Annotated in this window: 41 protein-coding genes and 1 riboswitch; of the genes, 28 read left to right on the top strand and 13 right to left on the bottom strand. The window is 32.0% G+C overall.

Annotated features, from left to right (window positions below; genetic code table 11):
• Positions 1 to 142: 142 nt before the first annotated feature.
• Positions 143 to 577: a DNA starvation/stationary phase protection protein gene (locus RWL85_RS02580; protein WP_314084593.1), complete on the bottom strand. Its 435-nt coding sequence runs from the start codon at positions 575 to 577 to the stop codon at positions 143 to 145.
• Positions 578 to 823: 246 nt separating this feature from the next.
• Here RWL85_RS02580 and yidD point away from each other — a divergent pair, with 246 nt between their 5' ends.
• A complete protein-coding gene (gene yidD / locus RWL85_RS02585; RefSeq protein ID WP_314084596.1) occupies positions 824 to 1,075 on the top strand; it encodes a membrane protein insertion efficiency factor YidD in 252 nt (83 codons plus the stop codon).
• A 277-nt stretch (positions 1,076 to 1,352) separates the two neighbouring features.
• On the opposite strand, the gene RWL85_RS02590 is transcribed toward yidD, so the two are convergent.
• Together RWL85_RS02590 and hemH are read right to left on the bottom strand one after the other, a co-directional pair.
• Complete coding sequence (locus RWL85_RS02590) at positions 1,353 to 1,868, bottom strand: rhodanese-like domain-containing protein (RefSeq protein WP_314084598.1); 516 nt, start codon at positions 1,866 to 1,868, stop codon at positions 1,353 to 1,355.
• 309 nt (positions 1,869 to 2,177) lie between these two features.
• Positions 2,178 to 3,392 (bottom strand): ferrochelatase, encoded by a 1,215-nt coding sequence (gene hemH / locus RWL85_RS02595; protein WP_314084601.1) that lies wholly within the window; start codon positions 3,390 to 3,392, stop codon positions 2,178 to 2,180.
• A gap of 326 nt (positions 3,393 to 3,718) precedes the next feature.
• On the opposite strand from hemH, the gene RWL85_RS02600 reads away from it, so the two are divergent.
• Together RWL85_RS02600 and RWL85_RS02605 are read left to right on the top strand one after the other, a co-directional pair.
• Entirely contained in the window at positions 3,719 to 4,075 is a 357-nt protein-coding gene (locus RWL85_RS02600; RefSeq protein ID WP_314084604.1) for a DUF1310 family protein, read from the top strand.
• A 112-nt stretch (positions 4,076 to 4,187) separates the two neighbouring features.
• Complete coding sequence (locus RWL85_RS02605) at positions 4,188 to 5,417, top strand: ATP-binding protein (RefSeq protein ID WP_314084607.1); 1,230 nt, start codon at positions 4,188 to 4,190, stop codon at positions 5,415 to 5,417.
• Positions 5,418 to 5,596: 179 nt separating this feature from the next.
• Here the strand turns inward: RWL85_RS02605 and RWL85_RS02610 are convergent, their stop codons facing one another.
• The 3 genes from RWL85_RS02610 to RWL85_RS02620 form a co-directional block, all read right to left on the bottom strand.
• Positions 5,597 to 6,157, bottom strand: coding sequence for an ECF transporter S component (locus RWL85_RS02610; protein ID WP_314084609.1), 561 nt, complete (start codon positions 6,155 to 6,157; stop codon positions 5,597 to 5,599).
• Between the two features lie 206 nt (positions 6,158 to 6,363).
• A riboswitch (FMN riboswitch) is annotated at positions 6,364 to 6,476 on the bottom strand.
• Positions 6,477 to 6,637: 161 nt separating this feature from the next.
• On the bottom strand, positions 6,638 to 8,440 hold the full coding sequence (gene glmS / locus RWL85_RS02615) for a glutamine--fructose-6-phosphate transaminase (isomerizing) (protein WP_314084612.1): 1,803 nt from the start codon (positions 8,438 to 8,440) through the stop codon (positions 6,638 to 6,640).
• Positions 8,441 to 9,476: 1,036 nt separating this feature from the next.
• Positions 9,477 to 10,283 carry a DUF6612 family protein gene (locus tag RWL85_RS02620; RefSeq protein WP_314084615.1) on the bottom strand — a complete coding sequence of 269 codons (807 nt, stop codon included), beginning with the start codon at positions 10,281 to 10,283 and terminating at the stop codon, positions 9,477 to 9,479.
• 313 nt (positions 10,284 to 10,596) lie between these two features.
• Between RWL85_RS02620 and RWL85_RS02625 the strand changes: the two genes are divergently transcribed.
• The 7 genes from RWL85_RS02625 (at position 10,597) to RWL85_RS08545 (ending at position 15,981) form a co-directional block, all read left to right on the top strand.
• Positions 10,597 to 10,929, top strand: coding sequence for a PadR family transcriptional regulator (locus RWL85_RS02625; RefSeq protein ID WP_314084618.1), 333 nt, complete (start codon positions 10,597 to 10,599; stop codon positions 10,927 to 10,929).
• Positions 10,922 to 11,437 carry a DUF2812 domain-containing protein gene (locus RWL85_RS02630; protein ID WP_314084620.1) on the top strand — a complete coding sequence of 172 codons (516 nt, stop codon included), beginning with the start codon at positions 10,922 to 10,924 and terminating at the stop codon, positions 11,435 to 11,437. The genes RWL85_RS02625 and RWL85_RS02630 overlap by 8 nt, the downstream gene beginning before the upstream one ends.
• Before the next feature lie 4 nt (positions 11,438 to 11,441).
• Positions 11,442 to 11,984 (top strand): hypothetical protein, encoded by a 543-nt coding sequence (locus RWL85_RS02635; protein WP_314084623.1) that lies wholly within the window; start codon positions 11,442 to 11,444, stop codon positions 11,982 to 11,984.
• A gap of 45 nt (positions 11,985 to 12,029) precedes the next feature.
• The gene (locus RWL85_RS02640) at positions 12,030 to 12,932 is read left to right on the top strand and encodes an ATP-binding cassette domain-containing protein (RefSeq protein WP_314084625.1); all 903 of its coding nucleotides are present in this window, start codon (positions 12,030 to 12,032) and stop codon (positions 12,930 to 12,932) included.
• A 2-nt stretch (positions 12,933 to 12,934) separates the two neighbouring features.
• On the top strand, positions 12,935 to 14,134 hold the full coding sequence (locus RWL85_RS02645; protein ID WP_299324863.1) for an ABC transporter permease: 1,200 nt from the start codon (positions 12,935 to 12,937) through the stop codon (positions 14,132 to 14,134).
• Positions 14,135 to 14,254: 120 nt separating this feature from the next.
• Positions 14,255 to 15,568: an amino acid permease gene (locus RWL85_RS02650; protein WP_314084629.1), complete on the top strand. Its 1,314-nt coding sequence runs from the start codon at positions 14,255 to 14,257 to the stop codon at positions 15,566 to 15,568.
• Between the two features lie 308 nt (positions 15,569 to 15,876).
• Positions 15,877 to 15,981, top strand: coding sequence for a putative holin-like toxin (locus RWL85_RS08545; RefSeq protein WP_331271069.1), 105 nt, complete (start codon positions 15,877 to 15,879; stop codon positions 15,979 to 15,981).
• Positions 15,982 to 16,211: 230 nt separating this feature from the next.
• Here the strand turns inward: RWL85_RS08545 and trpB are convergent, their stop codons facing one another.
• The gene (gene trpB / locus RWL85_RS02655; protein ID WP_314084632.1) at positions 16,212 to 17,420 is read right to left on the bottom strand and encodes a tryptophan synthase subunit beta; all 1,209 of its coding nucleotides are present in this window, start codon (positions 17,418 to 17,420) and stop codon (positions 16,212 to 16,214) included.
• 644 nt (positions 17,421 to 18,064) lie between these two features.
• On the opposite strand from trpB, the gene nox reads away from it, so the two are divergent.
• From nox to RWL85_RS02710, 11 genes are all read left to right on the top strand, one after another.
• A complete protein-coding gene (gene nox, locus RWL85_RS02660; protein ID WP_314084635.1) occupies positions 18,065 to 19,447 on the top strand; it encodes a H2O-forming NADH oxidase in 1,383 nt (460 codons plus the stop codon).
• Positions 19,448 to 19,701: 254 nt separating this feature from the next.
• Positions 19,702 to 20,517 (top strand): MBL fold metallo-hydrolase, encoded by an 816-nt coding sequence (locus RWL85_RS02665; protein WP_314084638.1) that lies wholly within the window; start codon positions 19,702 to 19,704, stop codon positions 20,515 to 20,517.
• A 332-nt stretch (positions 20,518 to 20,849) separates the two neighbouring features.
• On the top strand, positions 20,850 to 21,854 hold the full coding sequence (locus tag RWL85_RS02670; protein WP_314084641.1) for an ABC transporter ATP-binding protein: 1,005 nt from the start codon (positions 20,850 to 20,852) through the stop codon (positions 21,852 to 21,854).
• A complete protein-coding gene (locus RWL85_RS02675; RefSeq protein ID WP_314084643.1) occupies positions 21,847 to 22,779 on the top strand; it encodes an ATP-binding cassette domain-containing protein in 933 nt (310 codons plus the stop codon). The genes RWL85_RS02670 and RWL85_RS02675 overlap by 8 nt, the downstream gene beginning before the upstream one ends.
• Entirely contained in the window at positions 22,779 to 23,744 is a 966-nt protein-coding gene (gene opp4B, locus RWL85_RS02680; protein WP_314084645.1) for an oligopeptide ABC transporter permease, read from the top strand. Before RWL85_RS02675 ends, opp4B begins: the two co-directional genes overlap by 1 nt.
• Before the next feature lie 14 nt (positions 23,745 to 23,758).
• Positions 23,759 to 24,664 carry an ABC transporter permease gene (locus RWL85_RS02685; protein ID WP_314084647.1) on the top strand — a complete coding sequence of 302 codons (906 nt, stop codon included), beginning with the start codon at positions 23,759 to 23,761 and terminating at the stop codon, positions 24,662 to 24,664.
• 379 nt (positions 24,665 to 25,043) lie between these two features.
• Complete coding sequence (locus RWL85_RS02690) at positions 25,044 to 26,846, top strand: ABC transporter substrate-binding protein (protein WP_314084650.1); 1,803 nt, start codon at positions 25,044 to 25,046, stop codon at positions 26,844 to 26,846.
• Between the two features lie 538 nt (positions 26,847 to 27,384).
• Positions 27,385 to 29,187 (top strand): ABC transporter substrate-binding protein, encoded by a 1,803-nt coding sequence (locus tag RWL85_RS02695; RefSeq protein ID WP_314084652.1) that lies wholly within the window; start codon positions 27,385 to 27,387, stop codon positions 29,185 to 29,187.
• Positions 29,188 to 29,691: 504 nt separating this feature from the next.
• Positions 29,692 to 31,500 carry an ABC transporter substrate-binding protein gene (locus RWL85_RS02700; protein ID WP_314084655.1) on the top strand — a complete coding sequence of 603 codons (1,809 nt, stop codon included), beginning with the start codon at positions 29,692 to 29,694 and terminating at the stop codon, positions 31,498 to 31,500.
• A gap of 240 nt (positions 31,501 to 31,740) precedes the next feature.
• Positions 31,741 to 32,634, top strand: coding sequence for a DMT family transporter (locus RWL85_RS02705; RefSeq protein WP_314084658.1), 894 nt, complete (start codon positions 31,741 to 31,743; stop codon positions 32,632 to 32,634).
• Between the two features lie 77 nt (positions 32,635 to 32,711).
• On the top strand, positions 32,712 to 33,776 hold the full coding sequence (locus RWL85_RS02710) for an endonuclease (RefSeq protein WP_314084662.1): 1,065 nt from the start codon (positions 32,712 to 32,714) through the stop codon (positions 33,774 to 33,776).
• Positions 33,777 to 33,935: 159 nt separating this feature from the next.
• On the opposite strand, the gene RWL85_RS02715 is transcribed toward RWL85_RS02710, so the two are convergent.
• Together RWL85_RS02715 and RWL85_RS02720 are read right to left on the bottom strand one after the other, a co-directional pair.
• Complete coding sequence (locus tag RWL85_RS02715; protein ID WP_314084665.1) at positions 33,936 to 35,135, bottom strand: dicarboxylate/amino acid:cation symporter; 1,200 nt, start codon at positions 35,133 to 35,135, stop codon at positions 33,936 to 33,938.
• A 342-nt stretch (positions 35,136 to 35,477) separates the two neighbouring features.
• The gene (locus tag RWL85_RS02720) at positions 35,478 to 36,803 is read right to left on the bottom strand and encodes an FAD-containing oxidoreductase (protein ID WP_314084668.1); all 1,326 of its coding nucleotides are present in this window, start codon (positions 36,801 to 36,803) and stop codon (positions 35,478 to 35,480) included.
• Between the two features lie 300 nt (positions 36,804 to 37,103).
• On the opposite strand from RWL85_RS02720, the gene RWL85_RS02725 reads away from it, so the two are divergent.
• A complete protein-coding gene (locus tag RWL85_RS02725) occupies positions 37,104 to 37,439 on the top strand; it encodes a zinc ribbon domain-containing protein YjdM (protein WP_314084671.1) in 336 nt (111 codons plus the stop codon).
• A 146-nt stretch (positions 37,440 to 37,585) separates the two neighbouring features.
• Positions 37,586 to 38,956 carry an MFS transporter gene (locus RWL85_RS02730; RefSeq protein WP_314084674.1) on the top strand — a complete coding sequence of 457 codons (1,371 nt, stop codon included), beginning with the start codon at positions 37,586 to 37,588 and terminating at the stop codon, positions 38,954 to 38,956.
• Positions 38,957 to 39,039: 83 nt separating this feature from the next.
• On the opposite strand, the gene RWL85_RS02735 is transcribed toward RWL85_RS02730, so the two are convergent.
• Positions 39,040 to 40,254 (bottom strand): peptidoglycan bridge formation glycyltransferase FemA/FemB family protein, encoded by a 1,215-nt coding sequence (locus RWL85_RS02735; RefSeq protein ID WP_314084678.1) that lies wholly within the window; start codon positions 40,252 to 40,254, stop codon positions 39,040 to 39,042.
• A 170-nt stretch (positions 40,255 to 40,424) separates the two neighbouring features.
• Here RWL85_RS02735 and RWL85_RS02740 point away from each other — a divergent pair, with 170 nt between their 5' ends.
• Positions 40,425 to 40,685, top strand: a complete 261-nt coding sequence (locus RWL85_RS02740) for a hypothetical protein (RefSeq protein ID WP_314084681.1) — start codon at positions 40,425 to 40,427, stop codon at positions 40,683 to 40,685.
• 67 nt (positions 40,686 to 40,752) lie between these two features.
• Here the strand turns inward: RWL85_RS02740 and RWL85_RS02745 are convergent, their stop codons facing one another.
• Both RWL85_RS02745 and RWL85_RS02750 read right to left on the bottom strand, forming a co-directional pair.
• The gene (locus RWL85_RS02745; RefSeq protein ID WP_314084684.1) at positions 40,753 to 41,847 is read right to left on the bottom strand and encodes a metallophosphoesterase; all 1,095 of its coding nucleotides are present in this window, start codon (positions 41,845 to 41,847) and stop codon (positions 40,753 to 40,755) included.
• A gap of 204 nt (positions 41,848 to 42,051) precedes the next feature.
• Complete coding sequence (locus RWL85_RS02750) at positions 42,052 to 42,678, bottom strand: superoxide dismutase (RefSeq protein ID WP_314084686.1); 627 nt, start codon at positions 42,676 to 42,678, stop codon at positions 42,052 to 42,054.
• A gap of 441 nt (positions 42,679 to 43,119) precedes the next feature.
• Between RWL85_RS02750 and RWL85_RS02755 the strand changes: the two genes are divergently transcribed.
• Together RWL85_RS02755 and RWL85_RS02760 are read left to right on the top strand one after the other, a co-directional pair.
• A complete protein-coding gene (locus RWL85_RS02755) occupies positions 43,120 to 44,289 on the top strand; it encodes a hydroxymethylglutaryl-CoA synthase (RefSeq protein ID WP_314084689.1) in 1,170 nt (389 codons plus the stop codon).
• 11 nt (positions 44,290 to 44,300) lie between these two features.
• Positions 44,301 to 45,569 (top strand): hydroxymethylglutaryl-CoA reductase, degradative, encoded by a 1,269-nt coding sequence (locus RWL85_RS02760; RefSeq protein WP_314084691.1) that lies wholly within the window; start codon positions 44,301 to 44,303, stop codon positions 45,567 to 45,569.
• A gap of 76 nt (positions 45,570 to 45,645) precedes the next feature.
• Here RWL85_RS02760 and RWL85_RS02765 read toward each other — a convergent pair whose 3' ends face one another.
• Positions 45,646 to 45,813, bottom strand: a complete 168-nt coding sequence (locus tag RWL85_RS02765; protein WP_314084694.1) for a hypothetical protein — start codon at positions 45,811 to 45,813, stop codon at positions 45,646 to 45,648.
• 108 nt (positions 45,814 to 45,921) lie between these two features.
• Between RWL85_RS02765 and RWL85_RS02770 the strand changes: the two genes are divergently transcribed.
• Both RWL85_RS02770 and RWL85_RS02775 read left to right on the top strand, forming a co-directional pair.
• A complete protein-coding gene (locus RWL85_RS02770; protein ID WP_314084697.1) occupies positions 45,922 to 47,100 on the top strand; it encodes an acetyl-CoA C-acetyltransferase in 1,179 nt (392 codons plus the stop codon).
• 135 nt (positions 47,101 to 47,235) lie between these two features.
• Positions 47,236 to 47,862, top strand: coding sequence for an O-antigen ligase family protein (locus RWL85_RS02775; protein WP_314084700.1), 627 nt, complete (start codon positions 47,236 to 47,238; stop codon positions 47,860 to 47,862).
• The last annotated feature ends 172 nt before the right edge of the window (positions 47,863 to 48,034 follow it).

The raw sequence follows: 48,034 nt of genomic DNA on the forward strand, positions 1-48,034 counted from the left end.
AAATCGATTTTGTCGAGTCACCCCCGCACAGTTTATTAGATATCTAAAAAGCTTTATAAAGCGAATTTAGATATCAATAAACCACTGCGTCTATGAGTTTTCATAAACACTTTGTTAAACTTTAGGACTTTTGGGTCAGCCCCTATTCTGCTAAGTAAGCACGTAGCATCCAAGCATTTTTTTCTAATTGAGTTTTTAATCCTAATGCTAAGTCAGAAGTACCTTGATCTCCTTCTTCTTCTGCTACACTCATAAGTTTAGTAAGGTCACCAATTAATAATTCGAAATCGTGGAATACAGCTGCTACCATTTCAGAAGTTGTTTCTTTTTCGGTTGCCTCTTGAATTGTTGCGATTTCTAAAGCTCCTTTTAGAGTAGAAACTGGACGACCACCGATTGCTAATAGTCTTTCAGCAACTTCGTCTAAAGATTCAGTTGTGTGGTTATAGTAGTTTTCAAATACTTCGTGTAGTGTGTAAAAGCTACGTCCAGTTACATACCAGTGGAAGCTGTGTAATTTTGTGTATAATACTGTTAAGTTTGCTACAAGTTTGTTTAATTCTGTTTTACGTGTCATTTAAATTTTCTCCTTTATTTTTTGATTTTATGTCTAAATTATAGCACTGTTATTGCTTGATGTAAAGCTTATAGCTTTTTAATAGTTATTGAGAATTATTCTCTGAAAAGAAGCTTGATTTAATAATGTTTCCTATAGTGAAAAATATAATTGATAATCAATATCTATTGTTAGATAACAAAATAATTGAAATAGTTGAAATATAGTTAACAAGTTGATAAAATTAAAGATGAAAGGAGCGAATTTATGGCGAAATTCTGTATTTCTTTAATAAACTTATATAGACGATATATTTCACGTTATACAAAACCGACGTGTAGATTTTCTCCTACGTGCTCTACATATGCAGTAGAAAGTTATAAACGATTTGGATTTTTTCTTGGAACTTATTTAACTGTAAAGAGACTTTTAAAATGCCATCCTTTTTACAAGGGAGAATATTTTGATAATGTTCCTTTATTTAAACGAGATATATTTAAATTTAAAAATAAAAAATAAAGAGGGAGTGACTCAAAAATCGAGATTTCGTAGAAATGAGATTTTGTCGAGTCAGCTCCTTCTTTATATAGGGCGGAATTGTTTATTTGGATAAAAATTTGGAACCGTTGATTGAGTTTGCTGGATTTTAAAGGGGTTATTCCAACAAAATAACTATTCTAAAATTTTCTAATTATATTATTTGTGAGGTAAATCCTCATTGTTATCCACAAATGTCAATTATATTGCAAGAGTGAGGTAAATCCTCATTATTATCCACAAATGCAAAGTTTTATTGTTATTTATCAATGCTATTTCCAGCATCTAACCATGCGGCAATTCCGCCCGGGAATCTATAGACGTTTTTGTAACCTGCTTCTTTAGCTAGAACAGCTCCGACGTGACTTCTCTCACAAGCGACAAATCCACAGTATATCACAATTTTTTTATCTTTATTATTCCCTAGAGCTTTTAAAAATGCATCTTTTTCTTCTGGTTTCAAATCTTTCATTTCTTTAGGTAAACCAGCGTTAATCGCACCTTTAATTTTTGTGCTTGAAAATCGATCGGCAGGTATAGTGTTAATTAAAATCATATCTTCTTTGTTGTCGATTGATTTTTTCAACTCATCTGCACTAATTAGGTTGTAGTCACCTGTTTTTGTTGCTTTAACAAGTTTGATAGATGCTTTTTCAACTTCATTTTCTTTTCCGTCTTTTGCAGATCGATTTAGCCCATCTCCACTACTACATCCTACAAGAGATGCAGAAAGTAAAATACTTGATAAAATCAAAAGTAGTTTATTATTTTTCATAGGTTTATCCCTCCATTTATTTCACTTTTATTATAACACAAAACAATGGTATTTTAAACTATTTATAAGAAAAAAATTATTTAATTTAAATTATTTAACAAGGATAGATTTCTTTATTTAATTATATGTAAACATAAAATTATGATTTTAAACATAATAAAAATAATAAAAAAATTATAAATTTATAATTATCATAGAAATATAATCATACTAGAGGATTAAGGTTTTTATGTAAAAAATAAACTCTATTGACGAATTCACGGTAATAGAGTTTTAGTATTTATCTTGAAAAAAATTTATTAGATACTACTATTTATTTATTATTTTTTTTATAAACTTGAGAACTTTTAATTTAATAGTAGTATTTTTGTGAGATAGTGTTTTCTTGATTAAACTAGATAACTTAGGTTTATCTCCATTATTTCGATTAGCTAACATTTCTTTAACGAAATCAGGCATTTCAATCTTTTCACCATCTTTTTTATTAGCCAACATTTTTTTAACAAAATCAGGCATTTCGGGTTTATCACCATCTTTTTTGTTTTCTAACATTTTTTTAACGAAATCAGGCATTTCTGCTTTAGATTTATCCATTTCGTTAAATGTTGTTTTCTCAGGATTGTGATAAGTAAAAGAATTATTTTTATTAGCTTCTATGGTTGATACTAAAGCTCCAATTAAACGTGGATCGTCGTTTGGCATAGGAGGGCGGTGGTAAGTAACTCCAAATTTCTCGCAAAGCTCACGACATTCAATATCATTATCAAAAAGTATTTCAATATGTTCGCTGATAAAACTTATAGGTGCAAATATATAGTGATTTGGATGATTTGTTTGTTCTTTTAAATATTCAAGAACATCAGGTTTAATCCAAGGTATACCTATTTCGCTTTCACTTTGCCAAGTATTTGTATAATTATCTTTGTTTAAACCTAGTTTTTCAACAATAAGTTTAGTCATGTCGAAAATCTGGTCAACATATGGATCATTGTATTTTAGTGCAATTTCAGGAACGCTATGAGCAGAAAAAATAACTTTAAAACTGTCGTTTTTTACTTTTTCATCAATAATTTTTTTAATTTCATCAGCCCAGAATTCAATAAGTTTTTCTTCTTTATACCAAGATTTGATTATGTTGAATTTGATTTTATTACTCTTGATGAATTTTTCATATCCCATAATAGAATAGAATGAGTAGTGTGGTTCTAGTATCAAGCATATGCATTCTTCGATACCATCATTTTCCATATTTGAAATTATATCAGGAATATAAGGGTTTGAGAATTTGTTTGCGAAATATACTTGATAGTCATTTTGAACAACTTGTTTTAGAAGCTCAACTTCTTTAAGAGTTATTTCTTGAAGTGGAGAACCTTCGATGCGAAGGTAATTTTCTAGAAGTGTATTAATTTCTTCGTCATCAGGTCTTACACCCCTTCTAATATTAGTGAAAAAGTTAGCTACTCCTTCGAATGAATATTCTTCAGGTGTCCCATATGTCATAACTAAAATAGCTTTTTGCATTTTTTAACCTCTCTGTATAGTGTAGTATATACGATTATATCATCTTTTGTATTAAAACACACGTATTTGAACACTGGAACAGATAACTATTATCGATTACTAATGTTATATAATTAATATTATAGTTTATGTGTTGTTATAGCGTGAAGGATAAGTTGGTAATTAATGTATTATAAATTAATTTTACTATAAATTATGTGAAATTTTTAAAATACTATTGCAAAAACAGTTGAAAAGGTATAATATAAAAGATAACTAAAAAGTTTGCTAATGAGAGAGTTTGAAAGACTCTGATAGAAAAATATAGAATAAGGAGGAAGTATAAATTGAGGAAAAGAATATTAGGAGCGGTAACATTTCTTGCAGCTATAGGTGGTGTTATTTATATGAAAAACAACCCTAAATACAAAGAAATCGTAAGAATCGTAAAAACAGCAGATGCACGAGGTTTTTATGAGAAATTAATTTTAGAAAAGGATAAATTGGCCTTTACTGCAAAGGCAAAAATTAATGATTATAAAATTGATTATGAAAGCATTAGGAATGTGGGAGAGAAAATCTATGCGAGATTAATTGTCAATAATGATGAAAAACTTAATATTGATACAGTGCTTAATGAAAAAGATATTAATATTGAAGAAGTGGCACATTCAGAAAAACTGGATGAATTATTAAAAAAATAGCAGTTAAGGGGGCAGAAAATGATTTTTTTCATTTTTCTGCCCCCTTAACTTGGATTTTTTTGGATAAGTATGTTAAAATTTATTTAGAAAACATTTTATTAGGGGTATTGAAATGGAATTATATAGAAGAGAGTTGTATTTGAAAAGAATAAGAAATTTTTATGATAGTTCAGATATAATAAAAGTAATTACAGGTGTTAGGCGTTGTGGGAAATCTTCTTTGTTAGAGGTTGTCAAATTAGAACTTTTAGAAAGAGGAGTACAAGAAGAAGATATAATTTTTATTGATTTAGATAGTAAGAAGTATAGAAAGGTAAAAGATGCAGATAAATTGGAAGAAGTAATTGATGATTTATCGGTAACTCAAAATTTAAAATATATATTTATAGATGAGATCCAAAATGTTGAAAATTTTGAAGAAATAATTAATGCATATAGAACAGAAGGACACTATTCTATTTTTATTACTGGTTCTAACTCATATTTATTAAGTGGAGAGTTAGTAACTAAGTTAACTGGAAGGTATATAGAGATAGAAATGTTTCCGTTAAATTTTTTTGAATATATGGAGATGAAAAGATTCTATAATAAAGTTGTTAATGATAATTTGCAATATGAGCTGAATAATTATATTCATGATGGAGGTTTTCCAAGAAGTATTTTTATAAATGAGATTGCAGATAAGAGAATGTATGTGTCATCTATTGTTAGAGAAATATTTGAAAAAGATATAAAACAAAGGGTAAAGGTTAGAAATGTTGAGGCTTTTAATGTAGTTAGAGATTTTGTAATAAATAATTATGGAGCAACTTTGAGTGTAGCAAGTATACATAGAGCTTTACAAGGAAATGGATTGATAATAAAGAGAGAAACTATTAGTAGATATATAGATGAATTAGTAAAGTCAAAAATTTTATATCAATGTGATAGGTTTGATATGAAGTCTAAGCGTTCTTTAGCAGGAGAAAAGAAATATTATTTGGCTGATACAGCATTTTATTTCGCTATGAATACGGACAATAGAATTAATTATGGTCCAGTTCTGGAGAATATTGTGTATGTATATGCTAGAAGTAATGGGTATAGTGTTAGTGTTGGAAGAATAGGAAAGTTAGAATGCGATTTCATCTTACGTGATTCAGATATGAATTATTCATATATTCAAGTTGCGTATACTATAAATGAAAGTTTAGAAACGGCAGCTCGAGAATTTAAGCCATTAGAAATGATAAAAGATAATTATCCAAGATATCTAATGACTACCGATTATTTGTTCCAACAAAACAATGGTATAAGACATGTAAATTTATTAGAGTATATAAAAAATAATAATAAGTTTTAAAAATAGCAGTTAAGGGGGCAGAAAATGATTTTTTTCATTTTTCTGCCCCCTTAACTTGGATTTTTTAGAATAAGTATGTTAAGTATTTCCTAGAAAATTTATAAAAAAGGAATCATCCATTACAGTAAGGTGAATGTAATGGATGATTTTTCATGGTTAATTTAATTGGTTTTATAATATTATGCGAAACGGCTTCGAATGCTAGCTGGTATAGATTTATAAACACTTTTAGTAACGAAGAATAAAATAGTTACTAAAACACCTTTTAGTAGGTTGAATGGAACGATACCAACAGCTACAATAGTTTTCACGTTAGTTAAGATATCGGCTAAATTCATAATATATCCGTATGCTGGAAGTAATACGAAATAGTTAAGTAGAGACATGAATAATGTTATAGCTAAAGTCCCTAAAACACCGCCAATAATAGTTTTTGTAGTACCTTTTTTGTAGAATAATACGATAATGCTAATAAAAGTAAATTCTACAACGATATTAGCAATTGAACCGATTGGTTCATGCGACAATAAGGCGAAGTGCAAAAAGTTTTTTAAGAATGACACTAAAAGTGCATCTTTATAACCTAATAACAATAACGCCATGAATAGTGGTATAAACGTGAAATCAAATTTTAGAAATGGTGGCAAGAATGGCACAGCAAAACTAAAAAAAGATAGAAGTAGAGCAATAACTGCAAGCATTCCACTTAAAACAAGCGAATGAACATTTTTTTTGTACATATTAAATCCTCTTTCCTATCTTCATAGGCAAAAAATAACCGCAATATAATTTTAGAAAGGGTGTGATTTAAAACGCATTAGAAATAAAAAACACCACTTTAAAAAAATTAAAGCGGGACTGAAAGGTATGAAAAATAAGCGTTGCACAATACATTGTATGACAAATATACATATGCAGTAAGGTTATATGTGCAAGTTTATTAATTCTATATCTTCTATCATCCAGACTATACTGTCGGTTTTGGAATTTCACCAAATCAGCTTTCGCTCGCGGACTTTAACCGCCGGTCGGGAATTTCACCCTGCCCCGAAGATAAATAATTTATTTATTATAGGTTAATTATAAACTGAAGTAAACTAGTTGTAAAGAGAAAAGTCTTAAAAAATTTTTTTAACATAGATAAAAACGGGAGTGACTCAAAAATCGTTATTTTCAAAATTTATTTATTGATGCTCCCGCTTTAATTATTTATTGTTTTATTATTCTACTGTTACTGATTTAGCTAAGTTACGTGGTTTGTCTACGTCTAATCCTTTAGTGTAGGCTGCATAATATGCGAATAATTGTGTAACTACGATACTTGCGATTGGAGCAAGATCTTCATTTACATTTGGAATTGCGTAGTCGCCTTTGCGGGCTAATTTTTCTAATGTAATGATTAGAGTATTAGCACCGCGGCTAGCCACTTCGCTTACGTTACTACGTGTGTTTAAGTCTAATTTAGCACTTGTGATAAGAGCTACTACCGGTGTTCTTTCTTCGATAAGGGCGATTGTGCCGTGTTTCAATTCTCCTCCGGCAAATCCTTCTGTTTGAATGTAAGAAACCTCTTTAAGTTTTAAAGCTGCTTCACATGCACTGTAGTAGTCGATTCCGCGTCCGATATAGAATGCATTACGCTCTGTGAATAAGTTTTTAGCTAAGTCTTTGATAGTTTTAGTATCATCTAAAATTGATTCTATTGCTGAAGTAATTACTGATAATTCTTTCTCAATATTAAATTTTGGTTGTTTAGCAATTTGTTTTGCAACCTCATATGCTAGTATACTTAATGTTGCGATTTGTGCAGTATATGCCTTAGTAGATGCAACGGCAATTTCAACACCTGCATGAAGTAATAATGTATAATCACATTCACGAGATAGAGTTGAAGCATCAACATTAGTAAGTACTAAGAATTTATAATTCTCATTTACACTGCGTAATTTTGTAAGCACGGCACGAAGGTCGGCTGTTTCTCCTGATTGAGAAAGGAAAATAAACATTGGTTTTTTAGATAATAATGGTACGTTATAAGCAAATTCTGATGCTAAGTGTACTTCTGTAGGGATACCGGCCCATTTTTCAAAATAGTTTCTTCCTACTAAACCTGCATTATAACTAGTACCGCATCCAATAATGTATAATCTATCAGCTTCTTTTACGTTTTTAACAATTTCGTTATTAATATTCACATCATGTCCGTCAAAGTAGTGAGAGATGATATTACGCATTGCTCCTACTTGTTCATGAATTTCTTTAATCATATAGTGTTCGTGGATACCTTTATCGATTTCTCCAGCGTTTAAGTTAGTTGAGAAACTGTCACGTTCTATAGTACTACCTTCTTTATCTTCGATAGTTACGCTATCTTTTTTTACAATAACAAACTCGCCATCATTGATTTCTAAGAAGTTGTTAGTGTATTTAATCATTGCTAAAGCATCACTACCAACATAGTTTTTGTTTTCTTCTCCTAGTCCGATAAGAAGTGGACTTTTATTTTTTGCTACATATAATGTGTCTTTATCTTCTGTGTCGATTAAACAAAGTGCATAAGATCCTTGTAACTTAGATACAGCTTTTTTGAAAGCTTCTTTAGTATCAAGACCACGATTGCTATAAACTTGTACTAACTGAACGATAACTTCGGTATCAGTTTCAGAAACGAGTTTTACACCTTTGAAAAATCTTTCTTTAAGTTCTTGGAAGTTTTCAATAACTCCATTGTGAACTAAAATAAAACGTTTGTTGAAGCTTTGGTGGGGGTGAGAGTTAGTTGTGTTAACTCCACCATGAGTAGCCCAACGTGTATGCCCAATACCTAATTCTAGGTGAAGACCTTCAGGGATTAGGGTTTCTAGGTTTTTAATACGACCTACAGATTTAGTAATGCTAGCCTCCCCGTTAACGACACCAGCAATACCAGCTGAGTCGTATCCGCGATACTCAAGACTGATAAGTCCATCGATTAAAAATTTAACTCCATTTGCTTCTCCAACAAATCCTACAATTCCACACATATAAAAAATTCCTCGCTTTTTTCTTTAATTTATTTTTATAGAAAGTACTATAAAGTTTTATACCTTTGCTCAAATATATTATACTTCTTTAAGTTTATGTAAATCTTGAAAGAAGACATAATGAGCTTATAGAGAGGTGATAATGATTTTGAAGGGCGGGTATTTCACCGTTGTTCCTAAAGATACAAAGGTACACCCCAGCAGTGGCAACTAAAGTTTTTTACGTCATTCTTCCTTAAAAACTAAGTCGGGAGCGACTTAACAGATTTTGTGAAATATTACACTTTTACTTGCCTAACTATTTCGTCGTCTCTTCGTTCCTAGAAATATTAAGATCTACCCCAGCAGTGGCAACTAAAGTTTTTAGCGTCATACTTCCTTAAAAACTAAGTTGCTGTTGCATACGCTGCACCTATGAGTTAATCGTTAGGTTTCTTGAATCCAGAAGATGAAAAGAAACCTTATCGAGTAACTTAGACAACAGCTACTCAAAATATAAGGAATGAAATGACGAAATATTTTGTTAGTAGCCACTGTAAGTATCTTGTCGTCACTGCGTTCCTAAAGATACAAAGGTACACCCCAGCAGTGGCAACTAAAGTTTTTTGCGTCATACTTCCTTAAAAACTAAGTTGCTGTTGCATACGCTATATCTAAATATTTCGTCGTCTCTTCGTTCCTAGAAATATTAAGATCTACCCCATTGTACATTATCTAACGAAACTCTCTGGTTCCGAAAAAGCATCCGCCGAATTTTCGATAACTTTTTTCCTCGTCAACTAAATTCAATTTAACCCTTAGAACTTAGTTCGGGCGCTATAACTATAATGCAAATTTACCTCCTAATTTTTATCGTATATACTATTATACTAAATGAAAAGATTATTGTAAAATCAAAGGATTTCTAATACTGAATGATTAAATTTAAAAAGTTTCTAGTAATAATTTAACTCTAAATTTTATATGTTGAATATAGAGTAAGTTAATATCTCAATAAAAAAACCTACTCACCATATTGGTAAGTAGGTTTAGTCTATTATTGTTGTTTTTGAGTATCAGTTGCTACTTCTTTAGCATTTTTTACTTGATTTGGTAGGCTGATTTCTTTAACACTGTTAACATTTGAGTATTTGATGTTTTGTTTAATTTTCATCGTTGTAGGAGTTGGAGTATTTTTAGTTGCAAGCTCCATAGTAACTTCGTTAGTAACAGGAGCGAAGTCTTTAGTAACAACAAGTTTGATTGAAACATTTTTAAATTCTACGTTATTAAATGCTTCAGCATTAACTTCATTTCCTGAAGATGCGTTAGCTACGGCTACCATAAGTTCTTTAAATTGGTCTCCACTTCCAGTGAATGTTAGTACGTAGTTTCCATTTTCTTCTGTTTTCTTGAAATCTTTGCTGATTTTTTTATAGAAATCTAAAATTTGTTCAGAGTTAGCAATTTTTTTTAGGTTCTCAAATTGAGCCGTAATATTGTTGTTTGCACTTTTTACCCACTCATCTTGTCCTGTTGATTTTGCATAAGCAGTACCGTCTTTAATGTAAAGTTCAAGTGTTTGAGTTTGATCTTGAGCTTTTACTTCTGTAGTAGCTTTCATTGAAAATGGATCGATAATTAGAGAACCCGACACAGTATTTTCGACTGTTTGAGTTTGTTCACCGACTAAGATTTCAGAGCTGTTAGTTGCTACAAAGTCTGTACTTTTTAGATTTTTAGATGCTTCTATTGATTTATTGATAATCTGTTCAGTAGAAGCGCCTGTGCTACAAGCAGCTAAAGTAACTGACAGGATAACTGTTGCAATAATCAATAGATATTTTTTTAATGATTTTGTCATGTGTCTCTCCTTAACTTTAAGTAAAATAGACGAGAATAGTCTATTTCAATAAATTTTAGTTTTATAGGATTATTCTACCATATAATAAAGTATATTACTACACTATAAGCATATTTTTAAAATATCTGTAATAAATAGAATGTGATAAAGAGGATGTTTTTGTTTTTATTTTATGAATCCATAATATTTTTTGAGAAAATCATAAATTATCTATTGACTTATATCAATGATGGATATATAATTATATCAAAGATAGATATATTGATGATTGATATAAATAAAAATTATCTCTAATTAAGTTAGGAGGGATAAAATGGCGAAGTTAAGCCCTTATGAAACGGGCGAATTAACGGATAGTATATTTTTTACACTTCTAGTTTTAACAGAACCTATCCATGGTTATTTAATAATGCAAAAGGTTGCGGAGATTACAGATAATAATATTATTATTGGCCCTGCGACAATGTATACGACTTTAGGTAAGATGGTTTCTGTAGGCTGGATAGAAGATAAAGAAATTGATAATTCCAAAAAAGAATATCATATCACTCCAAAAGGTATGGAAGTTTTGGGGGAAAATTTAAAACTTCGACAGTTTTTACTAGATGTAGCTAAGAAGTTTATAGGTGGTGGAAGTGATGAGTAAATATAAGGTGATACATACATTCGCTTTAACAAATAAAAGACTCATGAGAAAGATAGAAAGATATAGTGGTAGAGGGTGGCACTTTAAAAAGTTTCTGGGATTCTTAATTTTATTAGAAAAAGGAGAAAAAGTAAATTATAAATACGAATTGGTATATGATAAAAAGTTCGATGTTGAACGTGAAGATTTCTACAGATTTAATGGCTGGGAAGTAGTTAGAAATGGTATTTTTTGGCAGATATTACGTGGTGAACCTACGGCAACTACATTATATACAGATAATTTGAGTGAAGAATACATGTGGCTATATAGAATAAGATTTAATGCGAAAATCATGTTAGGATGCTTTCTTATAGCTTTGGTGGCGCACATAATAAATGAATTTTTAATGGCATCTGAAGTAATAGATTTTATTTTAGGAATGTTTTTTGGATTTGGTCTAGGACTAGGTGCTGTAAATATAGCGTTCTTTATAAAATATTTATTTTTGAAGAGAAGAAAGGATTGAATTTATGAAGTATAAATATGTTCCGGTATTTATAAGCTATGATAAAGTAGCGGATAAAATGAATCTCCTTGCTGCTGAGGGATATGAATATGATAAAGAGGCTATAGTGGCAATTAGAATGAAGAAAGTCACAGAGACTAGCGATAAGCAATATAAGTTTATCTTTGATAAACAGTTTACACCAGAGATAGAAGAGTATTATAAAGCGAGTGGTTGGAAGCTTCATAAGTTTCAAGTTTATAATTTGTTTAGGCTAGCTGAAGGAACTTCGAGTTCGTATCCGATATATACTGATACTGAGACGGAATTAGAAATTGCTAAATATAGATTGTTGAGATTTATAGTTTTGTTTATTTTAATAAATATAATAGGGGTGTTGTATTTTACTAATATTAAATGGGTAATTAATAGTGGAATACCTGATATACTAGCCATGTTAATAGGTGGATTAATAGGTGGTATATTTGGTTACTGTATAGGTGGACTTGGAATGTTTTTACCGAAATATTTTAAGTTAACAAAAGAAATAAAAAATAATGAAGAATAAAAAGGGAATTTAACTTTTAAAAAGTTAGAAAGAGAGGTATGGACTATGATTTTAGAATTTAAAAATGTAGAGAAAAGTTTTGGAAATAAGCAGGTTCTTAAAGGGGTTAGCTTCACGGCAAAAAGTGGAGTGGCTAATGGATACCTTGGACGAAATGGTAGTGGTAAAACTACAAGTTTTAGAATACTGTTAGATATATTTAAGCCAGATAAAGGTGAGATTTTATTAGATGGGAAACCTTTAGATCACAGTAAGGTGAAAATTGGGTATTTACCAGAAGAACGTGGGATGTATGATGGTGTTGGACTAGTAGATCAACTTACGTACTTTGGAATGTTAAAAGGTATGAAGAAGAAAGCCGCGCAAACAGAAGCGAAAAAATGGTTAGAGTACTTTGAATTAGAAGATAATAAACAAGCACTAAAAACATTATCTAAAGGTAATGCACAAAAAATTCAAATTATTCAAAGTGTAATGAATGATCCAGATATTCTTGTTTTTGATGAGCCGTTCAGTGGACTAGACCCGGTGAATGTATCGAAGTTAAAAGAAATAATTACAGATTTTATTAAAAAAGATAAACTTGTTATTTTCTCATCTCACCAAATGCCAGTTGTGGAAACATTCTGTGAGGATATTAATATACTAGAAAAAGGGAAAATTACTCTAAGTGGTAATCTAGATTATATTAAAAAACAATTAGGACACGGAAAAATGATCTTGAGTGTTAGTGGTTTTGAGAAAGAGGAACTGCTTGCTAATCTTAGAGCTGTACCACTAGATATTGAGTATTCATTAGTACCAGAGGGAGTGCTTCTTGATTTTAAAGAAGAAGGAGCTAAAAAAGAACTTTTAGCAAGATTAGCTGGAAGTACGTTTAATATAGAAGAATTTAAACTTTATAAACCAACGTTAGAAGAGATTTTCAAAGAACAGGTAGGTAAGTAATTATGAAAAATTTTAGTACAGTATTTAATTTTGAATTAAAACAATTTTTTGCAAAAACATCAACAAAGGTTATTATGGCAGTATATTTCATTATAGCTATAGGTATAACATTCATACCGTCGATTGCGAACAGTAATCTTTTTAAAGGTGATAGTAACGATAATTTCACGCGTAGTGCATATGTTGTAAAAGATGCAAATATTAAATTAGATGATCTAAAAGAAGCTAAAAAATACGATAGTAAAGAGGCTTTAGAAAAAGACATTAAAGCTAAAAAATTAGATGAAGGTATCGTTTTAACTAAAGATAGTTATGAATATTTATCTAGACAATCTATCTTTAGTAAAGATAGCAGTGAATTCAAAGAAGCTTTCGGAAAGAATGTAGAAAAATTAGTCTATAAACAAAATGGTTTAGATTATGATAAAGTAACTAACGTGAAATCACATCTACCTCAACCTGTACCTGTGAACGTAAGTGGAGATTCTGATGCTCAAACTCAAGTAGTAAATGTTGTAGTAGTTTATGCGCTTACATTCATCGTTTATATGACAGTGATTCAATTCGGTAGTGTAGTTGCAACAAATGTTGTTAAAGAAAAAAGTAATAGAGCTATGGAACTATTAGTAGTCACTGTAAATCCTAGAACGTTAATTTTAGGAAAAGTACTAGCTTTATCTGTTGCGGTACTTATTCAAATGGGCTTAATCATAGGTGGTTTATTTGCAGGTCTAAAAATTAATGGTTCTAGATATAGCGATAATATTAAACACATTATAGAAAACATAGACTTGAAAGTCCTTGGTGTAGGATTACTGTTTGCTTTAACTGGCTTTGTAATGTTTATGTTCATGTATGCGGCATTCGCTTCACTAGTTAGTAAGATTGAGGATGTCAACGGAGCGATAACTTTACCGATGTTAACATTTATGGGTGCATTCTTTGCGAATTACTATATTATGGGTTCAAGTGGAGATACTAAAATTGCAGAGATTTTATCATATGTTCCATTCACATCATATTTTGTAATGTTTACGCGTTATGCGATAAGTCACGTTTCTATTCAAGAATTAGGGTTATCTTATGGTATATTAGCTGTAACTACATTACTTGTAGCATTTGCGAGTGTTAAAGTATATAGATTAGCAACATTAAGATATGGTCAAAAATTAAACTTCTTCAAGTTGTTATTTGGTAAATAGGAGAAAATATTGATGAAAAGATTCAAAAAATTCAAATTTTGAGTCTTTTCTTTTTTATTTTTATTGTATAAAAGGTTATAATTAAGTATAAAAAATTATGTGAAATAAGGAGATTATTTAATGAGTGAACTGAAAAGAACGATAGGCTTTATGCCGGCTTTTATGACAGTAATAGGTTCAGTAATAGGAGCAGGTGTGTTTTTTAAAGCTGCTGTTATTTATAAAACTACAGGGACGATGAGTCTAGGATTACTAGCGTGGGTTCTTGCTGGTATTATTACTATCTGTGCCGGTCTTACTGTTGCAGAACTTGCGGCATCTATTCCTGAAGTAGGAGGAATGGTCGTTTGGATAGAGAGAACTTATGGGAAAACTGCAGCATTCTTATTAGGATGGGCTCAGTCGGTGATTTATTTCCCTGCGATGATAGCGGCTCTTGCGGTTATCTTTTCTACACAAGTTTTAAATTTATTAAATTTAGATAAAACGTGGCATCTTCCTATAGCCATTGCTGCTGCAACATCATTAATGTTTTTAAACTTTTTAGGTGGAAAAATTGGAGGAATGATTCAGACGGTAGCTACCATTTGTAAATTAATCCCATTAATAGTAATTATTGCATTTGGATTATTCCAAAGTGATTCACAACCGTTGCAATTATTCCCTGTAGAAGCGGGGAAAGATATTTCATTCGCTAGTGGACTAGGTGGAGCTTTACTTGCTGCGATGTTTGCCTATGAAGGTTGGACGAATGTAGGAAGTATGGCAGGAGAGATGAAAAACCCTAAAAGAGATTTACCAAGAGCAATTTTCTTAGGACTTGCAGTTGTTATGGTTGTATATGTACTTATAAATGTTGCTTACCTTATGACTTTACCATTAGATCATGTTGCAGGTAATCAAACTGTAGCCAGTGAAGTAGCTGCAAAGTTATTCGGTGGTATTGGTGGTAAAATTATCACAATTGGTATACTGATAAGTGTATATGGGGCGATTAACGGATTCTCAATGGCTGGGATTCGAGTACCTTATGCAATGGCAAAGAGTGAACAGATTCCATTTAAAAATGTATGGACGAAGTTAAACAAAGGCGCTGTGCCAGTAAATGCAGGATTATTACTTTTAGTAATAGCATTTTTAATGATGTTAACAAGTAGTTTTGATATGTTAACTGATCTATTAGTATTCGTAATGTGGTTCTTCTACACAGCAACATTCCTTGCTGTAATTATACTACGTAAAAAAGAACCGAAATTAGAAAGACCATATAGAGTGCCTTTATACCCAATAGTTCCTATAATAGCTATTCTTGGTGGAGTTTATACTTTAGTAAGTACTTTAATCTCACAAACATCATTAGCTATGGGAGGAATAGCCTTAACGTTAATAGGATTATTATTCTATACAGAATTACATAAGAAATTCAAAAAATAATAAAAAATAACATCGCATATTAGAAAACCTAGTATGCGATGTTTTGTTGTTATTTGTTTCTATTTTTATGGATTTTTTTAGAATATGTTTAATTTACGAATAAAATTTACTATTATTAACAAGTTGAAAACATTGGTGTATCAATACTTGTAAATAGTTGATTATCTAAATTTAATTTGATATAATCAAAATCGGAGAGAGAAGTTAGGGAGTGTAAAGCTTCCGATATGGATGGTGGCTACTTTTCTATGGAAGGAGATGGTGCTTATGCTCATAAGTAACAAAATCTGGACGAAAGGAGTAGCAAGTTGTCACCTTACGAAATAGTACAAACTATTATTGGTATAAATCTATTGATTGCAACAATAGTTGGAGTGTGCTTAACAGCGTTCAAAAATGACAATAAAAAATAACCATCTTTAACTTTAGCCGGTTAGATGGTTATTAAAACTATCTTATTCGAGCTACCGTCTTTAAAACGGCTCTCTCTTTTATGATTTTATTTTAACATAAATATCTAAGAAGTTCAATGAATAAATAAGGTCATAGTTAAATTTATTGAAATTTGATGAAGTTAGTAATACTACTAAAGTAAATAATATAACATCGCATATTAGAAAACCTAGTATGCGATGTTTTTATCTTATTTATTTCTATTTTCTAAGTAGTCTGCAATTGCGGCTACGTCTTTGTCTCCACGTCCAGATACGTTAACGATAATTACTTTATCTTTATCTAGTTTTGGAGCGCGTTTGATCACTTCTGCAAGAGCGTGTGAGCTTTCGATTGCTGGGATAATTCCTTCTGTTCTAGTTAATAGAAGTAAAGCATCAACAGCTTCATCGTCAGTTGCACTTACGTATTCAGCGCGTTTTGCATCTTTTAGGAATGAGTGTTCAGGTCCAATACCTGGGTAGTCTAATCCTGGAGAGATTGAGTAAACAGGTTTTACTGAACCATCTTCGTTGAATAATGCGTAAGTCTTCATACCGTCAACAACACCAACAGTACCAAGAGTAAGTGTTGCTGCATGGCGATCTGTATCAAGACCACGACCAGCTGCCTCAACTCCTAGTAATGCTACTTCTTCGTGAGGGATGAACTCAGCGAAAGCACCGATTGCATTAGATCCACCGCCTACACAAGCTACTACTAAGTCAGGAAGACGTCCTTCTTTTTCTAGGATTTGACGTTTTGCTTCTTTACTAATAACTTTTTGGAAATCTTTTACGATAGTAGGATATGGGTGAGGACCAACTGCAGATCCTAGTACATAGAAAGTATCGTCGATGTTTTCAATCCATGCTTTGAATGCAGCATCAACAGCTTCTTTAAGAGTTTTTTCTCCTTCTTGAGCTGCGTGAACTTTTGCTCCTAGCATTTCCATTCTAAATACATTTAATCTTTGTCTTTCTACATCAAGAGCTCCCATGTAGATTTCACATTCCATACCGAACTTTGCAGCGGCAGCAGCCGTAGCTACACCGTGTTGACCTGCTCCAGTTTCAGCGATGACTTTCTTTTTACCCATACGTTTTGCAAGTAAAATTTGCCCAATAACATTGTTAAGTTTGTGTGCTCCAAGGTGATTTAAATCTTCACGTTTAAGGTAGATTTTTGCTCCTCCAAGGTGATTTGTTAAACTTTCAGCATAGTATAATGGAGTTTCACGTCCTGAGTAATCTTTTAAGTAGTGAGTATATTCTGCTAAAAATTCTTCATCATCTTTGTATTTATCATAAGCTGCCTCAAGTTCATCAAGAGCTTTTTGTACAACTTCAGGTACGAAGCTTCCTCCAAATTCTCCAAAGTATCCTTTTAAGTTGTTTAAGTTATTTTCTAAGTTTGTCATAATTGTTTATTTCCTTTCGAGTTTTTAATAAGATTTTAAAATAAATACACTTGTGTTACTCTAAAAAGGAAAGACCGTATAGAATAAATCCACACGGCCTTTTTTACGATTTTAAAACGATTTTTCTACAGCCGACATAGACACTTTTTAGAGTACACTAAAGTTGTGTCTACGTCACAAAAACATACACACAACATTATCTACGCCAGTTTTGCCAAGATTTTAAAGTTGTTGTTTGTTTCATTTGTAGTTCCTCCTAATCATTTTTGTTGGTTTTATTATACACACTATTATTCGGAAAATCAATAGTTATTTTAAAAATTTTCGGAAAATTATAAGAAAATTCTTGTTGGATAATGATAATTCTATAATAGGGTGCAGTTTCTTGGATGAAATCTATACTGTTATAACAGATTTTTCATCAAGTATAATACAATATATATTTTCAAAAATACTCATCTAGAAAATAAAGATTTGATTGTTTTTTCTTGTTAGAACAGCGATATTGTAATTTTTATAACAGATTAAATGGGTTAAATTTATTACTATTTAGATGATATATTTATTGATATTTCGTATTTTTTATTGTAAAATATTGATAGTGATAATTATTATCATAGAATAAAGAAAAGAGGTATGAACAAATGAGTAAAATTGTAGTAGTTGGAGTAAACCATGCAGGAACAGCATGTGTTAACAAAATTTTAGCAACGTATGGTGATAAAAATGAAGTGGTAGTTTTTGACCAAAACTCAAATATTTCATTTTTAGGATGCGGAATGGCTCTATGGATTGGAAAGCAAATTTCAGGTCCAGAAGGATTGTTTTATGCTAGTAAAGAATCTTTAGAAGAAGCAGGAGCAAAAGTATATATGAACTCTCCTGTTGAATCTATTGACTATGACAAAAAAGAAGTACACGTACTATTAGATGGGAAAACAAAACACGTTGAAAGTTACGATAAACTAATATTTGCGACTGGATCGACACCTATCTTACCTCCAATTAAAGGAGCAGAAATTGTGCCAGGGAATAGAGAGTTTAAAGCTACATTAGAGAATTTGCAATTTGTTAAGTTATACCAAAACTCTGAAGAGGTAATTAATAAACTTAATGCTGATCCAGATATCAAACGTGTAGCAGTGGTAGGTGCAGGATATATTGGTGTAGAACTTGCAGAAGCATTTGAACGTTTAGGAAAAGAAGTAACTGTAGTAGATATAGTAGATACATGTCTTGCTGGATATTATGATCCTGAGTTTTCAGATTTAATGAAGAAAAATCTAGAAGAACATGGTATTAAATTAGCGTTTGGACAAAAGGTAGAAGCTATTGAAGGTGACGGAAAAGTTGAAAGATTAATTACAGATAAAGAAACATTCGATGTAGATATGGTTGTATTAGCTGTAGGTTTCCGTCCAAATACTGCACTAGGTGATGGGAAAATTGAATTATTCCGTAATGGTGCATTCTTAGTTAATAAAAAACAAGAAACAAGCATAAAAGACGTGTACGCTATTGGAGATTGTGCAACTGTATATGATAACGCAGTTGGAGATACTAACTACATTGCCTTAGCATCTAACGCAGTTCGTACTGGATTAGTTGCAGCTCTAAATGCTGGAGGTGATGGAGATGTAGTTGAATCAGCAGGTGTTCAAGGTTCAAATGGTATTTGTATCTATGATCTGAAAATGGTATCTACTGGTTTAACATTAGAAAAGGCAAAACGATTTGGTTATAATGCAGCTGTAACAGAATACACAGACTTACAAAAACCAGAATTTATTGAACATGATAACCATGAAGTAAAAATCAAAATAGTATACGATAAAGATAGTCGTGTAATTTTAGGAGCACAAATTGCATCTAAAGAAGATATTTCAATGGGAATTCACTTATTCTCATTAGCTATCCAAGAGAAAGTAACTATCGAAAAGCTTGCTCTTACAGATATTTTCTTCTTGCCACACTTTAACAAGCCATATAACTACATTACTATGGCAGCTTTATCAGCAAAAGAATAATAGATAAAAATTTTTAAAAATAGTACTGTTTAAGAATACTAAATTACAAAAAAATTTATATAGAAATTTATAGATACAATGGTTTATTAATATCTTGACTCGCTTTTTAGATATCTAATAAACGGAGTGGGGGTGACTCGACAAAATTGATTTCTACGAAATCATGATTTTTGAGTCATTCCCATTTTTATCTTAAAAATTTTTTGAAAAAGTGATATAATATAGCAGTACATAGTTCGATGTGGAGGTGCAATTTGAAATTATCGGTATTAGCCAGCAGTAGTAGTGGAAATAGTATCTATATAGAGCATAATGATTTTAAATGCTTAGTAGATGCTGGTCTAACTGGGAAAAAAGTAATAGAGAACTTAGCTCAGATTGAGCGAGATATTAAAGACATTAACGCAATTTTTGTAACTCATGAGCACATAGATCATATTAAAGGAGTAGGAGTTTTAGCTAGAAAATATAATATACCTGTGTATGCTAATAAGCTTACTTGGCAAAATATGACGAAATGTGGTGAAATTAGCTCGGATCTTAAGTATCATTTTGAAAAAGAGGAAAGTAAAATTTTTGGTGATGTAGTTGTTAATAGTTTTGGTGTCAGTCATGATGCAATTAATCCGCAATTTTACACTTTCGAATGTGAAGGGAAAAGAGTAAGTATCCTTACAGATACGGGATATGTATCTGATAAGATGATAGATTATGTGAAGGACTCTCATACGATTGTTTATGAGAGTAATCATGAGGAAAATGTTCTGCTAAGTGGACCGTATCCATGGTCAACTAAACAACGTATACTATCAGATATGGGGCACTTGTCGAATACGGACTCTGCGAATTATTTAACGAAAATAGTAGGAGATAATACAAAAAATGTCTTCTTAGCTCACTTAAGTGAACAAAATAATACTAAAGAACTTGCCCGCATGGCAGCGGATATGACGCTTAAACACAAGGATATAGATTGTGTTTTAGAGGCGGATAAGACTATAGATTGTAATAATAAAATAGTTATAATGGACACTGATCCAGTGATCCCAACAAAAATTATAGAAATTTAGAAGAATATCGATGTGCAGGATAACGTGTATGTCGATATTCTCTAGTATAGCTAGCGATTAATTTGTAGATGTTTTGAATATTAATGGTATGTTTTATATACGAGGATGAAGGCATCCTCTGTAAATAGTCAGAAAATTCTAGTTTTTTTACTATGAATTTTTTCTTTTTTATTGCTTTTTTTCGAAAAATTTTATAATATAGTATTATGCATTTTTTAAAAATTATTAGCTTTTAAAAAAGTTATAATTTATAGAACAATATTAAACACAAGAAATTAAATTTTGAATTTGTATTTATTTTTATATGAAAGTTATTGGAAGGAGATAGGTGAATGGAAAAACTATTAGAGATTAAAAATCTAGAGACAGCATTTAGAATTAAAGATGATTACTTTAATGCTGTTGATAAAGTTAGTTTGGACCTATATAGAAACGAAGTATTAGCCATCGTTGGTGAGAGTGGTTGTGGTAAGTCTACGTTAGCAACTACTATTATGCGTCTTCATAATGAGAATTTAACGAAATCTACGGGAGAGATTATCTTCAATGGAAAGAATTTGTTAGACCTAACAGAAGATGAAATGAATAAAATTAGAACAAAAGATATTGGAATGATTTTCCAAGATCCTCTTTCTTCATTAAATCCATTACACAGAATTGGAAAACAAATTGAAGAAGCATTAATTTATCACACGGAGTTAAGTGCGGAAGAAAGACAAAAACGTGTTATCGAATTATTAACACAGGTTGGTATTCCAAACCCAGAGCGTTGTGCAAAACAGTATCCACATGAATTATCAGGTGGTATGCGTCAACGTGTAATGATAGCTATGGCGATGAGCTGTAAACCAAGTGTTCTTATCGCAGATGAGCCAACGACAGCACTAGATGTTACTATTCAAGCACAAATCTTAGACCTTGTTAAAGGGCTTCAGGATGAAATGCACGCAGGAATTATTTTAATTACTCACGATCTTGGGGTTGTTGCTGAAATGGCTGATAGAGTAGCTGTATTATATGCAGGAGAAGTAGTAGAAATTGGAACTGCTGAACAAATATTTAAAAATCCAAAACACCCATATACTCGTAGTTTATTACGTAGTATTCCTCAAATTGATGATGAGGAAGTAGGAGACGAACTTTATGTTATTCAAGGTATGGTGCCTTCTTTAAAAACTCTAGATAGACAAGGATGCCGTTTTGCTAATCGTATTCCTTGGGTGAAAGAAGAAGAACACGAACACAATCCAACGCTACATGAAGTAGAAGAAGGACATCATGTACGTTGCACATGTTATAAAAACTTTGAATTTGAAAGGGAGGAAAACAATGCTTAAAGTTGAAAATCTAAAAGTACATTATCCTATTCGTGGTGGATTTTTCAATACGATTAAAGATCATGTTTATGCAGTAGATGGTGTTGATCTTGAGATAGAGGCTGGAAAAACTTATGGACTAATTGGAGAAAGTGGTAGTGGAAAGACTACAGTTGGTAAAGTGGTTCTAGGTTTAGAAAAAGCAACAGATGGACAAATTATTTATAAAAATGAAGATGTTACTAAAAAAGCATCTCGTAGTAAAATTAAATATAATCGCGATGTTCAAATGATTTTCCAAGATGCAATGTCTAGTTTAAATCCTAAGAAACGTATTATAGATATTATTGCAGAACCAATTAATAACTTTGATAACTTATCTGAAGAAGAAACTAAAAATAGAGTCTTAGAACTTCTTAATATAGTTGGTATGGGAGAAGAGGCACTGTACAAATATCCATTTGAATTTTCAGGTGGACAACGTCAACGTATAGGGGTTGCTCGTGCAATTGCATGTAATCCTCGTTTAATAGTAGCCGATGAACCGGTATCTGCACTTGACCTTTCAGTTCAAGCACAGGTATTAAACTTTATGAAAAAAATTCAAAGAGACTTTAATATAAGTTATCTATTTATTTCTCACGACCTAGGTGTTGTTAAACATATGTGTGATTATATTTATATCATGTACCGTGGTCGTATAGTAGAACGTGGAACTCGTGAGGACATTTATAATAATCCACAACATATTTACACAAAACGTCTTATTGCGGCTATCCCAAGTACAAACTTAGATAAAGCTAAAGAAGTAAAAGAAATTAGACAAGCTGTTGAAGAAGAATATCAAAAACATTATAATGATTATTTCGACAAAGATGGAAGAGTATATCCACTTAAAAAATTAACAGATACACACTATGTAGCGATGAAAGGAGGAGAAGTGTAATGTGGAAAGTAGTTTTAAAACGTGTTTTAGTAATGATACCACAATTATTCATCCTTAGTATATTAGTGTTTGGGCTTGCTAAGCTTATGCCTGGGGATCCATTTAGTGGTCTTGCAGAAAATCCAAAGATCTCTCAAGAACAAATTGAAGCTATTCGACAAGCTAGTGGATTCTATGAGCCTTGGTATCAACAATACCTAACTTGGCTAAAAAACTTCATGCATGGAGATTTTGGACTAAGTTATACTACTGGTAAATCGGTTGGTACACTTTTAGGAGAAAGAATTTTCAATACATTTAACCTGTCTTTATTTACGGCATTATTAATGTATTCAATCGCTATTCCTATGGGGATGTATGCAGGGCGTTATAACGGTTCTAAATTCGATAAATTCGTAAACTTTTATAACTTCTTCTTCCTAGCGATACCATCATTCGTATTATATTTATTTATGATTGCGTTATTCGGTTTTGGATTAGGATGGTTCCCAACAAGTGGATCTGTAGATGTTAACCTTGATCCAGGGACATTCTCATACTATATCAATAAACTGCAACACTTAGTTTTACCGGGTATCTGTTTAGCATTATTATCAACAGTATCAACTGTTCAATATTTACGTAATGAAGTTATTGATGCAAAACAAAGTGATTATGTAAAAACAGCTCGTTCTAAAGGTGTGCCAGTTAAAAAAGTTTACTCTGGACATATCTTCAGAAACTCTATTTTACCAATTGCAGCATTCTTCGGATTTTCTATTACTGGATTATTTAGTGGTGGTATCTTCGTAGAAACAATTTTTGGTTACCCTGGAATGGGACAATTGTTCTATCAAAGTATTCAAGATAGAGATTATAGTGTTGTAACAACATTAATGTTATTCTCTGGATTCTTAACACTACTTGGTAGTACTTTAAGTGATATTATCATGGCAATTGTTGACCCACGTATTAAATTAGACTAGGAGGAAGTTGAATAATGACAAAAGCAAAAGAAGAAAAAGTTATAACTAAGACTCCTTCTGGGTTTTCAGTTGTAGCTCGTGAGTTTAAAAAAGACAAAGGTGCCTTTGCAGCATTAGTTACGTTAAGTGCTATTTTAGTATTCGTAGTACTTTTCAATATTTACATTCGTGTAAGTGGAGTATACAGTACTTATTTTGATGTAGATTTATTAAATATTTTCTTAAAACCTGGTGAGGATGGATTCTTATTAGGTACAGACGTAGGAGGACATTCAGTATTTGGATGGCTTATGATGGGTATGCTTAACTCGATTCTTATCGCAGTAGCGGTAACAGTATTAACTATCGGATTTGGTACTGCTGTAGGTTTAGTTATTGCGTACTACGGAGGAAGTGTTGATAATGTAGTAATGCGTTTTGTAGACTTTATGGTAATTATTCCAACACTTATGGTAATCATCGTATTCGTAAGTATCAAACGTGATTACGGTCTAGTACTATTTATCTTGATTTTATCAGCATTCGCATGGATGAGCTCAACTCGTTTAGTACGTAGTAAGGCTTTATCAGAATCACGTCGTGATTATGTATTAGCTTCAAAAACTATGGGAACACCTGATTGGAAAATCATGTTACAAGGAATCTTACCAAATATTAGTTCTATCATTATCGTAGAAGCTACATTATCATTAGCAGCTAATATGGGTATTGAGGTAGGTTTAACATATCTTGGATTCGGTCTTCCGGCAGGGACACCAAGTATTGGTACTATGTTATCTTACGCAAAAGATGCAGACGTACTTATTAACAAAATGTATATTTGGTTACCAGCAGCCCTTTCTATCTTAATTATAGTTTTATGTATTAACTCTATCGGTGGTGCATTGAGACGTAGTTTAGATGCTAGACAAAGATTATAATATTAAAAAGTCATGTAGAATTTTCTACATGGCTTCTTTATTTACTTTATAATACGGAGTAGCTATGATTTTGTAATAACTGTTTTAAGGTAATTGTTACAGTAGTATGTCCAAAAGAGTGTTAGTACTTAATAAAAGTTTGTATTCTAAACCTAAGAAGATACAATAGAGGATATATGTTGAAGTATGGTAGTAATGCTGAAAATAATAATTATTTCTAGTGATTAAAAGGTATCAATTTTTAAAAAATCTAATAAGTAAAAAAATACTGTAAAATTTTCTGACAATTACTTGACTTAAATATTTTTTTTTGATATAATTGCTAAAAAAAATAATATTTAAGAAAGGCTGTATTTAATACAGCATGGAGGATAAGATAATGGAAAAGAAAAAAATGTTAAAGGTAGTTAGTTCAGCTATGGCTCTCACAATGTTACTTGCAGGATGCTCAAGCGCAAGTAACACAAATAAAGGAACAAAAGCTGCTGTAGAATTCAAGACAGCTGTAGACAATGGTGGGAATGCACTTAGTGGTCAACAATTAAGAATCGGTATCGCTTCTGCAGATCCATTAACGGGGATGTTTAACCCAGTGTTCGCTTTACAGGCAACAGATAATGATGTAATGAAGTATACAATGAATGGGGCTTTCCCACTTGATGATGCAAACCGCCTAAAACAAGATGATAAAGAAGCACCGGTCATGTTCCACGTAGATCGTGAGAAAAAGGAAGTTACATTAACTATTCACAAAGATCTTAAATGGAGCAATGGAGAAGATGTTAAGGCAGATGATATCGTTGCAACATATGAGTTAATGGGGAATCCTAAATATACTGAAAACGTTCGTTACAGTGATGAATACGAAGTAATTGAAGGTATGAAGGACTATCACGATGGAAAAGCAAAAAATATCTCTGGTGTAGTTAAAAAAGATGACAAGACTGTAGTACTTAAGTATACAGAAATCAAACCAGCATTATTATGGGGTAATGGATTCATTGGAGAATTCTTAAACAAAGCCCAAGTAGATGCTGCATCAAAAGACTTCACTAAATTTGCTGAAGCAGACTTAAATAAAAAACCATTATCTTATGGACCATATTACTTAGACAAAGTAGTAAACGGGGAAAGTGTATTAGCGAAAGCTAACCCTCATTTCTACAAAAAAGCTGATGTAAAAATTCCAGAAATTCAGTTCAAAGTTGTATCGCCGGCTCAAGCAAGTGCAGTTCTTAAAAACGGCGATGTAGACTTAATGGACCGTTTAACTACAGGTATCTGGGATGCTACTAAAGATGCGAAAAACGGAGCAATCTTAGGAGAATCTGACAGCTATATTTCATATGTAGGATTCAAACTAGGTAAGTTCAACAAAGAAAAAGGTGAAGTAGAAGTAAATCCAAATGCAAAAGCTGCAGATAAACGTGTACGTCAAGCATTCGGTTATGCGGTAGATTGGGATCAAATCAACGAAAAAGTTTACAAAGGATTACGTTTCACACCAACTGGTTCTGGATTCTATCCACCAAGTGTTAAAATGTTCTACAATCCTGAAGGTGAAAAATATGCTAAGAATGTAGAAAAAGCGAAAAAACTTCTTGATGAAGCTGGTCTTAAAGATAAAGATGGAGACGGTTTAAGAGAAGATAAAAATGGTAACAAACTTACATTTAACTTTGCTATCCGTAATACAGGACAAGACTTCGACCAAACATTAGCAGATACATTCATTAAATCTTGGAAAGAAGTAGGATTAGATGTTAAACTTGTAGATGGTAAACTTATGGCACCTAAAGATTGGTCACAACGTGTTCAAGGTGATGATCCAGCGATCGATATCTTCCAAGGAGCTTGGGGATTAGGAAGTGATCCAAACCCAGGTGGATTAGTAAGTAAAACAACACCACTTAATTATCAACGCCACACAACTGAAGAATTAGATAAGTCATTAACTGCAATGGGAAGTAGCGACATGTTTGATGATGCTAAACTTAAAGAAGCATATCAAAAATTCGATAAACAATTCAGAGAAGAAGCTGCATGGTTACCATTCAGCTGGCAACAATCTATGACATGGGTTAACAAACGTGTTAAAACATTCGATTTAGCGAAACTAAAAACTGGTGAACAAACAATCTATAAATTAGAATTAACTGCAGATGCACCAGCGAAAAACTAATCTAGTTTAGGTATGAGATTTAGCTAAGGGTACTTAGTTGAATTCTCCCTAATAAACTTATATTTCATTTTATTTTCAATTAATTTTGGAGGGGACGAAAAATTAGAACTTTATTAAAGGTTTTGATTTCAGTCCTTTCTCCTTTTGAAAAGGTGAATATATTGTTTGAGTTTATTAGAATATTAATTTAGAAAATAATTATAGCTTTTTACTTTTTAAAAGAAGATTTTATTAAGAGGGGATGACCCAAGGCTTTAAATTTTAAAAGAGATTATATGAAACTCATAGGAATAATGTATTGATATCTAAATTTGATTTATAAAAGTTCTTTAGGTACAAAATAAACTTTGATGACTCTAAAAAATCTTGTTTCTTTTAAATCATGAATTTTGAGTCATTCCTGCATCATTAATGAAATATGTAGAGCTACAATTTTACATAGTACTAAGGTGAAGTATCGTGCTTTAATGTGGTAAAGATACCTCGTCTTAAATTTTTTATTAATTATTAGTAATTTAATGTTATATTGGAGGAAAAGATGAAGAAAAATAAATTTTTAAAAGTATTCAGTTCAGCGATGGCACTATCAATTATTTTGGCAGGATGTTCAACATCATCAAAATCATCAAAAGAAAGTAAACCAGCGGTAGAATTTAAAACATCGGTTGAAAATGGTGGAAGCGCAGTAAGTGGTTCTATATTGAAAATTGGTATTTTAAGTGCGGATCCATTAACAGGTATGTTTAACCCAGTGTTTCACTTACAAGCAACAGATAATGCAGTAATGGAAGACACAATGGCGCATACATTTGCCTTTGACCATTCATATAAATTAAAAGAAGATGATGAAGATGCACCGGTTAAGTTTCATTTAGATAAAGATAAAAAACAAGTGACACTTACAATCCGTAAAGATTTAAAATGGAGTAATAATCAAGATGTAGTTGCAGAAGATATTATAGCAACATATGAGCTTATGGCTAACCCTAAGTATAAAGATAATATTCGTTATAAGAGTGAATTTGAAACGATAGAAGGTCTAAAAGATTACCACGAAGGTAAAACTGAAAAAATCTCAGGTATTACTAAAAAAGACGATAAAACAGTTGTAATTCAATATAAAGATGTAAAGCCGGCTCTTCTTTGGGGTAGTGGATTTATAACAACATTCCTTAATAAAGATCAAGTAGCTGCAGCGTCAAAAGACTTCAGCAAATTTGTAGAAGCGGAATTAAATACTAAGCCATTATCATATGGACCATACTATTTAGACAAAGTAGTAAATGGTGAGAGTGTACTTGCCAAACAAAATCCATATTTCTATAAAAAAGATGCTGTAAAAGTAAAAGAAATCCAATATAAAGTAGTAGCACCAGCTCAAGCGAGCTCTGTAATAAAAAATGGTGAGATTGACTATATGTCACAAGTAACGCCGAATGTATGGAGTGCGGTAAAGGATTATTCAAATGGGACGTTACTAGGACAACCAGATTTTTATATTTCATACGTAGGATTTAAACTAGGTGTATGGGATAAAGATAAAAATGAAGTTAAGGTAAATCCAAATGCAAAAGCAGCTGATAAACGTGTACGTCAAGCATTTGGTTATGCGGTAGATTGGGATCAATTAAATGAAAAAATCTACAAAGGGCTTCGATTCACACCTACAAACTCAGGAATTTATCCGACGCGTTCAGAAGATTATTACGATAAAGATGGATTCAAATTTAAAAAAGATGTAGAAAAAGCGAAAAAACTTCTTGATGAAGCAGGGCTTAAAGATGTTGATGGAGATGGATTGAGAGAAGATAAAGATGGTAAAAAACTAACGTTTAACTTTGCAATTCGTAATACAGGTCAGGACTATGACCAAACTCTTGCTGATGCATTTATAAAATCATGGAAAGAAGTAGGATTAGATGTAAAACTATCTGACGGAAAACTAATGTCATCGAAAGATTGGACACAACGAGTAACAAGTGATGATCCATCTATTGACCTATTCCAAGGGGCATGGAGCTTAGGAACTAATCCGAATCCAGCACGTTTATTAAGTGATAAAGCTAAAGTTAATTATCAAAGATATATGAGTGATGTACTTAAAAAAGATTTAGAAACAATCAATTCAAAAGAAATGCTAGATGATGCTAAGCGAAAAGAAGCATACAAAAAATTTGATAAAGATTATGCTGAAGAAGCGGCATGGTTACCATTTAGTTGGAGTACAGACATTACTTGGATAAATAAACGTATTAAAAACTTCGATGTTAAGAAATACGCTTTCGGTGAACAAAGACTATATGAGTTAGAACTTACTTCTAATGATAGTGCTAAAGGGTAATTTTAAAATTTTATATTAAGTTTAAAGGGGCTGTCTAAAAGCCCTAAACTATAAAAATTTATATGAGAAATAATAGACGCAGTGGTTTATTGATATTTAAATTCTTCTTAATAGAAGTATTTTGAATATCTAATAAACCTTGCAGGGGATGACTTGATAAAATTGATTTCTATGAAATCACGATTTTCGGGTCATTCTTTTTTATATAAAAATAAATATACTATTTTAATAAAATACAATTTTGAAGAACAATATATTATATACATAGAATATCCTTGTTGTATATGTAAACAAGATAATGGATTCTTTAATAAATAATAATAAACAAGATAATTGGTTGATATTAAATTTATATTTTTAAACTAACAAACAGAAATTTAAAAAGAGAATTTTGTTATTTTTATATTATTTTCTGAAAATTCGCTTGACTTATTATTAAAATGATGTTAGAATAATTTCATAAATAATTGAAAATAAGTTTTTATATATTATGGAGGAAATAAAATGAAAAAGAATAAGTTTTTAAAAGTATTTAGTTCGGCGATGGCACTTTCAGTTATTTTAGCTGGATGTTCAAGTGCTAGCAATAATACTGGAAACAAAAACGCTCCTAAGCCAAAAGTTGAATTTAAATCAAGTTTTGATAACGGAGGAAGTGCTGTAGATGGAGCAACATTAAAATATGGTATTCTATCTCCACAGCCACTAACAGGTCTTTTTAACCCAGTATTTTCAGATAAGGCAGAAGATCAATTCGTGAACTTAGCTGTAATGGGTGGAACATTCCCTACTGATGAAGAAGGGCGTGTTGTTCAAGATGATGCAAACGCTGCAGTTAAATTCCACTTAGATCGTGAGAAAAAAGAAGTTACTTTAACTATTCATGATGGAGTAAAATGGAGTAACGGTGAAGCTTTAACAACAAAAGATATCGTGGCTACTTATGAGCTTATGGGTAACCCTAAATTCACTACAAATACTCGTTATAACGCTGCGTTTGAGTTTGTTGAAGGTATGAAAGAGTACCACGCAGGAACAGCAAAAACGATCTCTGGTTTACAAGTTAAGGACGATAAAACTGTAGTAATTAAATATACTCAAGTACGTCCATCATTGTTATGGGGTGAAGGTTTTGTTGGTGAATTCTTAAATGCAAAACAAGTTGAAGAAGCATCTAAAGACTTCACTAAATTTGCTGAAGCAGACTTAAATAAAAAACCATTATCATATGGTCCTTACCACATCACTAAAGTAGTAAACGGAGAAAGTGTTCTTGCAGAACAAAACCCTCACTACTACAACAAAGATAAAATGAAACTTAAAAAAATCGAGTTCAAAACAGTAGCTCCAGCTCAAGCTAGCCAAGTAATCAAAAATGGAGAAGTAGACATGATTGAAGATGTTACTCCAAGTGTCTATGAAGGAGCTAAAGACATCAAGAACGGAACATTCTTAGGAGAAACTTCTCGCTACATGTCATATGTTGGATTCAAACTAGGTAAATTCGACAAAGCTAAAGGTGAAAACGTAGTTGATCCTAACTCTAAACTTGCTGACAAAAACTTACGTCAAGCATTCCTATATGCAGTTGACCGTGACCAAATCAATGAAAAAATCTTCAAAGGATTACGTTTCACTCCAACTGGATCTGGTATGTACCCAGCAGCTGTAGGTAAATTAGTAAACGAAAATGCAACTGCAGCTAAAAAAGATGTAGAAAAAGCTAAAAAATTATTAGATGACGCTGGATACAAAGATAAAGATGGTGACGGACTACGTGAGGACAAAAACGGAAACAAACTTTCATTCAACTTCGCTATCCGTAACACAGGAGCAGAATATGACCAAGCATTAGCAGATGTATTCTTAAAATCTTGGAAAGAAGTAGGATTAGATGTTAAATTAGTAGATGGAAAACTTATGTCTCCAAAAGACTTCTCTCAACGTGTACAAGCGGATGATCCATCAATCGATATCTTCCAAGGTGCATGGAAATATGGAACAAACCCTAACCGTCAAGAGTTACTAGGTAAAAAAGCTCCATTAAACTTATACCGCTACACTACTGAAGCATTTGAAAACAGCTTTAAAGCTCAAGCAACTGACGATATGTTTGATGATGCTAAATTAAAAGCAGCTTACAACAAATTTGATGGAGAAGTAGCTGAAGAATTACCATTCTTCCCATTAAGCTGGGATACTAGCCTTTCATTCTTCAACAAACGTGTTAAAGCATACGATTTAGCTAAAGTTAAGAAAAACCAATTCAAACTTTATGATATTGAGTTAACTTCTAACGAAGGTGCTAAATAATAAAAATAATATACGACATAGATGACTACGGTCGTCTATGTCTTTTTTTAAGATATTAGTATTTTCTTGTAAATATTTAAAAATGTTTGGAATTCTATTAGTTGTCATACGCGATAGATAATAGTTGAAATTTTTGTAAATAACATATAAAATTATAAAAGTGTAATGTATTTATTGCTAGAATAGTAAATACTTTTAGAATTTTGATATTCATAAAATAAGTATAGGAAAGGTGTATTAATGAGAAAATTTATTTCAGAATTATTATTGATAATCGTAACGATTATTTGGGGTCTGGCTTTTATTTGGCAAAATATAGCGAGTAAGGTATTAGGACCACTAACAGTGGTAGGAATAAGATCAATAATAGCAGTTGTTTTTCTTGGAGCTGTTGCGGTGTTAGTTCCTAGTTTATATAAGAGTCAAGATCCGAAAATGTTAGCTGAGCCAACGACGAAAAAGCAAAGTTGGTTATTAGGTGGAATCTGTGGGATTGTACTATTTTTTGCAATGTATATTTCGCAAATTGGAATCGGTATGACAACGGCAGGGAAGGCTGGATTTATAACAGTTTTATATATATGTATAGTTCCGTTTATCGGTGTTTTCTTAGGAAATAAGCTTAATAAATTCTTTATAATAGGGTTAATTTTATCGGTAATTGGTTTTTATTTCTTATCAGTAAAAGAAGAGTTTGCCTTGGAGATGGGAGATATTATAGTTTTAGTTAGTGCTATTTTATTTGGTATTCATATTATTGTTATTGATTATTCTGCTGTTAGGGTTAATTCTATGTTTTTATCAATTGTCCAATTAGTTGTTGTATCTGTGTTGAGCTTAGTTCTTGCAGTATTTAAGGAAACGATAGTTTTTGCAGATATTATGAGTGTAATTTGGCCATTACTTGCGATAGGGGTACTTTCTAGTGGAGTAGGATATACTTTACAAATCGTTGGTCAAAAAAATGTTCCACCGCATACAGCATCTTTAATATTAAGTTTAGAGTCTGTTGTAGCTGCAATAGGTGGAGTACTTATTCTTGGTGAACATATAGGTTTACGAGAAGGAATAGGTATGCTTATTGTTTTTGTAGGGATTATCGTGTCACAATTACCAGATAATAAGAAAAATTAATAGATTACAATGTAAAGTATTAAGGAGTGACTCGAAAACTGTGATTTTGTCGAGGCTCCTTTTTTATGAGGTTGATGATGAAAAAAATATTAAAATTTATAGTGAGTTTGTTGTTAGTAGGGGTATTAGGCTTTTTAGGATTAGTTGGATACTTGATGGCTACTGAATATAGTCCAAATGGTGTTGAGAGTTTGCCGGTTACTAAACAGGGTGTTTCAGAAAACGCAAAGTTAGGGACAGAATATAGTGCTCTTAACTGGAATATAGGATATGCTGGCCTTGATAAAGATGAAGATTTTTTCATGGATGGTGGAAAAATGGTACTACCATTAGATAAAAACCATGTTGAAGACAATTTGAAAAACATTACAGAAATAGTTAAAAATGAGAATGCGAATGTTAACTTTATTCAAGAAATTGATGAAGATTCGAAGCGTAGTTATAATATTAATCAGGTTACAGCTTTTGATGAAAAATTGGGTTTAAATAGTATTTTAGCGTATAATTTCAAGGTTAGATATATACCATATCCATTGCCACCACTAGGGAAGGTGAAAAGTGGTATATATACTGCGACTAATTTTAAAATAGAGAACGCGAGAAGATTTCAAATGGCAATTCCATTTAGTTTTCCTGAGAGATTAGCGAATTTAAAACGTGGATTTTCTGTTGTTTATACGAAAATTGAAAATAGTGATAAATATTTAATATTAATTAACGCTCATCTTGATGCTTATGATAAGGGAAATTCTGGAAAAATTGCTCAGACAAAACAACTTCTTGAATTTATTGATTATGAGTATAAAAAAGGTAATTATGTGTTAGTTGGAGCAGATTTCAATCAGTCGTTAAAAACTTTAACAAAAGATGAAATTAATACTGTGCCAAAAGAGCTTTGGCGTGCTGAAAATTTTGATAAGAGTTTATTACCGAGTGGCTTTAAGTTAGTGTATGATGAGAGTAAAAATTCTGCAAGACTTAATAATAAACCTTATGTGAGAGATAGTGAAGGAACATATGGTTTTATTATCGATGGTTATATTGCTAGTGATAATATTGAGGTACTTGGAGTAGAAACGCTAAATCAAGAGTATAGATATAGTGATCATAATCCGGTGAAACTAAGATATAAACTTAAATAGAATAATGAAAGTGGCTCGGAGATTAAGTTCAAAGAGCTGCTTTTTTGATAAACTAAATTTTATTGCCACTTGTTCTTTTGATTGTGGTGCGAGACGTCTTCAACCAACAGTTTTTCAGTCATGAAAAATCCCACAAACTTGCGTCTGTGGGATAGTTTCTTATACTTTTTGATTCAAATCTTCTTTAAAGAAAAGTTTATTTAATTTATCAACGATTGCTGATAAAGCTCCGTCTCCAGAGATGTTACATGCAGTACCAAAGCTATCTTGAGTGATGTATAATGCAATCATTAGAGATAACATGATCTCGTTGAATCCAAGAACTGATTGTAATAATCCAAGAGCGGCCATAACTCCTCCACCAGGAACTCCCGGTGCAGCTACCATTGTTACACCAAGTAGTAAGATGAATTTAATCATTACTGCAGCTGATGGGAATGCAGCACCGTTTTGTAACCAGAATACTGCAGATGCACATGTAGTTAAAGTAATAGTACTTCCTGATAAGTGGATAGTCGCAAATAATGGAATAGTAAAGTTTGCGATATTTTTATCAACACCCATATTTTTAGTACTCTTAAGTGTTACAGGAATTGTAGCAGCTGATGATTGAGTACCGATTGCAGTCATGTATGCAGGTAGGATATTTACAAGCATCTTAAATGGATTTTTACCATTGACTGATCCAGCTACTGTGTATTGGATAATAATAATCGCGATGTGCATAATAATGATAATTACAAATACCATAGCGAAGATTTTTAAGATTTTGAATACTTCACCAGAAGCTGTAATATTCATGAATACACCTAGAATGTAGAATGGAAGAAGTGGGATAATTACAGAAGCAAGTAATTTTTCTATAATTTCTCCGAAGTCTGCAAATCCTTGTTTTAATCCTTCTGATTGTGTTGCTGAAATCCCAATTCCTAAGATGAATGAGATGATAAGAGCAGTAGTAACATCAAAAATCGGATTCATTTTAAACTCGATGAAAGGTTTTAATAATAAATCCTCTGGGTTTTTGAATGATTGTAATGTAGCATTAGCTAAGATATTCGGTAATACTGCTTGTGCTGTTAAGAATGCAAATGTTCCTGCGATAATAGTAGAAATATATGCAACTCCTGTTGAAAGTCCAAGTAATTTCCCAGCGTTGTTAGATACTTGGCTGATACCTGGTACGATAAATCCTACGATAATAAGTGGGATTGTGAATCCTAAGAATGAGCTGAAAATTGATGAGAAAGTAACGAATACTCTAATGATTGATGTAGATAGAGTACTTCCTAAAACTATCCCTAAAGTAACAGCTATAATAAGTTTTACTATTAATGGAATTCTTTTATAATAACTCATTGTCTTATCTCCTTTTCATTGTATTTTTTAAAAAGACATGTGTTCATTATACAAGAAAAATTATACCTTGTAAAGGGCTAAAAGACATATTCCTTTTAATAAATTAAAATGGTACTAATTAAAAAGCTCTAATTTTTAAAAAAGTTTATATGAGACGTAATAGGAGAAATGGATTGTTCATATTTAAATTATCTTTATAATGACTCTTAGATAACTAATAAACATTACGGAAGAGATTCGATAAAATCGATTTCTTTAAAATCACACTTTTCGAGGTACTTCTAGTATAAAAAAAGCTTAAAGCCTCAAATTATTATTGAGATTTTAAGCTTTTTATAGTTATTAGATTAATTTGAATAAATCATTTAAGTTCTCAGCCATTGTTGGGTGAGTAAAGATTTGATCTCTGATGTAAGTGTATGGAATTTTGTTATCAATTGCCATTTTAATTAAGTTGATAATTTCTTCTGAGTTTTTACCGAATAGTGTAGCTCCAAGAATTAAGTTAGTATCTTTGTCTACAGTTACACGGAATAATCCACGTGGATCTTGGTTAACAGCTCCTCTTGGCATATTAGCAACTGGTAGAGATGCTACTGCAACGTTAGAGTAAGCTGCTTCAGCTTCTTCTTTGTGTAATCCAACGTGAGATAATGCTGGAGAGATGAATGTTGAGTAAGGTACGTTTTTACGGTCAGCAGTTGTGTATTCTTTGTTACCGTGTAAGTATCCGTTAACTACTCTAAAGTCGTCTAATGATACGTAAGTGAATTGTAATCCACCGTTAACATCACCAACTGCAAATACATTTTCTACAGCTGTTTGACAGAATTCATCAACAACGATAGTTCCGTTTGGACGTAATTCGATGTCAGTGTTTTCTAATCCTAATCCTTCAGTGTTAGCACGACGTCCAGTTGCGTGTAATACTGCTTCGAATTCTAACTCACCATATTTTTCTGTATCAACAACTACAAGTTCTCCGTTGTTGCGGATTTCTTTTGTTGCAGTTCCTAATTTGAACTCGATTCCTGCTTCTTCTAGGTATCCTTGAGCAAGTTCAGCGATGTCTTTATCTTCTCTTCCTAAGATTCCAGGAGCGAAGTCGATAACTGTAACTTTAACTCCAAGACGAGCGTATAGGTTTGCGAATTCTAATCCGATGTTACCTCCACCGATGATTCCTAGAGTTTTAGGAGCTTTTTCTAATTGTTGTAATTCTGTGCTATCGTAAACATTTTTAGATGTTGTTAATCCTGGAATTGGTAACACGTTGTTTTTAGCTCCAGTGTTAATTACTACGATTTCACCTTCAAGTTGTTTAGTTTCTCCGTTAGCAGAAATTTCTACTACTTTGTTAGAAACGAATTTAGCGTGAGCAGTGTATACATCGATGTTAGGGCTGCTATCTAACATAGCGAAGTTTTTAGCGTTAAGTTTAGATACAACAGCATCTCTTGTAGCTTTAGCTTCTGTATAGTCTTTTTTGTTGTCAGCAGCTACGATTAAAGTTTTAGTTGGAATACATCCGATATTGATACAAGTACCACCGTACATTGCACTACTTTCTTCAACTACTGCTACTTTTTTCCCTTCTTTAGCGAAAGTTGCTGCTAAAGTTTTTCCGGCTTTACCGAATCCTACTACTAATAAATCATATTTAACCATAATTTGATTCCTCTTTTGTTTTAAATTTTTGTTTATATTTTATATTTTAGAATAATCGCAAATAAATATAATGTGATTAACTCTTTAATACATATTTTATTACTTCTTTAAAAAAAATTCAAGTACTTTGCCTACAAAAGTAGACGATTTTTTAAAAAATTTTTAGGAAAGAGATTTTTTTGTTAGAATTATTATTACATCAAGGTTTGAAAGAGTAAGTTGTTTGATATTATTTTGATATTATATCTCATTATGGTATAATATCCCTTGTACAAAATTGAAATATTATGGAGGAAAACAATGACATTACCTAATTGTCCAGAATGTAAAAGTGAATATACTTATGAAGATGGGATTATGCTAGTGTGTCCTATGTGTGCTCATGAATGGTCACCAGAAGATGCTAGTGGAGCAGAAGAGGAGAAAGTTTATCGTGATGCTAACGGTAACGTACTTCAAGATGGAGATACAGTTTCTGTAATTAAAGATTTAAAAGTTAAGGGTAGTTCATCTACATTAAAACAAGGAACTCGTGTTAAAAATATCAGATTAGTTGATGGAGATCACAATATCGATTGCAAAATTGATGGTTTTGGTGCTATGAAACTAAAATCTGAGTTCGTTAAAAAAATATAATTAAATAAAGAGCTGACTCAATAGTTGTGATTTTAGTGAAATCATCAAGAGCACAGCTCTTTTAATTTTTATATCGGTACTTAATCTTTCGAAAATAGAAAAGATAGTATATAATAAATAAATGTGTTGAAAATAAATTGAAAAGAATGAAAGGAAATACAATGACGAAAATTCAAAAACGTTTATCTATGATAGCTTTGCTTTTAGCTAATTTTATAGGTGGACTTGATACAACAATGTTGAATACTGCATTACCGCAAATTATTAAGGATTTAAATGGTATAAATCAATTAGGTCTGTTAACTTCCATGTTATTATTTTTTATAGCTATGACAACAGTTCTTTGGGGTAAGCTTGGAGAAGTAATAGGTAATAAAAAAGCATTTCAATTATCAATTTTAATCTTCGCAATAGCTTCTATACTAGGGGGATTTTCTGTAAATATCTGGATGATGGTATTTGCTAGAGGATTAATGGGTATTGGTATAGGAGGAATGATTTCTATTCCTTTTGTAATATATGCTAAGCTTTTTCCTGACGCGAAAGAAAGAGCCGTTGCCTTAGGATGGGTAACAGCCTTCTATGGTGTGGCAAGTATCTTAGGTCCTATTGCTGGAGGTTTTGTAGTCGATGTATTAGGGTGGTCTTGGATATTTTTTAGCCTTGTTCCATTTTCAGTAGTTTCTTTAGTATTAATCCAAATTTTCTATAAGGAAACTGTAATTTCACAAAAACCAAGAGTTGATTACATTGGAAGTGGACTATTAGTGATTATTTCGGGAGTTATTCTTTATTGGATTAGTAATCTTCCGAAGCTTAATATATTTATGAATAGTTTACTAGCAATATTTGTAATTGTTAGTAGTTATATACTATGGAAGTGGGAAAAAAAGGAAACAGAACCGATTCTGCCAATCAGTCTGTTAAAGAATATGTCTTACATTACGAAAAACTTAATTATGGTGTTGGTCTATGCTTTTGCTATCGGATATAGTATTTACGCTCCAATGTGGGCGCAGGTTGTATTAGGAACTAGTGCAACTATGGCAGGTGGGACACAGATTTTTAGTTCTATCGCAGTTATGTTAGCAACGAGATTTTCTGCTAAATTTATAAGTAAATTGTCATTTAAAAAACTTATAAATATAGGTTTTATGGCGATGGCTGTTTCAGTATTTATGATGGCCTTTGCTCCAATAGGTGTTTCTTATTACTATATTTCGATTAATGGTGCTTTCCTTGGACTTGGCCATGGTTTGATTTTCCCATCAGCACAAGTAGCATTCCAAGAAGTTGTACCTAAAGAACAACTTAATATAGCGACTACTTTTAGCTTATTATTAAGAACGTTAGGCCAGACTCTTATGGCATCAATCTATGGTTTAGTATATGCTAGTCAAGTTAATGGCATTAACAGTATAGAACACTCATATCAAGGATTACATATAATCTTTATTATTGCAGCTGTTTCAGTTATATTTGGATGGATAATGAACAAAATTACTTGGAAATTATAATAAAAATTTTCTTTTTATATATATTAAAATAGTAGATTAAAACAAACAGTCTGTAAACCTTGATGATTTACAGACTTGTTTTTTTATCTTTTGATTAGTTTTAATATTTTTCTTCTTAGTGGTAATCCGTAGTTGTACATTAAATTGAATACGTGAGAGATTACTAAATCGAACTCTCCGTAGTATTCTACGATATTTGGAGCGAATTTTGATTTAAAACCAAGTAGACTGTCGTTTAAATCTCCTTCGATTCCACCCATAGAAACTTCTTTAACACCCATTTCTTGAGCTTTTTTCATTGTATCAGAAAAGACTTTATACTGGGCAGGAAGTTTTGCGAAATCCTCATTCATACCAGCGTAAATAATTTCTGCGTGGTTACCATAAGCGATAGTAATCGCAGCACTTATAACTTGATCCTTGCTTTTATCTTCTATCTCTAAGCTATCAAATAGAACGATTAGCTTTTCAATTCCGGCTACTTGCTCAAGAAGAGTACGTTTTTTCTTCGGTGATTTTTCTCCAAGAGCTTCAATTTCAGCTTCAATAGTTTCTTTTCTAGAATGGCATTCATTTACAGCTTTTTCTACATTTATATATGAAATGTATAATAAGGCATTGTCCCCAAAAGTATCTAGTAAGTTTTCGAAATACTCACGACCACGCAATGAGATATTTTTTCTTTTCTCAGTACAAGCTAGGGCGAAAAGAAAGTCATCAAGATTCTCTTTACTACAACGTCTAACTTCAACGAATTTTTTCTCTGCATCACGAATTAAGCGACGTGTATCTTTTGGAAAAAGATCAGGGACTTCCTGTTCAAGTTTCGTAACTGTGTTAAAACGTGGTTGAATAGTGCTACTCATATCAAGGCTAAAACCTTTGTGTTTATAGCCATTCTCCTTGAATACTTTTATAAGAGTGTTGTTCTCTCTATCTACCTCAAAATCCTTAAATACCGCTAACTTCTCATCTTTTACCGCGGTAGGGATATCTAATTTAACCATTTTAGCACCTTTGTCTTTGGCAAATTTTTTAAGGTTAGTTAAAAAGAAATTAAGTAGCTCAGTATTAGTATAATCAAGAATTGGACCACGTGGTGCATACCATAATCCTTGACGAGTTAGAATCTGAACAGCCGCTACAATATTGTCATTTTTATCTGCGACAGCTACTCTTATAGCCTCCCATGTGTTTTTAATGTGAGACCACTCGATAGCTTGCATCATATTACCATGTTTGTGATTTTTTATAAATTCAGTATATTTTTCATCGTTAATATTTGTTAAAAATTTCATTATTCAATAATCCTTTAACTAAAGTACACTTTATCATAACAAATTATAGTAGAAAAATCAATTTTTAGAAGGAGTTAAGAAGAAATAAGTTAATTAAAATATTTACAATCGCATACAAAACTTATATAATGTGTATATAGAATAAAACAAAGGAAGTAATTGCGATGAACATGAATATATTATATATCATGCTAGGATTTATATTTGTCTATGCGATGATTTCTAATGCAAGAGACAAGATAAAAAAGCGTGATGAGAAGAGTAAAGAAGCATTTGAAAGACTTCAAACACCAGCATATAAAAAAGAATTAGAAAAAGTTATAAACTTAAGTCAAGATGATGCATTTAATATGGCAGCATTAAGAAAAGCATACTTTTTAAATGGAAAAGATGCAAAAAAACTAATAGAGATTTTCAAAAAAAATAGATAGGAAAAACAAGAAACTCAATGAATCGATTTTTATGAATCCGATTGTTGAGTTTCTTCTATATAATTAATTATTTTCCTTCGATTGTAATCATCCACACTTCACTACGTGCTGAAGTTTTGAAAGGTGGTCCCCAGAAACCATAACCAGCAGAAGTGAAGAAATGCTTGCCATTAATCTCTGCGTAGCCATGATCTAGGGTATAAACTACATCTGTGATAAAGTTTAACGGCCATAGTTGTCCGCGGTGAGTATGCCCAGAGAGTTGAACATCTATAGGTAAGGTGGCGTGATAATCAATAGCATCAGGTTGATGATCCACAAGAACGATAGTTTTGCTTAAATCAACGCTCTTAAGAAGGTCAGCAGTATCAAGTCTATCGCGACTGACACTCTTATCCTTACGACCTACTAAAGTTATATCATTATTAGGTGTAATACTTTCATCAAATAGTGGGATTATTCCGGTCTTTTTGATCTCGTTTACTATTTCTAGCGCGTCACGGTCGTGATTTCCCATTGTAGTATAAACACCTAGTGGAGCTTTCAGTTTACTTAGATTTTCTTGCATATTACGCTTTTTGTATATAACCATATCATCATCCATAAGGTCTCCTGCTATAACTACAGCATCTGGTTTCTCCTTATCAACAATATTGTTCAGTTTTTCAAGTTGAGGATTTGAGAAAAATGTTCCAAGATGAAGATCAGAGACCATAGCAATTTTAATAGGTTTATCAAGATATTTGTCTACTTTAATAGTCTTATTAATCACAGTAGGCGAGTATGCCCAAAATAAACCAAGAGCAGTCATACCTATTAAGTATAGAGTAGTTATGCTTAAACTAATTCCTTGAGTAAGGTTTAACTTAAAGATTTTCAGTAAAAATTTAATGATTAATAAAACTATACCTATGACAGCACCATTTAAGAAATAAAAGTACCAAATGTTTCCATAATTTATCCATGGTGCACCTAATCTTAGCATATAAGCTAAGATAGAAAAGTTAGCAATAATAAATAGCGTGATACCGATAGCTAATTTAGCCTTAGTGGAAACAAAAGGTGAAATCATCCATTTTAAGCCTAGCCATAATAGGAATACGAGTATTTCATATACTGCGAATACCCCGATGAAGCCAGCGATAAATTTCCAATTATTCAATATCAATTCTCCTTTAATCAATTTAATAACAAATGTAAGAATATGTTGTATATTCAAACAGAGTGCTTATCATTATACAATATGAAGTTAAAATTGTCATTAAATTAGGTTAATGAAAAGACCAGATAAGAGTTGATTAAGAGAGAAAGACTAAATTATAAAAAATAAAAAAGCCGTCATATGACAGCTTTTTCATCTATGTAATTATTTACCTAATTTTTCTAAGTGTTTAGCTAGGCGTTCGTTAACGAAATCCCAGTTTACAACACGGAAGAATTCTTTAATGTAGTCTGGACGACGGTTTTGGTAGTTTAGGTAGTATGCGTGCTCCCAAACGTCTAATCCAAGGATTGGAGTAAGACCTGTTAAGTATGGAGAGTCTTGGTTAGCTGTAGAAGTAACAACTAGTTTACCTTCTTTATCTAAAGCAAGCCATGCCCATCCACTACCGAATCTTGTAGCAGCTGCAGCTGAGAAGCTCTTAACGAATTCTTCGTATCCACCAAGTTCAGCTTCAACTTTTTCTTTAACTAGTCCAGCGAATTCAGAAGAATCTGCTTTAGTTAGAGATTTCCAGAATAGGCTGTGGTTGTGATGTCCACCACCGTTATTGATAACAGCTTGACGGATGTCAGCAGGTACGCTATCAATGTTTTTTAATAACCCACAAATGCAGTTAGCTTCGAATTCTGGGTGTTTTTCTAAAGCTGCGTTTAGGTTGTTAACGTAAGCTGCGTGGTGTCTGTCGTGGTGAATTTCCATAGTTTTAGCATCGATAACTGGCTCTAAGAAATCGAATCCATAAGGTAATTCAGGTAATTTAAATGTCATAGTAATAATCCTCCCGGGGTTTTTTTAATATATTACCATTATAAGAAAAATATTAAAAATAAACAACAAAAATGCTTACAAAAAAATTTTTTTATTAAAAAGAAACTATTTTTCAGTCTGAAAATGCTAGTAAAATCGAGTTTATACAAGAGGTTCACCTAAAATTCTAAATTTTAAAAAAATTATAAATTAATATCGTGCTTGCTCGAGATATATTTTGTTTGAATTTTATATTAGTTAAAGCATAAGATTTGTAATTTTTAATGGCTATCTATGGACTAATTCGTGAAAATTTTATACAATAGTATTTGCATGAAATATTTTAATTTGAATTGAAAGTTTATATTTGTTAAACTTTAATTTTTAAATGTTTAATAGTATAATATAGTTGGAAAAATTGTATAGATAAATAAATCGAGTCTAATCGAAAGGAATTTGATAATGAAAATAGGAATTGATAAGTTTGGCTTTGCAATGCCAAGTTATTATTTAGATATTCGTGATTTAGCAACAGCGCGTGGAATAGAACCTGACAAATTCACTAAAGGTCTATTACAACTTGAAATGAGTATTCCTCCTGTATCTCAAGATATTGTAACTCTTGGAGCACAGGCAGCTTTTGAAATACTTGATAAAGATGATTTAGAAAAAATTGATATGATTATCGTAGGAACAGAATCAGGAATTGATCAGAGTAAAGCTTCTGCGGTATTTATCCATGGACTTTTGGATATTCAACCATTTGTACGTGCTATTGAAGTTAAAGAAGCATGTTATGGTGCAACAGCAGCCTTAGATTTCGCTAAAAATCATGTTATGAATAATCCGGAATCAAAAGTATTGGTTATTGCTAGTGATATTGCAAAATATGGAGTTAAATCATCAGGAGAGTCTACACAAGGTGCTGGTAGCTGTGCGATGGTAGTGAGTAGTAATCCAAGAATTTTAGAATTTAATAATGATAATGTTTGTTTAACTCGTGATGTTATGGATTTTTGGCGTCCAAATTATTCTCATTATGCATTTGTAGAGGGGAGATTTTCTACTGAACAGTATCTTGACTGCTTAACAACTACGTGGAATAGATTTATCGAAAAATCTAAAAATAGTCTTGAGAATTTTTCAGCAGTATGTTTGCATCTACCATATCCTAAGTTAGGATTAAAAGGTTTAAATTTGTTGTTAGAACAAGCTGAAGAGAATAAGAAAGAAGAACTACTTGCTCGTTTTAATGAGTCAATCTTATATAGCCAACGAGTAGGTAATATATACACAGGATCTTTATTCTTAGGACTATTATCACTTCTTGAAAATAACACTACTCTAGAAGCTGGAGATAAGATTGCTTTATATAGTTACGGTAGTGGAGCAGTTGCTGAAGTATTTAGTTTAACTTTAGTGGATGGTTACAAGGAGCAGTTAAGAGATAATCGTTTTGAGGACTTCGCTAGCAGAACACGTATTTCAATAGAAGAATATGAGAATATGTTCTTTAGAGATACTACTGTTGATGAAGAGGGTAATCTAGATATTTCTGATATTCAAGATGAAAGTAAATTTATTTTAGAAAAAATAGAAAATCATAAGAGAATATATAAAAAACAATTTTAAAAGAGGGGACTATGGAAAAAATTTGGAGTGGATTTTATAAAAAAAATATTAATGAACGTTTAGAGGTTGTTGAGAAAACTGATATTTTAAGTGAAGAGCATTTTCAATTTCTTAAAAATAATGAAGTTCTAGACTTTAGTACGGCTAATAACATGGTAGAAAATGTTATTGGAACTTTTTCTCTACCGTTTAGCGTTGTGCCAAATTTTATTGTTGATGGAAAACAATACGTAGTACCGTTTGTTACAGAAGAACCATCGGTAGTTGCTGCTTGCAGTAATGCTGGGAAAATAGTAGCGAAATCAGGTGGTTTTAAGACAGAAGTTCTAGACCGAAAAATGATTGGTCATGTAGCATTATATAATATAGCTGATACTGATGAAGCTGTAGAATGTATTTTACAAAGTAAAGAATTACTTTTAAAAACAGCTAATGAAGCATATCCATCTATCGTAGCACGTGGAGGGGGAGCTTATGATATTGAGGTTAAAGTTTTATCAGAAGATGGAACGGATTTTGTAGTTGTCTATCTTGTCGTTGATACTCTGGAAGCGATGGGGGCAAATATGTTAAATACTATGTTAGAGGCACTTAAAGTTTCGTTAGAATCATTAACTGAAGGTGTTGCATTGATGGCGATATTATCGAATTACGCGACACGCTCACTAGTTACCGCAAAATGTGCTATTCCATTTGAAAACTTAGGTAAAGATGGAGAGTACCTCGCAAAAAGAATTGAGCTTGCTAGTAAATTCGCAAAAGCCGATGTTTATAGAGCTGCTACTCACAATAAAGGTATCTTCAATGGGATAGATAGTGTTGTTATAGCGAGTGGAAATGACTGGAGAGCTATAGAAGCGGCGTGTCAGAGCTATGCAGCTAAAGATGGTAAGTATCAAGGTCTTTCTAAATGGTACTGTGATAAAAAAAACAGTGTGCTTATTGGAGAGATTACTCTACCGATGCCAGTCGCAAGTGTAGGAGGATCTATTGGAATTAATCCTACAGTAAAAGTCGCAAGAGGATTATTAAACAATCCGGACGCTAAAACTCTGGCGAGTATAATCGTTTCTGTAGGTTTAGCTCAAAATCTAGCGGCCTTAAAAGCGTTAGTAGGTGATGGAATCCAAAAAGGGCATATGAAGTTACATGCAAAATCTTTAGCGATATTGGCTGGAGCTTCTAATGATAATATAGAGTTAATTGTTGAAGAACTTAGAAATGAAAAACATATGAACTTAGCTAGTGCTAAGAAAATAGTAGAAAAATATAATAACTAGTACAAAAAGGGATGACTCGATAAAATCTTATTTCCTTGAAATCAAGATTTTCCCGAGTCACTTCCCTCTTTTAATTTTAGTATATCTCGAATTTTTCAATGTAGTATATTGTTTTATCAATTCCGCTCTCATAATTTTTATTGTTTAAACGGAGTGTCATCATCCCTGTAGGTTTTATTGTGGCAATAGTTTCAAAAGGAATTAGAACTTTATCTCCTTGTATTTCCCATTTTTCAACTGGCATAAAGATTGTATCAGTAGGACCTCCATAACCAATGTCATATACATTATTTGAACAACTGTAGTTTTTATAGTAAAATATACTAAAAAATCAAACTTAGGAGAAAAATACATGAATAGAGTTGCTATTGTAAGTGCTAAAAGAACTGCTATAGGGAGTTTTGGTGGAAGTTTAAAAGATGTTCCAGCAGCTAGACTTGGTGGGAATCTTGTAAAGCAAGCATTAGAAAGTATAAATCTTGATCCAAATCTTGTTGATGAGATAATATTTGGTAATGTGTTACAAACTGGTTTGGGGCAAAATGTTGCACGACAAATTGCAGTAAATGCTGGTATTCCAAAAGAGAAGAGTGCCTTTGTCGTGAATAAGGTATGTGGTTCTGGTTTGAAAAGTGTTGTATTAGGAGCTCAGTCAATCATGTTGGGCGATAATGATATAGTAATTTGTGGTGGAGTAGAGAATATGAGTGCAGCACCTCATTATACGAAGAATGCACGTTTTGGTCAGAAATTAGGTAGTTTTGAATTAGAAGATACTATCATAAATGATGGGTTAACTGATGCTTTTGAAAATTATCATATGGGTATCACGGCTGAGAACATAGCTCAGCAATATAATATAACGAGAGAGGAACAAGATGAGTTTGCTCTTAAAAGTCAGAAAAAGGCTGCTTTGGCAATTGAAAATAACTTATTCACAGAAGAAATAGCTCCGATAATTGTTAAAACTAGGCGAGAGGAAATTAGCTTTAACACCGACGAATTTGTTCGTGCTAATACTACTTTGGAAAGTTTAGCCCAATTACGCCCGGCTTTTAAGAAAGATGGAACAGTAACGGCAGGGAATGCTTCAGGTATAAATGATGGAGCTGCTTGTGTAATATTAATGAGTGAAAATTGTGCAAAAGAGTTAGGGTTAGACGTTCTAGGTTATATTGAAGGCTATGCATCAGCAGGCTTAGATAATAAGGTAATGGGCTTAGGACCTGTTCCGGCAACAAAGAAAGTGCTAGAAAAACTAAATTTAAATATAGAAGACATAGACTTATTTGAGATGAATGAAGCTTTTGCTGCACAATCAATAGCTGTAACGCACTTATTAAATCTTGACGAAAGTAAGGTTAATACTCGTGGTGGAGCAATTTCACTAGGGCATCCGATAGGAGCTAGTGGCTGTCGTATTTTGGTTACTTTGGTGCATGCACTAATTAAAGATAACAAGGAAAAAGGAGTATGTTCACTTTGTATAGGTGGAGGGCAAGGGATTGCTATGGTTATTTCGAGAAAATAATTATAGACTTTATACAAATATATTCCTGGTAATCCCTTTATATTTCGCTAAAATAAAAGTTATTTATAAAAATAATTGTTTATTGGAAAAGAAAGTGTTAAAATAGATAAGTGATTATTTTTAAGGAGAAATATTGTGAATAAATTCATAAGAGAACATGGACAAGTTATTTTGTGGTTTATCTTCTTAGTATTTATGATAATATCGCTTAGTATGGTATTTACTCACGGTATAGGTTATGCTAGTATTGTATTCATATTAAGCTTTGTATTATTGTGCCCACCTATTGTAAAACTTATTCAACGAAAAACACGTTTGAAAAAAGTAGTTTTAGGAGCTGTGAGTGCACTAGTAATGACGTTAACAATGTTAATGACTAATCACTTTAGTGATGCTAAAAAAGAAGAACAAAGAAAAACTTTCCAAGAGAAAAAAGAAGAACGTGATAAAAAAATAGAAGAACAGTCATCAGCGGATAATGACTCTGAAAAGAAAGAGCAACAAGTAGCGCCACCTCCACCACCTAAAAAAAGAATTGATGAGCAGGATGTGGAAAAAAATGAGACTGTTCAATTAGCCCAAAAGAAAGAGGCACAAGCACAATTACAACAACCCAAGAAAGTAATAGTGAGAGCAAGTAAAAAGAATGGATATTATTATACACCGACACATCCTTCTTATAACAATATCGCAGCAAAAAACCTATTAGTCTTCAACTCAGAAGAGGCTGCTCAAAAAGCAGGATATAGAAGAGCTGCATAATAAAAAAGGATTGACTTGAAAATCGTAATTTTGTAGAAACAAGATTTTATCGGGTCAATCCTTTTTTATCACTTTAATGTATAAAAACAAAGAGGAATATAGTGTAGAGTAGAGTAGTTTGAGAATGATAAAATAAGAATGTACAGTTTTGACAAAATAAAAATGTACAAAT

Origin of the sequence: uncultured Gemella sp. (genome assembly GCF_963515875.1) — a bacterium.
GTDB lineage: Bacteria > Bacillota > Bacilli > Staphylococcales > Gemellaceae > Gemella.

Coding starts and splice junctions, on each gene's coding strand:
- RWL85_RS02580 (WP_314084593.1), bottom strand. CDS start 577: ATGACACGTAAAACAGAATTAAACAAACTTGTAGCAAACTTAACAGTA.
- yidD (WP_314084596.1), top strand. CDS start 824: ATGGCGAAATTCTGTATTTCTTTAATAAACTTATATAGACGATATATT.
- RWL85_RS02590 (WP_314084598.1), bottom strand. CDS start 1,868: ATGAAAAATAATAAACTACTTTTGATTTTATCAAGTATTTTACTTTCT.
- hemH (WP_314084601.1), bottom strand. CDS start 3,392: ATGCAAAAAGCTATTTTAGTTATGACATATGGGACACCTGAAGAATAT.
- RWL85_RS02605 (WP_314084607.1), top strand. CDS start 4,188: ATGGAATTATATAGAAGAGAGTTGTATTTGAAAAGAATAAGAAATTTT.
- RWL85_RS02610 (WP_314084609.1), bottom strand. CDS start 6,157: ATGTACAAAAAAAATGTTCATTCGCTTGTTTTAAGTGGAATGCTTGCA.
- glmS (WP_314084612.1), bottom strand. CDS start 8,440: ATGTGTGGAATTGTAGGATTTGTTGGAGAAGCAAATGGAGTTAAATTT.
- RWL85_RS02620 (WP_314084615.1), bottom strand. CDS start 10,283: ATGACAAAATCATTAAAAAAATATCTATTGATTATTGCAACAGTTATC.
- RWL85_RS02625 (WP_314084618.1), top strand. CDS start 10,597: ATGGCGAAGTTAAGCCCTTATGAAACGGGCGAATTAACGGATAGTATA.
- RWL85_RS02630 (WP_314084620.1), top strand. CDS start 10,922: ATGAGTAAATATAAGGTGATACATACATTCGCTTTAACAAATAAAAGA.
- RWL85_RS02635 (WP_314084623.1), top strand. CDS start 11,442: ATGAAGTATAAATATGTTCCGGTATTTATAAGCTATGATAAAGTAGCG.
- RWL85_RS02640 (WP_314084625.1), top strand. CDS start 12,030: ATGATTTTAGAATTTAAAAATGTAGAGAAAAGTTTTGGAAATAAGCAG.
- RWL85_RS02645 (WP_299324863.1), top strand. CDS start 12,935: ATGAAAAATTTTAGTACAGTATTTAATTTTGAATTAAAACAATTTTTT.
- RWL85_RS02650 (WP_314084629.1), top strand. CDS start 14,255: ATGAGTGAACTGAAAAGAACGATAGGCTTTATGCCGGCTTTTATGACA.
- trpB (WP_314084632.1), bottom strand. CDS start 17,420: ATGACAAACTTAGAAAATAACTTAAACAACTTAAAAGGATACTTTGGA.
- nox (WP_314084635.1), top strand. CDS start 18,065: ATGAGTAAAATTGTAGTAGTTGGAGTAAACCATGCAGGAACAGCATGT.
- RWL85_RS02670 (WP_314084641.1), top strand. CDS start 20,850: ATGGAAAAACTATTAGAGATTAAAAATCTAGAGACAGCATTTAGAATT.
- RWL85_RS02675 (WP_314084643.1), top strand. CDS start 21,847: ATGCTTAAAGTTGAAAATCTAAAAGTACATTATCCTATTCGTGGTGGA.
- opp4B (WP_314084645.1), top strand. CDS start 22,779: ATGTGGAAAGTAGTTTTAAAACGTGTTTTAGTAATGATACCACAATTA.
- RWL85_RS02685 (WP_314084647.1), top strand. CDS start 23,759: ATGACAAAAGCAAAAGAAGAAAAAGTTATAACTAAGACTCCTTCTGGG.
- RWL85_RS02690 (WP_314084650.1), top strand. CDS start 25,044: ATGGAAAAGAAAAAAATGTTAAAGGTAGTTAGTTCAGCTATGGCTCTC.
- RWL85_RS02695 (WP_314084652.1), top strand. CDS start 27,385: ATGAAGAAAAATAAATTTTTAAAAGTATTCAGTTCAGCGATGGCACTA.
- RWL85_RS02700 (WP_314084655.1), top strand. CDS start 29,692: ATGAAAAAGAATAAGTTTTTAAAAGTATTTAGTTCGGCGATGGCACTT.
- RWL85_RS02705 (WP_314084658.1), top strand. CDS start 31,741: ATGAGAAAATTTATTTCAGAATTATTATTGATAATCGTAACGATTATT.
- RWL85_RS02710 (WP_314084662.1), top strand. CDS start 32,712: ATGAAAAAAATATTAAAATTTATAGTGAGTTTGTTGTTAGTAGGGGTA.
- RWL85_RS02715 (WP_314084665.1), bottom strand. CDS start 35,135: ATGAGTTATTATAAAAGAATTCCATTAATAGTAAAACTTATTATAGCT.
- RWL85_RS02720 (WP_314084668.1), bottom strand. CDS start 36,803: ATGGTTAAATATGATTTATTAGTAGTAGGATTCGGTAAAGCCGGAAAA.
- RWL85_RS02725 (WP_314084671.1), top strand. CDS start 37,104: ATGACATTACCTAATTGTCCAGAATGTAAAAGTGAATATACTTATGAA.
- RWL85_RS02730 (WP_314084674.1), top strand. CDS start 37,586: ATGAAAGGAAATACAATGACGAAAATTCAAAAACGTTTATCTATGATA.
- RWL85_RS02735 (WP_314084678.1), bottom strand. CDS start 40,254: ATGAAATTTTTAACAAATATTAACGATGAAAAATATACTGAATTTATA.
- RWL85_RS02740 (WP_314084681.1), top strand. CDS start 40,425: ATGAATATATTATATATCATGCTAGGATTTATATTTGTCTATGCGATG.
- RWL85_RS02750 (WP_314084686.1), bottom strand. CDS start 42,678: ATGACATTTAAATTACCTGAATTACCTTATGGATTCGATTTCTTAGAG.
- RWL85_RS02755 (WP_314084689.1), top strand. CDS start 43,120: ATGAAAATAGGAATTGATAAGTTTGGCTTTGCAATGCCAAGTTATTAT.
- RWL85_RS02760 (WP_314084691.1), top strand. CDS start 44,301: ATGGAAAAAATTTGGAGTGGATTTTATAAAAAAAATATTAATGAACGT.
- RWL85_RS02765 (WP_314084694.1), bottom strand. CDS start 45,813: ATGCCAGTTGAAAAATGGGAAATACAAGGAGATAAAGTTCTAATTCCT.
- RWL85_RS02770 (WP_314084697.1), top strand. CDS start 45,922: ATGAATAGAGTTGCTATTGTAAGTGCTAAAAGAACTGCTATAGGGAGT.